47 protein-coding genes, 1 rRNA gene and 1 pseudogene (1 of these 49 cut by a window edge) are annotated in these 55,692 nt (G+C 50.7%); 20 read left to right on the forward strand and 29 right to left on the reverse strand.

The features are described 5' to 3' along the window. The 5 genes from rplA to rpoC form a co-directional block, all read left to right on the forward strand. On the forward strand, nucleotides 1–643 hold the 3' portion of the coding sequence (gene rplA, locus BZG77_RS08470) for a 50S ribosomal protein L1 (protein ID WP_025744446.1). It extends 62 nt beyond the left edge of the window; only the last 643 of its 705 coding nucleotides appear in the window; its start codon lies off the left edge, out of view; it ends in the stop codon at nucleotides 641–643. 228 nt (nucleotides 644–871) lie between these two features. Then, nucleotides 872–1,360 (forward strand): 50S ribosomal protein L10, encoded by a 489-nt coding sequence (rplJ, locus tag BZG77_RS08475; protein ID WP_077456042.1) that lies wholly within the window; start codon nucleotides 872–874, stop codon nucleotides 1,358–1,360. Nucleotides 1,361–1,417: 57 nt separating this feature from the next. Next, nucleotides 1,418–1,786 carry a 50S ribosomal protein L7/L12 gene (rplL, locus tag BZG77_RS08480; protein ID WP_069586999.1) on the forward strand — a complete coding sequence of 123 codons (369 nt, stop codon included), beginning with the start codon at nucleotides 1,418–1,420 and terminating at the stop codon, nucleotides 1,784–1,786. 231 nt (nucleotides 1,787–2,017) lie between these two features. Beyond that, a complete protein-coding gene (rpoB, locus tag BZG77_RS08485; protein ID WP_077646920.1) occupies nucleotides 2,018–6,043 on the forward strand; it encodes a DNA-directed RNA polymerase subunit beta in 4,026 nt (1,341 codons plus the stop codon). Nucleotides 6,044–6,126: 83 nt separating this feature from the next. Beyond that, a complete protein-coding gene (gene rpoC / locus BZG77_RS08490) occupies nucleotides 6,127–10,341 on the forward strand; it encodes a DNA-directed RNA polymerase subunit beta' (RefSeq protein WP_077486505.1) in 4,215 nt (1,404 codons plus the stop codon). Between the two features lie 208 nt (nucleotides 10,342–10,549). Here rpoC and BZG77_RS08495 read toward each other — a convergent pair whose 3' ends face one another. After that, nucleotides 10,550–11,035, reverse strand: coding sequence for an Rsd/AlgQ family anti-sigma factor (locus BZG77_RS08495; protein ID WP_025744442.1), 486 nt, complete (start codon nucleotides 11,033–11,035; stop codon nucleotides 10,550–10,552). 144 nt (nucleotides 11,036–11,179) lie between these two features. Between BZG77_RS08495 and nudC the strand changes: the two genes are divergently transcribed. After that, entirely contained in the window at nucleotides 11,180–11,950 is a 771-nt protein-coding gene (gene nudC, locus BZG77_RS08500) for an NAD(+) diphosphatase (RefSeq protein WP_077646921.1), read from the forward strand. A gap of 235 nt (nucleotides 11,951–12,185) precedes the next feature. Further along, nucleotides 12,186–13,250: a uroporphyrinogen decarboxylase gene (gene hemE, locus BZG77_RS08505; RefSeq protein ID WP_077646922.1), complete on the forward strand. Its 1,065-nt coding sequence runs from the start codon at nucleotides 12,186–12,188 to the stop codon at nucleotides 13,248–13,250. Between the two features lie 31 nt (nucleotides 13,251–13,281). Here hemE and BZG77_RS08510 read toward each other — a convergent pair whose 3' ends face one another. Next, on the reverse strand, nucleotides 13,282–14,187 hold the full coding sequence (locus BZG77_RS08510) for a D-2-hydroxyacid dehydrogenase (protein WP_077646923.1): 906 nt from the start codon (nucleotides 14,185–14,187) through the stop codon (nucleotides 13,282–13,284). Between the two features lie 91 nt (nucleotides 14,188–14,278). Here BZG77_RS08510 and BZG77_RS08515 point away from each other — a divergent pair, with 91 nt between their 5' ends. Beyond that, nucleotides 14,279–14,869: a YjaG family protein gene (locus BZG77_RS08515; protein WP_077461884.1), complete on the forward strand. Its 591-nt coding sequence runs from the start codon at nucleotides 14,279–14,281 to the stop codon at nucleotides 14,867–14,869. A gap of 58 nt (nucleotides 14,870–14,927) precedes the next feature. On the opposite strand, the gene BZG77_RS08520 is transcribed toward BZG77_RS08515, so the two are convergent. Next, on the reverse strand, nucleotides 14,928–16,016 hold the full coding sequence (locus BZG77_RS08520) for a CNNM domain-containing protein (protein ID WP_077646924.1): 1,089 nt from the start codon (nucleotides 16,014–16,016) through the stop codon (nucleotides 14,928–14,930). 223 nt (nucleotides 16,017–16,239) lie between these two features. On the opposite strand from BZG77_RS08520, the gene hupA reads away from it, so the two are divergent. Then, the gene (gene hupA, locus BZG77_RS08525) at nucleotides 16,240–16,512 is read left to right on the forward strand and encodes a nucleoid-associated protein HU-alpha (RefSeq protein WP_021024119.1); all 273 of its coding nucleotides are present in this window, start codon (nucleotides 16,240–16,242) and stop codon (nucleotides 16,510–16,512) included. A 60-nt stretch (nucleotides 16,513–16,572) separates the two neighbouring features. After that, nucleotides 16,573–17,247: a DUF1481 domain-containing protein gene (locus tag BZG77_RS08530; RefSeq protein ID WP_077646925.1), complete on the forward strand. Its 675-nt coding sequence runs from the start codon at nucleotides 16,573–16,575 to the stop codon at nucleotides 17,245–17,247. Nucleotides 17,248–17,394: 147 nt separating this feature from the next. On the opposite strand, the gene purD is transcribed toward BZG77_RS08530, so the two are convergent. Together purD and purH are read right to left on the reverse strand one after the other, a co-directional pair. Beyond that, entirely contained in the window at nucleotides 17,395–18,690 is a 1,296-nt protein-coding gene (purD, locus tag BZG77_RS08535; protein ID WP_077646926.1) for a phosphoribosylamine--glycine ligase, read from the reverse strand. Between the two features lie 21 nt (nucleotides 18,691–18,711). After that, on the reverse strand, nucleotides 18,712–20,301 hold the full coding sequence (gene purH, locus BZG77_RS08540) for a bifunctional phosphoribosylaminoimidazolecarboxamide formyltransferase/IMP cyclohydrolase (protein WP_077646927.1): 1,590 nt from the start codon (nucleotides 20,299–20,301) through the stop codon (nucleotides 18,712–18,714). A gap of 270 nt (nucleotides 20,302–20,571) precedes the next feature. On the opposite strand from purH, the gene zntR reads away from it, so the two are divergent. After that, nucleotides 20,572–20,997, forward strand: coding sequence for a Zn(2+)-responsive transcriptional regulator (gene zntR / locus BZG77_RS08545; protein WP_394329759.1), 426 nt, complete (start codon nucleotides 20,572–20,574; stop codon nucleotides 20,995–20,997). A gap of 89 nt (nucleotides 20,998–21,086) precedes the next feature. Here zntR and fis read toward each other — a convergent pair whose 3' ends face one another. From fis to BZG77_RS08590, 9 genes are all read right to left on the reverse strand, one after another. After that, nucleotides 21,087–21,383 carry a DNA-binding transcriptional regulator Fis gene (fis, locus tag BZG77_RS08550; RefSeq protein WP_021024113.1) on the reverse strand — a complete coding sequence of 99 codons (297 nt, stop codon included), beginning with the start codon at nucleotides 21,381–21,383 and terminating at the stop codon, nucleotides 21,087–21,089. A 22-nt stretch (nucleotides 21,384–21,405) separates the two neighbouring features. Beyond that, entirely contained in the window at nucleotides 21,406–22,371 is a 966-nt protein-coding gene (gene dusB / locus BZG77_RS08555; RefSeq protein ID WP_021024112.1) for a tRNA dihydrouridine synthase DusB, read from the reverse strand. A 229-nt stretch (nucleotides 22,372–22,600) separates the two neighbouring features. Next, on the reverse strand, nucleotides 22,601–23,488 hold the full coding sequence (prmA, locus tag BZG77_RS08560; protein WP_077646928.1) for a 50S ribosomal protein L11 methyltransferase: 888 nt from the start codon (nucleotides 23,486–23,488) through the stop codon (nucleotides 22,601–22,603). 127 nt (nucleotides 23,489–23,615) lie between these two features. Next, nucleotides 23,616–24,959 (reverse strand): acetyl-CoA carboxylase biotin carboxylase subunit, encoded by a 1,344-nt coding sequence (gene accC / locus BZG77_RS08565; RefSeq protein ID WP_021024109.1) that lies wholly within the window; start codon nucleotides 24,957–24,959, stop codon nucleotides 23,616–23,618. Nucleotides 24,960–24,969: 10 nt separating this feature from the next. Continuing rightward, nucleotides 24,970–25,437: an acetyl-CoA carboxylase biotin carboxyl carrier protein gene (gene accB, locus BZG77_RS08570; RefSeq protein WP_077646929.1), complete on the reverse strand. Its 468-nt coding sequence runs from the start codon at nucleotides 25,435–25,437 to the stop codon at nucleotides 24,970–24,972. A gap of 25 nt (nucleotides 25,438–25,462) precedes the next feature. After that, nucleotides 25,463–25,918 carry a type II 3-dehydroquinate dehydratase gene (aroQ, locus tag BZG77_RS08575; protein WP_077646930.1) on the reverse strand — a complete coding sequence of 152 codons (456 nt, stop codon included), beginning with the start codon at nucleotides 25,916–25,918 and terminating at the stop codon, nucleotides 25,463–25,465. A gap of 271 nt (nucleotides 25,919–26,189) precedes the next feature. Beyond that, a complete protein-coding gene (acs, locus tag BZG77_RS08580; protein ID WP_077646931.1) occupies nucleotides 26,190–28,139 on the reverse strand; it encodes an acetate--CoA ligase in 1,950 nt (649 codons plus the stop codon). Nucleotides 28,140–28,368: 229 nt separating this feature from the next. Beyond that, on the reverse strand, nucleotides 28,369–28,992 hold the full coding sequence (locus tag BZG77_RS08585) for a 3'-5' exonuclease (RefSeq protein ID WP_077646932.1): 624 nt from the start codon (nucleotides 28,990–28,992) through the stop codon (nucleotides 28,369–28,371). Between the two features lies 1 nt (nucleotide 28,993). After that, nucleotides 28,994–30,790, reverse strand: a complete 1,797-nt coding sequence (locus tag BZG77_RS08590) for a DUF294 nucleotidyltransferase-like domain-containing protein (RefSeq protein WP_077646933.1) — start codon at nucleotides 30,788–30,790, stop codon at nucleotides 28,994–28,996. 197 nt (nucleotides 30,791–30,987) lie between these two features. On the opposite strand from BZG77_RS08590, the gene BZG77_RS08595 reads away from it, so the two are divergent. The 3 genes from BZG77_RS08595 to BZG77_RS08605 all read left to right on the forward strand — a co-directional run bounded on the left by BZG77_RS08595 (nucleotide 30,988) and on the right by BZG77_RS08605 (nucleotide 35,967). Further along, nucleotides 30,988–32,163, forward strand: a complete 1,176-nt coding sequence (locus BZG77_RS08595) for a 3-phenylpropionate MFS transporter (protein ID WP_077646934.1) — start codon at nucleotides 30,988–30,990, stop codon at nucleotides 32,161–32,163. A gap of 130 nt (nucleotides 32,164–32,293) precedes the next feature. After that, a complete protein-coding gene (locus tag BZG77_RS08600; RefSeq protein WP_077646935.1) occupies nucleotides 32,294–35,743 on the forward strand; it encodes a PAS domain-containing hybrid sensor histidine kinase/response regulator in 3,450 nt (1,149 codons plus the stop codon). Continuing rightward, entirely contained in the window at nucleotides 35,743–35,967 is a 225-nt protein-coding gene (locus BZG77_RS08605) for a hypothetical protein (RefSeq protein ID WP_077646936.1), read from the forward strand. Before BZG77_RS08600 ends, BZG77_RS08605 begins: the two co-directional genes overlap by 1 nt. A 58-nt stretch (nucleotides 35,968–36,025) precedes the next feature. On the opposite strand, the gene BZG77_RS08610 is transcribed toward BZG77_RS08605, so the two are convergent. The 8 genes and pseudogenes from BZG77_RS08610 to BZG77_RS08645 form a co-directional block, all read right to left on the reverse strand. Next, nucleotides 36,026–36,538 (reverse strand): hypothetical protein, encoded by a 513-nt coding sequence (locus BZG77_RS08610; protein ID WP_241844135.1) that lies wholly within the window; start codon nucleotides 36,536–36,538, stop codon nucleotides 36,026–36,028. Between the two features lie 70 nt (nucleotides 36,539–36,608). After that, the gene (locus BZG77_RS08615) at nucleotides 36,609–38,336 is read right to left on the reverse strand and encodes a sodium:solute symporter family protein (protein WP_077646938.1); all 1,728 of its coding nucleotides are present in this window, start codon (nucleotides 38,334–38,336) and stop codon (nucleotides 36,609–36,611) included. A 12-nt stretch (nucleotides 38,337–38,348) separates the two neighbouring features. Continuing rightward, nucleotides 38,349–38,615: a DUF4212 domain-containing protein gene (locus BZG77_RS08620; RefSeq protein WP_021024098.1), complete on the reverse strand. Its 267-nt coding sequence runs from the start codon at nucleotides 38,613–38,615 to the stop codon at nucleotides 38,349–38,351. Between the two features lie 180 nt (nucleotides 38,616–38,795). Then, a pseudogene (locus tag BZG77_RS08625) lies at nucleotides 38,796–39,065 on the reverse strand (MarC family protein); the annotation flags it as partial. An 81-nt stretch (nucleotides 39,066–39,146) separates the two neighbouring features. Continuing rightward, complete coding sequence (locus tag BZG77_RS08630; RefSeq protein ID WP_077646939.1) at nucleotides 39,147–39,779, reverse strand: response regulator; 633 nt, start codon at nucleotides 39,777–39,779, stop codon at nucleotides 39,147–39,149. 88 nt (nucleotides 39,780–39,867) lie between these two features. Then, nucleotides 39,868–40,383: a thioredoxin fold domain-containing protein gene (locus tag BZG77_RS08635; protein WP_077646940.1), complete on the reverse strand. Its 516-nt coding sequence runs from the start codon at nucleotides 40,381–40,383 to the stop codon at nucleotides 39,868–39,870. 133 nt (nucleotides 40,384–40,516) lie between these two features. Beyond that, nucleotides 40,517–40,660 (reverse strand): type B 50S ribosomal protein L36, encoded by a 144-nt coding sequence (gene ykgO, locus BZG77_RS08640; RefSeq protein ID WP_021024094.1) that lies wholly within the window; start codon nucleotides 40,658–40,660, stop codon nucleotides 40,517–40,519. Then, nucleotides 40,657–40,926 (reverse strand): type B 50S ribosomal protein L31, encoded by a 270-nt coding sequence (locus BZG77_RS08645; protein ID WP_077646941.1) that lies wholly within the window; start codon nucleotides 40,924–40,926, stop codon nucleotides 40,657–40,659. The genes ykgO and BZG77_RS08645 overlap by 4 nt, the downstream gene beginning before the upstream one ends. Before the next feature lie 254 nt (nucleotides 40,927–41,180). Here BZG77_RS08645 and BZG77_RS08650 point away from each other — a divergent pair, with 254 nt between their 5' ends. Continuing rightward, on the forward strand, nucleotides 41,181–42,491 hold the full coding sequence (locus tag BZG77_RS08650) for an anaerobic C4-dicarboxylate transporter family protein (protein ID WP_077646942.1): 1,311 nt from the start codon (nucleotides 41,181–41,183) through the stop codon (nucleotides 42,489–42,491). Nucleotides 42,492–42,566: 75 nt separating this feature from the next. Here BZG77_RS08650 and aspA read toward each other — a convergent pair whose 3' ends face one another. Beyond that, nucleotides 42,567–44,018, reverse strand: a complete 1,452-nt coding sequence (gene aspA / locus BZG77_RS08655) for an aspartate ammonia-lyase (RefSeq protein ID WP_394329758.1) — start codon at nucleotides 44,016–44,018, stop codon at nucleotides 42,567–42,569. A 306-nt stretch (nucleotides 44,019–44,324) separates the two neighbouring features. Here aspA and BZG77_RS08660 point away from each other — a divergent pair, with 306 nt between their 5' ends. Beyond that, nucleotides 44,325–44,846: an FxsA family protein gene (locus BZG77_RS08660; RefSeq protein WP_077646943.1), complete on the forward strand. Its 522-nt coding sequence runs from the start codon at nucleotides 44,325–44,327 to the stop codon at nucleotides 44,844–44,846. 113 nt (nucleotides 44,847–44,959) lie between these two features. Here BZG77_RS08660 and BZG77_RS08665 read toward each other — a convergent pair whose 3' ends face one another. Genes BZG77_RS08665 through BZG77_RS08680 form a run of 4 tightly spaced genes read right to left on the reverse strand, consistent with a single transcriptional unit; the run spans nucleotide 44,960 to nucleotide 49,749 of the window. Continuing rightward, nucleotides 44,960–46,918, reverse strand: coding sequence for an acetoacetate--CoA ligase (locus BZG77_RS08665; RefSeq protein ID WP_077646944.1), 1,959 nt, complete (start codon nucleotides 46,916–46,918; stop codon nucleotides 44,960–44,962). 9 nt (nucleotides 46,919–46,927) lie between these two features. Next, on the reverse strand, nucleotides 46,928–47,548 hold the full coding sequence (gene maiA / locus BZG77_RS08670) for a maleylacetoacetate isomerase (RefSeq protein WP_077646945.1): 621 nt from the start codon (nucleotides 47,546–47,548) through the stop codon (nucleotides 46,928–46,930). A gap of 60 nt (nucleotides 47,549–47,608) precedes the next feature. Then, nucleotides 47,609–48,595: a fumarylacetoacetate hydrolase family protein gene (locus BZG77_RS08675; RefSeq protein ID WP_077646946.1), complete on the reverse strand. Its 987-nt coding sequence runs from the start codon at nucleotides 48,593–48,595 to the stop codon at nucleotides 47,609–47,611. A gap of 14 nt (nucleotides 48,596–48,609) precedes the next feature. Continuing rightward, nucleotides 48,610–49,749 (reverse strand): homogentisate 1,2-dioxygenase, encoded by a 1,140-nt coding sequence (locus BZG77_RS08680; RefSeq protein ID WP_074214047.1) that lies wholly within the window; start codon nucleotides 49,747–49,749, stop codon nucleotides 48,610–48,612. Nucleotides 49,750–49,996: 247 nt separating this feature from the next. Here BZG77_RS08680 and BZG77_RS08685 point away from each other — a divergent pair, with 247 nt between their 5' ends. Then, entirely contained in the window at nucleotides 49,997–50,470 is a 474-nt protein-coding gene (locus tag BZG77_RS08685) for a MarR family winged helix-turn-helix transcriptional regulator (RefSeq protein WP_077646947.1), read from the forward strand. Here BZG77_RS08685 and BZG77_RS08690 read toward each other — a convergent pair. Continuing rightward, nucleotides 50,440–51,789 (reverse strand): MATE family efflux transporter, encoded by a 1,350-nt coding sequence (locus BZG77_RS08690; RefSeq protein WP_077646948.1) that lies wholly within the window; start codon nucleotides 51,787–51,789, stop codon nucleotides 50,440–50,442. The two genes, BZG77_RS08685 and BZG77_RS08690, sit on opposite strands and share 31 nt — an antisense overlap. A gap of 219 nt (nucleotides 51,790–52,008) precedes the next feature. Between BZG77_RS08690 and BZG77_RS08695 the strand changes: the two genes are divergently transcribed. Both BZG77_RS08695 and groL read left to right on the forward strand, forming a co-directional pair. After that, nucleotides 52,009–52,299: a co-chaperone GroES gene (locus tag BZG77_RS08695; RefSeq protein WP_021024083.1), complete on the forward strand. Its 291-nt coding sequence runs from the start codon at nucleotides 52,009–52,011 to the stop codon at nucleotides 52,297–52,299. A gap of 43 nt (nucleotides 52,300–52,342) precedes the next feature. Further along, nucleotides 52,343–53,989 carry a chaperonin GroEL gene (groL, locus tag BZG77_RS08700; protein ID WP_077646949.1) on the forward strand — a complete coding sequence of 549 codons (1,647 nt, stop codon included), beginning with the start codon at nucleotides 52,343–52,345 and terminating at the stop codon, nucleotides 53,987–53,989. Between the two features lie 77 nt (nucleotides 53,990–54,066). Here groL and BZG77_RS08705 read toward each other — a convergent pair whose 3' ends face one another. Then, nucleotides 54,067–54,399: an SMR family transporter gene (locus tag BZG77_RS08705; protein ID WP_077646950.1), complete on the reverse strand. Its 333-nt coding sequence runs from the start codon at nucleotides 54,397–54,399 to the stop codon at nucleotides 54,067–54,069. A gap of 896 nt (nucleotides 54,400–55,295) precedes the next feature. On the opposite strand from BZG77_RS08705, the gene BZG77_RS08710 reads away from it, so the two are divergent. Continuing rightward, a 16S ribosomal RNA gene (locus BZG77_RS08710) occupies nucleotides 55,296–55,692 on the forward strand; the annotation flags it as partial.

Consider the following 55,692-nt stretch of genomic DNA (forward strand, 5'->3'; position numbering starts at 1 on the left):
CGACATCAACGAAGCCGTTGCTCTACTTAAGGAACTGGCGACTGCAAAATTTGTTGAAAGTGTTGATGTTTCTGTCAACCTTGGCATCGATGCACGTAAATCAGACCAAAACGTTCGTGGTGCAACTGTACTGCCGAACGGTACTGGCCGTGATATCCGTGTTGCAGTATTCACCCAAGGTGCGAATGCAGACGCTGCGAAAGAAGCGGGTGCGGATATCGTGGGTATGGAAGATCTTGCTGAGCAAGTGAAGAAAGGCGAAATGAACTTTGACGTTGTCGTCGCTTCACCAGACGCAATGCGCGTTGTTGGCCAGCTAGGTACTATCCTAGGTCCACGCGGCCTGATGCCAAACCCGAAAGTAGGTACTGTAACGCCTAACGTTGCTGAAGCGGTTAAGAACGCGAAAGCAGGTCAGGTTCGTTATCGTAACGATAAGAACGGTATCGTTCATACTACTATCGGTAAAGTAGACTTTGACGCTGACAGCCTAAAAGAGAACCTTGAAGCGCTGTTGGTTGCACTGAAGAAGGCGAAGCCAACTTCAGCAAAAGGTACTTTCATTAAGAAAGTTAGCCTGTCGACCACTATGGGTGCTGGTGTTTCATTAGACCAGAACTCTTTGGACGCAAGCGTTAACTAATTGCGACAAGCGAGTGAGTAGTTTATACTCTCTCGCTTCACAATTTTATGGCTGAGTCTGTTTAACAGACTTCGTCCAAGACCGTAGGCGTTCATTACGAACTTAATATTTCCTACGTAGACGGTGCCAGAACATGATAGATTTCTCGTCTTTCTTGGATCTGCACCGTACAAGCTCTCTCTGCAAAGCTGTAGAGAGTGGTGTTAAACAATCCAGGAGCAAATCCAAATGGCTTTAAACCTTCAAGACAAAAAAGCAATTGTTGCTGAAGTCAACGAAGCTGCCAGTGGTGCCCTGTCTGCAGTAGTTGCTGATTCTCGCGGTGTAACCGTGGATGCGATGACTTCTCTACGTAAACAAGCGCGTGAAGCGGGCGTTTTCATGAAAGTTGTTCGTAATACACTGGCTCGCCGTGCAGTTGAAGGCACTGACTACGAGTGTCTAAAAGACACTTTCGTTGGTCCAACTCTGATTGCGTTTTCTAACGAGCACCCTGGTGCCGCTGCGCGTCTTTTTAAAGACTTCGCAAAAGATAACAAAGAGTTTGAGATCAAGTCTGCTGCATTCGAAGGTGCGATCACTGACCCAGAGGTATTGGCAACACTGCCAACGTACGACGAAGCAATTGCACGCCTGATGATGGGTCTGAAAGAAGCATCTGCAGGCAAGCTGGTTCGTACTATTGCCGCTGTTCGCGACCAAAAAGAAGCGGCGTAATTGCCCTTTTACATTGGTTGCTTAATCTAATTATTGTTGACTTTAAAGAGAATTGTTATGTCTATCACTAACGAGCAAATCCTAGACGCAATTGCAGACATGTCTGTAATGCAAGTTGTTGAGCTAATCGAAGCAATGGAAGAAAAATTCGGCGTATCAGCTGCAGCAGCAGTTGTTGCTGGTGGTGCTGCTGAAGGCGGTGCTGCTGAAGAGCAAACCGAATTTGACGTAATCCTGAAAGAAGCTGGTGCTAACAAAGTAGCAGTTATCAAAGCGGTTCGTGGCGCAACTGGTCTAGGCCTGAAAGAAGCGAAAGCGCTGGTTGACGGCGCTCCTGCACCTCTGAAAGAAGGTGTTGAGAAAGAAGAAGCTGAAGCGCTTAAAGCTCAGCTAGAAGAAGCTGGTGCTTCTGTTGAAGTTAAGTAATTTATACTTAATTTCCTAGCCTGAAAGGGCATTGGCTGGTGGCTAGAAAGCCACCGGCCTTTTTGCGCTGTAGGGCAGTAGTGAAATTTCCACCCCGTTTTATCACTGCTGACCATGCAAAAAAGATCAAAGCACGCGCTTTGATTTTCCTACACTAAACGGTGGTTGTTTAGTCACTGTCCTTGTTTTATCGGACAGTTTGGGTCACTTATCAGCGAGCTGAGGAACCCTATGGTTTACTCTTATACCGAGAAAAAGCGTATCCGTAAGGATTTTGGTAAGCGTCCTCAAGTTCTGGACGTGCCATACTTGCTGTCGATCCAGCTTGAATCTTTTAAGAACTTTATCGAGCAGGATCCAGAAGGGCAATACGGTCTTGAAGCTGCCTTTCGCTCTGTTTTTCCAATTCAGAGCTACAACGGCAATTCCGAGCTGCAATACGTTAGCTATCGTCTCGGTGAGCCAGTTTTCGATGTCAAAGAATGCCAAATTCGTGGCGTAACCTATTCGGCCCCACTGCGCGTGAAACTGCGCTTGGTGATGTTTGATAAGGAAGCCCCGGCTGGTACCGTAAAAGACATCAAAGAACAAGAAGTCTATATGGGCGAAATTCCGCTCATGACTGAAAATGGTACCTTTGTCATCAATGGTACTGAGAGGGTTATCGTATCCCAGCTGCACCGTAGTCCGGGCGTCTTTTTCGACAGCGATAAGGGTAAAACCCACTCCTCAGGAAAAGTGCTATATAACGCACGCGTGATCCCATACCGTGGTTCATGGTTGGATTTCGAATTTGATCCTAAGGATATCGTATACGTTCGTATCGATCGTCGTCGTAAGCTGCCGGCTTCTATTATTCTGCGTGCGCTGGAATACACAACTGAAGAGATCTTGGATCTATTCTTCGAAAAAGTCGTTTTCGAAGTGAAGGGCAAATCTCTGGTGATGGAGTTGGTGCCTGATCGTCTACGTGGCGAAACGGCAAATTTCGACATTGAAGCCGACGGTAAAGTTTACGTTGAGCAAGGCCGTCGAATTACCGCGCGTCATATCCGTCAGTTGACGAAAGATAACGTTGATCACATCGAAGTGCCGGTGGAGTATATTGCGGGCAAGATTTCTGCACGTGAATATATCAACCAGGAAACTGGCGAAGTGATTGTCTCGGCTAACCAAGAGTTAAGTCTGGAGACACTGGCGCAGTTGTCGCAAGCAGGTCACAAACGTATCGAAACCCTGTTCACTAATGACCTGGATCACGGCCCGTACATGTCAGATACCCTGCGTATCGACAATACAACGGATCGCTTGACGGCGTTAGTTGAAATTTACCGCATGATGCGTCCTGGTGAGCCACCAACGCGTGAAGCGGCAGAGCAACTGTTCGAAAGTCTGTTCTTCTCAGACGATCGCTACGACCTATCATCTGTGGGTCGTATGAAGTTTAACAGCTCTCTGGGTCGTGATGATCTGACTGGCCCAGGCGTTCTGAGCAAAGAAGACATTATCGAGGTGATGCGTAAACTCATCCATATCCGAAATGGTATTGGTGAAGTGGATGACATTGATCACCTGGGTAACCGCCGTATTCGCTCTGTGGGCGAAATGGCAGAAAACCAGTTCCGTGTAGGTCTAGTACGTGTAGAGCGTGCAGTAAAAGAGCGTTTGAGCTTGGGCGATCTCGACAGTGTGATGCCACAAGACTTAATTAACGCTAAGCCTATCTCTGCGGCAGTTAAAGAGTTCTTTGGCTCTTCACAGCTGTCACAGTTTATGGATCAAAATAACCCGTTGTCAGAAGTGACGCACAAACGTCGTATTTCTGCATTGGGTCCAGGCGGTCTGACGCGTGAGCGTGCAGGTTTCGAAGTGCGTGACGTTCATGCTACCCACTACGGTCGTCTGTGTCCGATTGAAACACCGGAAGGACCGAACATCGGTCTGATTAACTCACTGTCTGCCTTTGCACGTTGTAATGGCTACGGCTTCCTAGAAACACCTTACCGTAAAGTTGTTGACGGTAAAGTGACCGATCAAATTGATTATTTGTCAGCGATCGAAGAAGGTCACTACGTGATTGCGCAGGCGAACGCTGCGTTGAACGAAGATGGCTCCTTCACTGATGAACTGATCACCGCGCGTGAAACCGGTGAGTCAGGCTTGCACCCACGTGATCATGTCCAGTACATGGACGTTGCGACCAACCAGGTCGTATCGGTGGCAGCCTCACTGATCCCGTTCCTTGAGCATGATGATGCTAACCGTGCCTTGATGGGCGCGAACATGCAACGTCAGGCGGTGCCGACACTGCGCGCGCAAAAGCCGCTCGTGGGAACAGGTATCGAGCGTAATGTGGCGGTTGACTCGGGTGTAACAGCGGTAGCGAAACGCGGTGGTACCATTCAGTCGGTCGACGCATCACGTATCGTGGTGAAAGTGAATGAAGATGAGTTGGTATCAGGCGAAGCGGGTATCGACATCTACAGCTTGGTGAAATACACACGTTCAAACCAGAACACCTGTATTAACCAGCGTCCAACTGTGATGCCAGGCCATGAAGTCGCCAAAGGTGACGTCTTGGCTGACGGACCATCAACCGATTTGGGTGAGCTGGCACTTGGCCAGAACATGCGTATCGCGTTTATGCCGTGGAACGGTTATAACTTTGAGGATTCCATCCTTATTTCTGAGCGTGTGGCTCAGGAAGATCGTTTAACCACTATTCACATTCAAGAGCTTTCTTGTGTGGCGCGTGACACCAAGCTGGGCAGTGAAGAAATTACCGCGGATATTCCAAACGTGGGTGAAGCGGCACTGTCTAAGCTGGATGAATCTGGGGTTGTGTATATCGGAGCCGAAGTCAAAGGCGGCGATATCATGGTCGGTAAAGTGACGCCAAAAGGCGAAACACAACTGACGCCAGAGGAGAAGCTACTACGAGCAATCTTTGGCGAAAAAGCCTCTGACGTAAAAGATTCATCATTGCGTGTTCCTAATGGTGTATCTGGTACGGTTATCGATGTGCAAGTCTTTACTCGCGATGGCGTTGAAAAAGACAAACGTGCACTCGAAATCGAAGAAATGCAGCTGAAAGAAGCCAAAAAAGACCTAACCGAGGAGTTCTCTATCCTTGAAGGTGGTCTGATGGCACGTGTTCGCACACTGCTTTCTCAAGCCGGTTACACTGATAGTCAATTAGCCAGCATGGATCGTCAGACCATGTTGACGCAGACACTAGACGACGAAGCCCAGCAAACGCAGCTAGAGCAGCTTGCCGAGCAGTACGACGAAATCAAAGCTGACTTTGACAAGAAATTTGACACCAAACGTCGCAAGATCACCCAAGGTGATGACCTTGCGCCAGGCGTGTTGAAGATCGTTAAAGTGTACCTTGCGGTTAAACGTCGCATCCAGCCAGGTGATAAAATGGCTGGTCGTCACGGTAACAAAGGTGTTATCTCGAAGATCAACCCGATCGAAGATATGCCTTACGACGAATCTGGTGAACCCGTCGACTTAGTGCTGAACCCGTTGGGTGTACCTTCGCGTATGAACATCGGTCAGATCCTAGAAACACACTTGGGTCTGGCAGCGAAAGGGATTGGTGACAAGATCAACCGCATGCTCAAAGAGCAGCAAGAACTAGCGAAATTCCGTGAGTTCTTGCAGAAGGTTTACGATCTCGGTGATACCCGTCAGAAAGTGGACATTAGCCAACTGACTGACGAAGAAGTACGCACCTTAATCGGAAACCTGCGTGATGGTCTGCCGACAGCGTCTCCTGTCTTTGACGGTGCGCCTGAACCAATTATTAAAGAACTACTGAAATTGGGTGATCTGCCTGAGTCTGGTCAGCTTGACCTTTACGATGGCCGCACTGGTGAGAAGTTTGAGCGTCCGGTAACCGTGGGTTACATGTACATGCTGAAACTGAACCACTTGGTTGACGACAAGATGCACGCCCGTTCAACCGGTTCTTACAGCTTGGTGACGCAGCAACCGTTGGGTGGTAAGGCACAGTTCGGTGGTCAGCGCTTCGGTGAGATGGAAGTTTGGGCTCTGGAAGCATACGGTGCTGCCTATACCCTACAAGAAATGCTCACCGTGAAGTCGGATGACGTTAATGGCCGTACTAAGATGTATAAAAACATCGTAGATGGCGACCATCGTATGGAGCCGGGCATGCCGGAATCTTTCAACGTATTGCTGAAAGAAATCCGCTCGTTGGGTATCAACATCGAGCTGGAAGACGAGTAAGCCTCGAGCTACTCTCTCCGGTAAGAATATGAAGGCGCTGCCTGTCAGCGCCTTTATGGGTCAACTCCTCACAGGAGCCGATTGTGAAAGACTTACTTAAGTTTCTGAAAGCACAACATAAGACCGAAGAATTTGACTCGATCAAAATCGGTCTTGCCTCACCGGACATGATTCGTTCATGGTCGTTTGGTGAAGTGAAAAAGCCAGAAACCATCAACTACCGTACCTTTAAGCCTGAACGTGACGGTTTGTTCTGTGCACGTATCTTTGGCCCGGTCAAAGACTATGAGTGTCTTTGTGGTAAGTATAAGCGCCTCAAGCACCGCGGCGTCATTTGTGAAAAATGTGGCGTTGAAGTCACTCAGACCAAAGTGCGCCGTGAGCGCATGGGTCACATTGAGCTTGCTTCTCCTGTTGCCCACATTTGGTTCCTGAAGTCGCTGCCATCGCGCATCGGCTTGTTGATGGACATGCCACTGCGTGACATCGAACGTGTGCTTTATTTTGAGTCGTATATTGTTATTGAACCAGGCATGACCAGCCTAGAGCGCGGTCAGATGATGTCTGAAGAACAATATTTAGACGCACTCGAAGAGTGGGGCGACGAATTTGACGCGCGCATGGGCGCAGAAGCAGTCAAAGCACTGCTAGCGAACATGGATCTGTCGGTTGAGACAGAGCAAATGCGTGAACAGCTCGAAGAGACGAACTCTGAGACCAAGCGTAAGAAGATCACCAAGCGTTTGAAGCTGGTTGAGTCCTTCTTACAATCAGGTAACAACCCTGAGTGGATGATTTTGACCGTGCTGCCTGTGTTGCCGCCCGATCTGCGTCCATTGGTCCCGTTGGATGGTGGTCGTTTTGCGACCTCGGATCTCAACGATCTGTACCGCCGTGTGATTAACCGTAACAACCGCTTGAAGCGTCTACTTGATCTTGCTGCGCCAGATATTATCGTGCGTAACGAAAAGCGTATGCTGCAAGAGTCTGTCGATGCCATGCTGGATAACGGCCGTCGTGGTCGCGCCATTACCGGCTCGAACAAGCGTCCGCTGAAATCACTGGCTGACATGATCAAAGGTAAGCAGGGGCGTTTCCGTCAGAACCTGCTGGGTAAACGTGTTGATTACTCTGGCCGTTCGGTGATTACCGTGGGTCCATACTTGCGTCTGCATCAGTGTGGTCTGCCAAAGAAAATGGCACTAGAGCTGTTTAAACCGTTTATCTACGGCAAGCTTGAGACTCGTGGTCTAGCGACTACTATCAAAGCCGCTAAGAAGATGGTTGAGCGCGAAGAAGCGGTCGTATGGGATATCTTGGATGATGTCATCCGTGAACACCCAGTGATGCTTAACCGTGCACCAACACTTCACCGTTTGGGTATCCAAGCGTTTGAACCTGTGCTTATCGAAGGTAAAGCGATCCAACTGCACCCGTTGGTGTGTGCGGCGTATAACGCTGACTTCGATGGTGACCAAATGGCTGTTCACGTGCCGCTAACGCTGGAAGCTCAGCTCGAAGCGCGTGCGTTGATGATGTCAACCAACAACATTCTGTCGCCAGCGTCTGGTGACCCTATCATCGTTCCGTCGCAGGACGTGGTATTGGGTCTCTATTATATGACCCGTGAAAAGGTCAACGGCAAAGGCGAAGGCATGTACCTGGCGGGTCCAGGTGAAGCAGAAAAAGTATACCGTACCGGTCATGCTGAACTGCACAGCCGTGTAAAAGTACGTATCAAGCAAATCGACATCGATGAGATGGGTACACGCACGGAAAAAGTGTCCTTGGTGGATACCACTGTGGGCCGTGCCATGCTGTGGACCATTGTTCCTGACGGCTTGCCGTACGACTTGGTGAACCAGCCATTAGGTAAAAAGCAAATTTCTAACTTGCTAAACACCTGCTACCGCAAGCTGGGTCTGAAAGATACTGTTATCTTCGCTGACCAAATCATGTACACAGGTTTTGCGTATTCAGCGCTGTCGGGCACGTCTGTCGGTATCGACGACATGGTGATCCCACAAGCGAAGTACGACTTGATCGAAGCTGCTGAAGCTGAAGTCGCGGAAATTCAAGAGCAGTTCCAGTCAGGCCTAGTGACGGCCGGCGAGCGCTATAACAAAGTGATCGATATCTGGGCGGCCGCGAACGAACAAGTTGCCAAAGCGATGATGGATAACCTGTCTACCGAGACAGTGATTAACCGTGATGGCGAAGAAGAAACGCAAACATCGTTTAACAGCGTCTACATGATGGCTGACTCAGGTGCACGTGGTTCTGCCGCGCAGATCCGTCAGCTAGCGGGTATGCGTGGTCTGATGGCGAAGCCGGATGGCTCCATCATCGAAACGCCAATCACCGCGAACTTCCGTGAAGGTCTGAACGTACTTCAGTACTTTATTTCAACGCACGGTGCCCGTAAGGGTCTGGCGGATACGGCACTGAAGACCGCGAACTCAGGTTATCTGACGCGTCGTCTGGTCGATGTCGCGCAAGACGTGGTTGTGACCGAAACCGATTGTGGCACCCAAGGCGGAATCCACATGATGGCGGTTATCGAAGGTGGTGACGTTAAAGAGGCCCTGCGTGAGCGTGTTCTAGGCCGTGTTGTGGCAGAAGATGTGCTCAAGCCTGGCTCGGAAGAAGTCCTGGCACCACGCAACACGCTGTTGGACGAAAAATGGTGTGACATTCTTGAGCATCATTCCGTCGATAAAGTGAAAGTGCGTTCTGTTGTAACCTGTGAAACCGACTTTGGTTGTTGTGCCAACTGTTATGGTCGTGACCTGGCTCGTGGTCACCTGGTTAATCACGGTGAGTCTGTCGGTGTTATTGCAGCACAGTCTATCGGTGAGCCTGGTACACAGCTGACCATGCGTACGTTCCACATCGGTGGTGCCGCATCGCGTGCAGCGGCAGAAAACAACATCCAGGTGAAGAACAAAGGTTCTATGCACCTGCACAATGCTAAATCTGTTACCAACAGCGACGGTAAGCTCGTGATTACCTCGCGTGCGACAGAAATGACCATTGTTGATGAGTTTGGCCGTACCAAAGAAAGCTACAAAGTGCCTTATGGTGCAATCCTTGGCAAGCAAGACGGCGAAGCCGTGGCAGCCGGTGACGTAGTCGCTAACTGGGACCCACACACCATGCCAATCATCACTGAGGTAGAAGGTAGCCTTCGCTTCGTGGATATGATTGATGGCGCGACCATGCAACGTCAAACTGACGAGCTAACGGGTCTGTCTTCTATCGTGGTCATGGATGCCTCAGAGCGTCCAACATCCGGTAAAGACAAGCGTCCTGCGGTGAAGCTGGTGGATGCGCAAGGTAATGATGTGATGGTGCCGGGTACGGATATGCCGGTTCAATACTTCTTGCCAGGTAAAGCCATCGTGCAACTAGATGACGGTGCGAGTGTTGGCATTGGTGACACCCTAGCGCGTATCCCGCAAGAAAGCGGCGGTACCAAGGATATCACCGGTGGTCTGCCTCGCGTTGCTGACCTGTTTGAAGCGCGTAAGCCGAAAGAGCCAGCGATTCTGGCAGAGATCACCGGTACGGTGTCCTTTGGTAAAGAAACCAAAGGCAAGCGCCGTCTGGTTATCACACCAGAAGAAGGTAAAGCGTACGAAGAGATGATTCCAAAGTGGCGTCAGCTCAACGTCTTCGAAGGTGAAAAAGTCGAGAAAGGTGATGTGATCGCAGATGGTCCAGAATCACCACACGACATCCTACGTTTGCGTGGTATCCATGCGGTGGCGGAATACATCACCAACGAAGTACAAGACGTTTACCGTCTGCAAGGCGTTAAGATCAACGATAAGCACATTGAGACGATTGTTCGTCAGATGCTGCGTAAGGTGACGATTAAGTCTGCAGGTGATACTGAGTTCTTGGAAGGCGAGCAGGTTGAATACTCTCGTGTCATGATTGCTAACCGTGATCTTGAAATCGAAGGTAAGCAGCCGGCTACATTTGGCCGTGATCTCTTGGGTATTACCAAAGCATCGTTGGCGACTGAGTCCTTTATCTCAGCGGCTTCGTTCCAAGAAACCACGCGTGTGCTGACAGAAGCCGCGGTGGCAGGTAAGCGTGATGACTTGCGCGGTCTGAAAGAAAACGTGATCGTGGGTCGTCTGATCCCAGCCGGTACTGGCTTCGCGTATCACAAAGACCGTCAAGCTAAGCGTGCAGAGCCAGAACAGCCAGTCGCTCCCCAGGTAGATGCAGAGCAAGCATCACAAGACCTAGCGGCGTTGCTTAATGCGGGCTTGAACGACGATAGCTAAGCGAGTGAGATAATTAGCGCGATAAGCTAAGTCGAATAAAAAGGCATCTCTTCGGAGATGCCTTTTGTTTTTGTGTTCATTCAGCGCACACAGCCGTGCATGCTCAGTTCGCGCATGCTTAGTCCGTGAATGTTTAGCGATAACAAGGCCAATAAAAAAACGCCGCATCTCAAGAGGCGGCGTTTCTATTGATATTAGGTGATGCGTTTTAGGCGCCCGGCGGGTGAGCCAGACTGTCAGCAATCAATCGAATTAAAGTATCTTCCAACTCAAAACGTTGCTCAAGCCACTCACCAATCGCAGACATATCTTGGTCAAAATCGGTGGCGTCATAATCTTCGTCGTCCAAGTCTACCGCACTGAATTTATCATTAAAGTCTAACAGAGGGTCTGTCGTATCAACGATGCGATAATAAAGGTTATCGGTCTCTTTCGTCGCCGCGAACCCTGTTGACTGCCAACGCTCCATGACCATGTTGTAGATCTTGAAGTGGCCGGTCGAGATATAGTCGACAAGATGATCACAAAAATTATCGAGTTCTGCTTTTGTTGGCAGCGATTGTTTTTTTTTGGCGGCCACGCCAGCCACATTGTAATACTCCACCAATAATTGGCGGCGTAACTCAAGCCAATAATCAATAACCTCGTCGTAACCGCTCCATTGGGCTTTGGTACGTTCAAGTTTTCTCAGCATGATCGGTGTCCTCGTGATCGATCAGCGAATGAATGGCACTATATAAGGCCGGCTGAAAATTAACGGGCTGCTCAATCCTTTGCATCACGTTATGAAACTAGATTGCCAGTATTCAAGTGTAGCTGCAAGGCTAAGGAAGTGACCATGTCTCAGAATCAAAAAGCCGTCTATGTATGTGTAGTTAGCAAGAGCAAACTTTGGCTGCCAGGTGGTCAATTGCCATGTATGCCCTTGTCGCGGCTGCCGTTTGCTGATGGTGATACAGTGACTGTCGGTGACTATCAGCAGACACCGGTGGTGGGGATATTTAATTGTAACGTCATGCTTCCCGATGACGAGATGGCAGGCTTTCGGGACTTACTCCCCTATCTGTCAGCGGACTTATTTGCGTTAGTCGGGCGGGTCATCCAGCTCGATCATATGCGCCATCAGCAAGCATTTTGTGGTTGCTGTGGTCAGCGTACGGAATTTAACGCGCAGGCGATAGCGATGTGGTGCTCAACCTGCCAGCGTCATGATTATCCACGCGTATCGCCGTGTGTGATTGTTGCCGTGCGCGATGGTAAACGTTTGTTGCTTGCTCAGCACCCTCGTCATAAAACGGGCATGTATACCGTGATTGCGGGGTTTGTTGAGCCTGGCGAAACGCTCGAGCAATGTGTGGCGCGTGAGGTGAAAGAAGAAACGGGCCTATCGATAACCAATATTCGTTACATGGAAAGCCAGCCCTGGGCGTTTCCTTCTAATGTGATGATGGGGTTTCTCGCCGATTATGCCGGAGGGGATCTAAACCCCGACTATGAGGAGCTCACCGATGCACAATGGTTTGATATGGACCAGTTACCGTTAGTCGCACCAACAGGAACGATTGCTCGACGCTTGATTGAGGCCAGCTGCACCTTGACGCAGGCATAAAAAAACCCGGCCGTAGGGGAGCCGGGGTAAGATGCGAACATGTTGTCTTTTGTAGACCTATGTCTTTTGTCTATCTATTGTCGTTATAGGATGGTTTTACCATGCGGTTAAATCACCAGCAATCATTCGTGGTCCTTGGGTGGCCGTTTTATGATCCTGTTAACAAAGCTTCGCTTTTGTTGCCATTTTACAGTGATACAATGGCGGCCACTTTTCGCACACAGGTTTAAACACAATGACCGAATTGAAAAACGATCGTTATTTACGCGCCCTTTATAAGCAACCGGTAGATTGCACGCCCGTGTGGATGATGCGCCAAGCGGGTCGCTACCTTCCTGAATATCGAGAATTACGTGCGCAGGCGGGTGACTTTTTGTCGTTGTGTAAAAATGCGGAATTGGCCTGTGAAGTGACCATGCAGCCGTTGCGTCGCTTTGATTTGGATGCCGCTATCTTATTTTCAGATATTCTCACTATTCCTGATGCAATGGGATTAGGGTTGTACTTTGAAACGGGGGAAGGTCCCAAGTTTTCTCGTCCCATCACCTGTAAAGCGGATGTCGATAAAATCGGTATGCCAGACCCTGAGGGGGAATTGCAATACGTGATGAATGCGGTGCGTACTATCCGCAAAGAATTGGCGGGTGAAGTTCCCTTGATTGGCTTCTCTGGCAGTCCATGGACACTGGCAACTTACATGGTAGAAGGTGGCACCTCGAAAGCCTTTACCAAGATCAAAAAGATGATGTATGCCGAGCCGCAGACGTTACACGCCTTACTCGACAAGCTCGCCGACAGTGTGATTAGTTATCTAAACGCGCAGATTAAGGCGGGTGCGCAGTCTGTCATGGTCTTTGATACCTGGGGTGGCGTGCTCACGCCGCGCGATTACAATGACTTCTCTTTGCAGTATATGCAGAAAATTGTCGACGGTCTGATCCGAGAGCATGACGGGCGCCGCGTGCCAGTGACCTTGTTTACTAAAAATGCGGGTATGTGGTTGGAACGCATTGCCGCGACCGGGTGTGATGGTGTTGGGCTTGATTGGACCATTAACATGGCTGATGCCAAAGCACGGATTGGCGACAACGTTACTCTACAAGGTAATATGGATCCGTCGATGTTATATGCCAGCCCTGAGCGCATTCGCCAAGAAGTCTCGACGATTTTGGAAGGTTTCGGTGAAGGGACTGGCCATGTGTTTAACCTCGGCCATGGCATTCACTTGGATGTCCCACCTGAGAATGCAGGCGTCTTTATTGATGCGGTACATGAATTATCTAAGCCTTATCACCGCTAACGGTCACGCTCGCCAATCGGCGAGCGTTTGTTTAATAGCCTTTGTTAAAATCGACCTGATGAGCCAGCGGCTTACCGGCATGCCAACGGCGATAATTGTCTGCAAAAAGGTCAAAAACTTGTTCGGGAAAACTAACGGCAGCAATATGTGGGGTAATGTGAACACGAGGATGCACCCAAAAAGGATGCGCTTGAGGTAACGGCTCTTGTTGCATCACGTCCAATACGGCCAAGCGCAGTTTTTTCTCGTCCAGGGCCTTAATGAGCGCAGATTCATCGACCGTTGCGCCGCGACCGACATTAATAAACAAGAGGTCTTGTGCGTATTGCCAAAAATCAGCATTCACGCATTGGGCCGTTTCCGCTGTTGCGGGCAGTGTACTGACTAACACATCGACCTCGCCTAGCTGCTGACGCAGCGCAGTCAGCGTCATGGTGTGCTCAAACCCCTCGACAGCACGCCCATCTTGGTTGGTGCCCAGCACGTGCATCCCAAACACATGAGCCACGGTGGCAATATGCTGACCAATGGCGCCCGTCCCCAGAATAGCCAGTGTTTTTCCACGTAACGACGTGTAGTCGTGAGGTTGCCAAAGACGTTGCGCTTGCTGGTCTGTATATTGAGTAATATGTCGTGTTTCGTTGAGCAAATAGCCGAAGACGTATTCGGCCATTAAGTCACCAAAAATGCCTCTCACATTGGTTAATTGATAGTGTCGATAAGGTGCGTTGATCAGGGCGTCGATACCGGCGAATGTTGACTGTAACCAGCGGAGCTGATCGCTATAGCATAATTGAGGCGCCGCCAGTGGCGGATCGGCGAGCCAGATAGTGGCTTGATCGGGGCGATCCACGACGGTAAATTCAGGTAGTGTGGCGTTATGCAGTAACCGATGATAGGTCTCGGCATGCTCGCTGATAACGTAAACTTTATCCACAAAGGCTCCTTTTTATGCTGGGGGGAATCGAGTACACTGCCCTCATTGACCGAGGACGTTTGTCCTTCCCGCTATTAAAGATCAATTAGCTATGTTACGAAACCCTTTACAACTGCGTTTGGAAAAATGTGAGAATTGGCAACATATTAGTTTTATGGCTGCGCTGGTGGAGCGTATGGTGCCAAACTACGCGCTTTTCTGTGCGCAAACAGAATTTGCCGACCCGCAAGCGTTTCGCAATATTCTCGATGCGGTTTGGGAATCGCAAACGGTCAAAACGGCTAAAATTGACTTTGAGCGCCAATTAGAAAAGCTCGAGCCATTGATCCCTGTGGCTGATGACGATGCCATCTATCTGACGTATCCGGCGATTGATGCCTGTATTGCCTTGTCTCAGCTTCTTCACGCTTTGTTAGATCGTGATGAAATCTTGCCCATTACATTAAAAGTTTCTCAGCAGTCGGTCCTCAGTGTTGCCCAGCTTGAAGAAGCACAAACCGGTGAAACGGTAACCGATGACAATCAAAAGGCGTTTGAGGCGGTTTGTGAGGAATGGGATGCCCAGTGGGCAATCTTCCGTGTGCTGAAAAGTGCCGAAAGTCGTGATGTGGAGATGCTCAAAGGCATCCGGCAAGAGCTCCGAGAAGCTGGCGTGAGTAATCTAGGGTTGCGTGCTGAGTAAGCATGAGTTGTCAAAACGTTAGTAAGAACAGAAAGGCGGCCTAGGCCGCCTTTTCGAGTTATGACTCATCGGTATGTCGTTGTACCGGTGGCTCGTCATCGTCTTGGCTTTCAATCATATTATGCTGCTTCTTCCAGGCGTCCCAGCGCTGATAAGCCAGTTGCTGCATGTCCGTCACGGTGTCCGCCTCATCAATGATTTCTCTTCCGGTGAGATACTCAAAAATGTCCTCGAGCGTGATAATCCCTTGTACCGTGCCGTATTCGTCGACAATCATCGCCAATTGAGCGCGGCGAATCATTAAAATATCAAATGCTTGTAAGACCGTATTACCGGGTAAGATCACCGCGAGTGGACGCATCAAGTTGCCTAACTGTGTTTGTCCTGCCCCTTCGGTTTTGACTTCATAGATATTGGATTTGTGGACAAACCCCAAAATATCGTCACGCTGCTCACCGTAGACAAGAGGACGTGAGAAGGGGCAATCGCCATGTTCCTTGAGAAAGGTGTTAACATCCATATCGGCGGGAACACGAAATAATACGGGACGTGGCGTCATAAGTTGAGTGGCAGGAAGATCGCGTAATTTAAGCATGTTATTGAGCATTTGCGTTTCATCTTCGCCCATTTCGCCACTTTCAGATGCCAGCATTGCCATCGCTGAAATTTCGTCACGCAGTTTGACATGCGTGGTATCTGCGCTCAGCCGCTTGGTGATTTGTTCGGACAGCCAAACAAACGGCGTTAATGCCCAGACCATCCACTTTAGAATGACGGCGGCACTGGGTGCCAGTTGAGGCCAGAAATTGGCGCCAATGGTTTTAGGAATGATTTCTGATAAAAGAAGAATCGCCAGTGTAAGAACGGCGGAGAATACCCCGACCCAAGCATCACCAAACACATGGGCAGCTTGCGCGCCTGCACCGGCGGCTCCAACTGTATGCGCAATGGTATTCAGTGTCAGAATGGATGCGAGTGGCCGATCAATATCTTTTTTAAGCGCGTTGAGCCGCTCTGCGGCTGGGTGACCTTGGTTTCTTAGATTGGCAATATAGCTCGGTGTGATGCTCAGCAAAATAGCTTCCAGTACTGAGCATATGAAAGACACACCAATTGAAAGCGAGATAAAAAGGATCAGAATGAGCATAAATTTCCGAAGTTAAAAGTCAGTCAACACTCTAAAGATCAGGCCATTGGCGGGCGTTTACAACCTTTCAACTGAGAAAAAACGCAACAAATTGTGAGTTCGCGCTCAGTTTGTGGTTAAAGAGCCTCCATACAGCCACACAGAGCACCACAAACCTTTGCCAGCCGGGCTTCTTTTGAATTAGAGTGACTTCGTCTCTAAAAAACCTAGAAGGGAAGACATAATGAACAAGACCCAACTGATCGACCTGATCGCAGAAAAAGCAGAACTTTCAAAAGCACAAGCGAAAACCGCTTTGGAAGCGACTTTAGGCGGTATTGAAGGCGCTTTGAAAGAAGGCGAGCAGGTACAACTGATTGGCTTCGGTACGTTTAAATTGAACCACCGTGCAGCACGCACTGGTCGCAACCCACAAACGGGTCAAGAAATTCAAATTGCGGCAGCAAATGTACCTGCGTTTGTTGCGGGTAAAGCGTTAAAAGACGCGGTTAAGTAAGCGTTACCGCTCATGTCGCCATAGCCTTCTCGCTATGGCGTTTTTGAATGTGGACTCGTGATGCGTTCTAAATTTTGGATAGTCGCGTTGATGGCCACCCTGGTTGGGTGCTCAAGTGGGCAGCCTTCCAAGCCGGTCACACATATGACCGCCGCTTCCGCCGGCGATTATCGCGCTGTTTACTGGTTGGATAGTCAGCAAGGGCAGGTGATTGGTTTAGCCGAGCAAGTGTGGCAGGGCGATTATGGTCGTTATCGTAGCGAGTATGTCTGGCGAGACGGCAGCTTGCGTGCAATCAAACGAGAGGGCACACAGCTGGCGGGCGCCGCATTAGCTCCCTTCTCTATCTATGTTCGATTTGATGCCAGTGGTGAGCCTGTCTTTCAGCGCTATCAGCAAGATGAAACCTTACTCCCCTTGAGTAGCGCGACACTGACCCGCCTTTATCAAGAAGCCAATCAAGTACAGCAGCAAGCAAAAACGCAGTTGTCACGTGATGTATCAGTGTGGCAAGCGCAGCGTCAGGGCGACCGTTGGGTCGATTGTCGTGGCGATACCCAGCGTTGGACATTTTCTGACACGATTGATCCCAGCGTGGTTTCGCAGATAAGTCAGCCCGGCACCTTTGTGGTTGCAGGTGGCGATTCAGGTATCCTACGCGATAACATCGACTTTCTTGTGTATGTCGATAATAACAAAGCCTGTTTGCAGCGCCCTCGCTTACTTGACGAATAAAAGCTCGATGAATAGACGCTCGATGAACAAAACCCTATCGAAGCAAAAAAGCTCGTCGACACGTAAAAACCGCGGATATAAAAAATGCGCCTTGGTGGCGCATTTATCGGGTCTGGCTTGCTGGATGCGGCATGCCGCGATGTAACATTAAGTCGATAAATCAGCTTTTTCGCGAGATACCGCGCGGTGGGCGATGTCACTGCGATAAAAGCAGCCTGGCCAGTAAATCATAGCGGCAAGCGCGTCAGCGCCTTGTTTGGCGGCTGTTACCGTCTCTCCCAGTGCCGTTGCACAGAGTACACGCCCGCCAGATGTGACAATGTCGCCGTTGTTGAGCGCAGTACCGGCATGAAATACTTTGGCGGTATCGCTATCGGTAGGCAGCCCAGTAATACGATCGCCCTTACGATAGTCTCCTGGATAGCCACCTGCGGCTAAAACCACGCCGACGGCTGCACGTGGATCCCACTGAGAATCGACTTTATTGAGGCGTCCTTGCGTGCCTGCCAGGCAAAGCTCCACCAAGTCAGATTGTAAACGCATCATAATCGGTTGAGTTTCCGGATCGCCAAAGCGACAGTTAAACTCAATCACTTTTGGCGTCCCATCGGCGGCGATCATCAATCCTGCGTATAAAAAGCCGGTATAGGGCGCACCATCCGCATACATCCCTTTGACGGTGGGCATAATCACCTCGTCCATCACGCGTTGGTGAATGACGTCGGTGACCACAGGGGCGGGCGAGTATGCACCCATACCGCCGGTGTTGAGGCCGGTATCGCCTTCTCCGACCCGTTTGTGGTCTTGGCTGGTGGCCATTGGCAGCACATGCTCACCATCCACCATGACGATAAAGCTTGCTTCTTCACCTTGCAGAAATTCCTCGATGACCACGCGGTGGCCCGCTTCACCAAACGCATTGCCCGAGAGCATATCGCGTACGGCCTCAGTCGCTTCTTGCTCGGTCATCGCCACAATGACCCCTTTGCCAGCGGCAAGGCCGTCGGCTTTGACCACAATGGGCGCGCCTTTTTCCGCGATGTAGGCCAGTGCAGGCTCCACCTTGGCAAAGGTTTGGTAGTCAGCGGTGGGAATGCCATGGCGCGCTAAAAAGTCTTTACTGAAGGCTTTAGACCCCTCAAGTTGCGCCGCTGCTTGGGTAGGACCAAAGATGGGCAAGCCGTGCTCACGGAAGGCATCGACCACGCCCAACACCAAGGGCGCTTCAGGGCCGACGATGGTTAAATCAATCTGTTGCTCACGAGCAAAGGCCAGCAACCCTTCAACGTCATCAGCTGCGATCGCAATGTTACTCAACTTGTTTTCATGCGCGGTGCCGGCGTTTCCCGGCGCGCAATATACGATCTCAACGTTGGATGATTGCGCGGCTTTCCACGCTAGCGCATGCTCGCGGCCACCGCCACCAATTACTAATACCTTCATGTGTTCTCCTTCATCGCCCACTTAGTGGCGGAAATGGCGCATACCGGTAAAGACCATCGCCATGCCATGCTCATTGGCGGCGGCAATCACTTCTTCATCACGCATTGAGCCACCCGGCTGGATCACGCAGGTGATCCCAGCTTTTGCCGCAGCATCAATGCCGTCACGGAAAGGGAAGAAGGCATCAGAGGCCATTACACTACCGGCCACTTCGAGCTGCTCATCGGCCGCTTTGATGCCGGCTATTTTCGCCGAGTAGACGCGGCTCATTTGGCCGGCGCCGACGCCGATGGTCATGCTGTCTTTGGCATACACAATCGCGTTCGATTTTACGTATTTTGCCACTTTCCAGCAAAATAGCGCATCGCTTAGCTCTTTGTCTGTGGGCTGACGCTCAGTGACAATCCGCAAATCGTCTAAACCGACCATGCCTTGGTCGCGTGCTTGGACTAACAAGCCGCCATTGACGCGCTTGCTATCCCAACCTGTGGTGCGCGCTTGCCATTGGCCACACTCGAGAAGGCGGACGTTTTTCTTTGCCGCAACCACCGCTTTGGCGGCGTCACTGACGCGCGGCGCGATGATCACTTCGACAAATTGACGCTCAACAATGGCGTGTGCCGTGTCGCCGTCCAGCTCACGGTTAAAGGCAATAATGCCACCAAATGCTGAGGTCGGATCGGTTTGATAAGCGCGCTGATAGGCACTGAGTAAGTCTTCACCGATAGCAACGCCACAGGGATTGGCGTGTTTTACAATCACGCAGGCAGGCTGTTCAAACTCTTTCACGCACTCTAATGCCGCATCGGTGTCAGCGATATTGTTATAAGACAGCGCCTTGCCCTGCAGTTGGGTAGCCGTGGCCACCGAGGCTTCTTGCGGGTGGGCTTCAGTATAAAAGGCGCCCGCCTGATGGCTGTTCTCGCCATAGCGCATGTCTTGCTTTTTAACCCAATGTTGGGTCAGGGTGCGTGGGAATGGCGAGCCTTGGCTGTCTTCTGCGTGATGATAGGCAGGGACTTGGGTGCCAAAGTAATTCGCAATCATGGCATCGTAGGTCGCGGTGTGCTCAAACGCGGCAATCGCTAAATCAAAGCGCGTGGCATGTGTCAAAGACTGCTGGCGCTGATCCATCTCGGTGAGCACGCGATCATAGTCTTGGCTATTCACCACAATGGTGACATCAGTATGGTTTTTCGCCGCTGAGCGCACCATGGTTGGGCCGCCGATATCGATATTCTCAATGGCTTGCTCACGTGTGCAATCTGGGTTGGCAACGGTTTGTGCGAACGGGTAGAGGTTCACTACTACCATATCAATCGGTGCTATCTGATGCTGTTCCATCACCGCATCATCTTGACCGCGCCGGCCCAGAATACCACCGTGAATTTTCGGGTGGAGGGTTTTCACGCGGCCATCCATCATTTCTGGGAAGCCGGTATGCTCGGAGACTTCGGTGACCGCAAGGCCGTTTTCTGCGAGTAAACGGGCCGTGCCGCCGGTCGATAGCAGTTCGACACCGCGTTGGGCGAGTGCTTGGGCAAACTCGACCACACCGGTTTTATCAGACACGCTCAGTAACGCGCGACGAATAGGACGCAGATTTTCCATGGCTTAGTTCTCTTCACTGACAGATTGAATGCTTATCAAAGCCCACCATGGCTAACCACATAGGTAAACTTTATTAAACTGCCAATTGTCAAAGCGGCGCTATTCTATCTGATTTTGTTTGCGCAATCGATTGCTATTTGCTGATGGCGACATTTTTATTGTTTTTGTCCAGCTGTCGTTGCTTGCCTTGATGCAACGCTGGTCATAAGGGCCCGCCTTTGCTACAAAAAGAAAGTTCATCCAACATGAAAAGGAGCGGTGATGACCAAGTTGCTGCAAATAGGTGAGCTAGCCAAGCACTGTGGTGTTTCCACCGATACGCTGCGTTTTTATGAAAAGTCTGGCTTGTTGGCGCCGAGTGCGCGTACAGAGGGGGGATACCGGCTTTATGCCGATGATGCCATTAGCCAAGTCATGTTCATTTTGCGCGGCAAAGAAATGGGATTATCGCTTGATGAAATTCACGAGCTGTCTGACATTCGCGAAGAAGCGACCTTACACACCTGTGCAGAAGTAAAAGGGATCACCCAGCGGCGCCTGAATGAGGTCTCAGAGAAGATAGCCGCGCTTGAGCGGGTCAAGCATGCCCTTACACGTTTAAATGCCGCCTGCTGCGGTATGGACGACGATGACGCGACCCATTGCTCTATATTGGAAACCCTGGCGGACAGTGAAGATTCCAACTCATGCTGTTAAGGAAAGGTGCGTTGCACCATCAGAGAAAACAAAAACGGGCTAACCGATTGACGGTTAGCCCGTTTTATCACAGCTAAACTAATGATTGATTAGTTCATGCCATACTTTTTCAGTTTCTTACGCAATGTACCGCGGTTGATGCCCATCATGGTGGCTGCGCGGGTTTGGTTACCGCGGGTGTATTGCATGATGGTATCCAGCAGTGGCTGCTCAACTTCTGCGAGGACAAGCTCATACAGATCGTTGACTTCCTGGCCATTCAATTGCGCGAGGTAGTTCTTCAAGGACGCTTTTACAGAGTCACGAAGTGGCTTTTGCGTAATTTGATCTTGTGAAGTTACAGTTGTTACTGTCAATGTTTCGGAAGTCAGGTTTTGTTCGAACATATTCTGTCAGCTCTTCTCGTATTTATGCAACGTTGTCGAAGTAGCCTTGCAGCGCATCGATCTGCTGTTGTGCATCTTCGATTGCGTTGAAGGTGCGGCGAAAGTCGCCAATTTGATCATGCTCTTTGAGGTACCAGCCCACGTGCTTTCGGGCAATACGTAATCCTTTGAGCTCCCCATAAAATTGATGAAGCTCTTGAACATGACCCAACAAAATCGTCCTAACCTCTTCTAATGAAGGGGCAGGCAAGTGCTCACCTGTGGTGAGATAGTGGTGGATTTCGCGAAAAATCCACGGGCGTCCCTGAGCAGGGCGACCAATCATTACGGCATCTGCCCCTGTATAGTCGAGAACATACTGGGCCTTTTCTGGTGAATCAATGTCGCCATTGGCTATCACCGGAATCGATACCGCTGCTTTCGCAGCTTTAATGCTGTCGTACTCTGCCTCACCTTTGTACATGCAAGCACGCGTGCGGCCATGCAGTGCAAGGGCTTGGATACCACAATCTTCCGCCATCCGGGCGATCGTTACACAGTTCTTATTGTCCGGATCCCAGCCTGTACGCGTTTTAAGCGTCACGGGAACATCCACCGCGTTTACCGTGGCTGTTAGGATTTGCTCAATCAGATCGGGTCGAGTTAGCAATGCAGAGCCTGCTAGCTTTTTATTGACCTTTTTCATTGGGCAACCCATGTTGATGTCAATCACTTGCGCCCCGTTCTCGACACAAAATCGCGCCGCCTCAGCCATAAGCTCGGGTTCAGCCCCCGCGATTTGCACTGAGCGTAGACCGGATTCGTCAATATGAACCATGCGCTTTTGCGATTTGTTCGTCCGCCACAAAGCTGGATTGGATGACATCATTTCACTGATAGCCATACCGGCACCATGCGCAAGGCATAGCTCACGAAATGGTCGGTCCGTCACGCCGGCCATTGGGGCGACGATCAAAGGGACATCCAGGGTGTAAGGTCCGATACGCAAAAGCTCTAAATCCTCTTCAGCCGCTCTGAGTCAGCAAGGGCGCGCATTTTACGCATTTTTGCTGCGTCTGAAAAGGACAATATTTGAGCATTGATGGCTTGATTTTTCTCGCACTTTTTGTATCAGCCGCGTTTCGCTGATTAATCAAGCATTTCAAGTAGCACGTCAACCATGGCTTACCAACAAAAGTTACTTGTGCGGCAAGCTCATAGCGCGACGATCTGACCGATTAAGTGAGCAACTGGCCGCTTATCCGGCACCACTCTTCACGTTCGACGATCGGGTTAATATCGAGACGATCGCGATAGTGATTAGCAACGTCTTCGGCTTGAGAATCGAGAACGCCAGACATCGCTAGTTGACCATTTGGTTTGATCAGCCCTTTGATCACGCTAGAAAGCTCACGGAGTGGGCCAGCGAGAATATTGGCCACGACCACATCTGCTTTCAGATCGGCCGGTTGGTCTTTCGGGAGATACAGGTGCAGTTGATCGGCAACACCATTACGCTCAGCGTTGTCCTTGGAGGCGAGCAGGGCTTGGGGATCGATATCAATGCCAATGACCCGCTCAGCGCCCAGCTTGATAGCCGCAATGGCTAGAATGCCTGAGCCACAGCCAAAATCAATCACGGTTTTTCCGTTTAGATCCAAGCTATCAAGCCACTCTAAACAAAGAGCCGTGGTTGGGTGAGAGCCGGTGCCAAAGGCGAGTCCAGGATCCAGCATCACGTTGACTGCCGTGTCATCGGGGACCTCACACCAGGTCGGACAGATCCACAGACGCTCGCCAAATTGAATCGGCTTAAAGTTATCCATCCATGCCCGTTCCCAGTCTTTGTCTTCGAGCTGCTCGATCTTGTGGGCAAAGTTGTCAGCCAGCAATGGGCTCGCGTTTAGTACCGCTAATACGGTATCCATATCGGCTTGTGCATCATACAACGCCATGATGTCAGTTTCGCCCCACAAGCGGGTTTCGCCGGGTAAAGGCTCAAAAACCGGGGTGTCTTTGGCATCAAGGAAGGTCACAGACAACGCGCCGGCTTCTTCCATCAGTAGATCGCCAAGTGCTTCAGCATTGTCGGCATTGGCGTTCAGTTTTAATTGGATCCAAGGCATGGTGAGTCTCGTGTCAGGATAAGGAATACTGAAGATTTTATCAGATCAACACTGTGCATGCTGCAAACAAAAAGCGGCCTACTAATATGCAGGCCGCTTTGCGTCTATTTATCGTTCTACGCTCTGGTCATGACAAGCCGAGCTTCTTCTCGAGGTAATGAATGTTGGCACCACCGCGTTGGAAGTGCTCGTCATTCATAATGTCGATCTGGAGTGGGATATTGGTTTTTATGCCGTCGATCACCGTCTCAGCGAGCGCATTTCTCATGCGAGCAATCGCAACGTCGCGGTTTTCCCCATAACAAATAAGCTTGCCGACCATGGAGTCGTAATGGGGAGGCACGTGATAGCCCGTATAGACATGGGACTCCCAGCGTACACCCATGCCACCTGGCGAATGAAAGCGTTGGATTTGTCCTGGACTGGGGATAAAGCGCTCTGGATCTTCGGCGTTTATCCGGCACTCGACCGCATGACCACGAATCTGAATATCGTCTTGCGTAAACGACAGCGGCTGACCGGCAGCGATACGCAGTTGCTCTTTAACCAAATCGATACCCGTGACCATTTCTGTCACAGGGTGCTCAACTTGAATACGTGTATTCATCTCGATAAAGAAGAACTCGCCGTTTTCATACAAGAATTCAAAGGTACCGGCGCCGCGATAGCCAATTTCAACACACGCGCGGCAGCAACGTTCACCAATAAACTTACGCATTTCTGCAGTGATCCCTGGTGCAGGGGCTTCTTCGACCACTTTTTGATGGCGGCGTTGCATTGAGCAATCGCGTTCACCGAGATGAATGGCACCACCTTGACCGTCTGCGAGTACCTGCACTTCAACATGACGTGGGTTTTCAAGGAATTTTTCCATGTAAACCATGTCGTTGCTGAACGCGGATTTTGCTTCAGAACGCGTCATGGCAATGGCGTCAATCAGTTCCGATTCGGCACGAACCACACGCATACCACGGCCACCGCCGCCGCCAGACGCTTTGATAATGACGGGATACCCGATACGCTTGGCGATCGCTTTGTTTTTCTCTTGATCGCTACCCAGAGGGCCATCTGAACCTGGCACACAGGGCACGCCCGCTTTTTTCATCGATTCGATCGCGGAGACCTTGTCCCCCATCAGACGAATGGTTTCTGCTCTTGGGCCAACAAACACAAACCCTGAGCGTTCGACTTGCTCGGCGAAATCGGCATTTTCTGATAAGAAGCCGTAGCCAGGATGAATGGCAACGGCACCGGTGATTTCAGCGGCACTGATAATGCGAGGAATGTTCAAGTAGCTTTGATTGCTTGGCGCGGGGCCAATACAGACGGTTTCGTCGGCTAACAAGACATGCTTAAGATCGCGATCTGCGGTGGAATGCACCGCCACGGTTTTAATGCCGAGCTCTTTACAAGCACGCAAAATCCGCAGTGCAATTTCACCACGGTTAGCAATTACAATTTTATCTAACATGCGCCCTCGCTTATTCGATGATCACGAGTGGTTCGTCGAATTCAATGGGCTGGCCGTCTTCACACAGAATCGCTTTCACCACCCCGCTCTTATCGGCTTGGATTTGGTTCATCATTTTCATGGCTTCAACGATACACAAGGCGTCGCCTTCTTTCACTTGGCTGCCGACTTCGACAAATGCTGCCGACTCTGGGCTCGGTGCACGGTAGAAGGTACCAACCATGGGTGACAGAACCTGATGGCCAGTCGGTTTAGGTGCGCTTGCTGGCTCTGCGGCAGAAACCTCGGGGGCAGGCGCGGGTGCTGGCGCAGCCGGTGCTGCGTATTGTGGTGCGTACTGTGGCGCAGCCATTTGGGCTGGCGCTGCAGGTGCTGAGCGACTGATTCGTACTGACTCTTCACCTTCGGCAATCTCGAGTTCGGAGATGCCCGACTCTTCGACAAGTTCGATCAGTTTTTTAATCTTGCGGATATCCATGATACGTCTCTTCTTATGTTTTGTTTTACTGGGCCGCAAACGCGAGGTGGCGTGCGGCAGCTGTTAAGGCGAATTCGTAACCATCAGCCCCTAGGCCACTGATCACGCCGACCGCTTTATCCGACAAATAGGAATGATGTCGGAAGGGTTCGCGGGCGTGAACATTAGATAAATGCACTTCAATAAAGGGAATGTTGACCCCGAGCAGTGCATCGCGCAATGCAACCGAGGTGTGCGTCAAAGCGGCTGGGTTAATAATAATAAAATCCACGCTTTCCATCGCTTGGTGGATTTTATCAATGAGGCTAGCTTCACTGTTGGATTGAAAGTGCTCAAGAGTCAATGCCAACTCTGTGGCTTGGGCCTCTAATGCGGCCATGATTTGCGCGAGGGTCTGAGAGCCATAGTGTTCAGGCTCACGGCGTCCGAGCAAGTTAAGGTTCGGACCGTTTAAGACTAAAATGTGGTTTCTTGTCGGCATCTTGAGGCTTACTTCTCCTATTCGCTAACATCGTGTCAGCTTAGTGTGAATTCCTGCTGGTACGCATGCTGTGATGGTACGCTACATGCGATTTTATCCTTTGTGATAGCAATTATAGAGAATTCACCGCAAATCGCAGCAAAATACTGGTCTAATCAGCACACTTCGTCCTGTTGGTGTTGAAAAAATGCGCGCTAAAGCAGGTTTAGCGCGCAAGAATAAAAAAGCCGCCCGTGGGCGGCAAAGGTTGCTAAGCAATCTCTCGTGAGGGTTACACCACACTCTCTTTTTCTGCAATAAGCTTATCCACCACACTCGGGTCGGCAAGGGTAGACGTATCTCCCAAGCTTCCGGTTTCGCCTGTGGCAATTTTACGCAGAATTCGGCGCATGATTTTACCGGAACGTGTTTTAGGGAGCGCATCGGTCCAATGAATGAAATCTGGCGTGGCGATCGGTCCGATTTCTTTTCGCACCCATTCTTTTACTTCTTTATGCAACTCGGCGCTCGGCACTTCACCGGCGTTGAGGGTGATATAGGCATAAATGGCTTGGCCTTTGACATCATGAGGTACCCCAACAATTGCTGCTTCAGCAATCTTATTAAATGCCACCAAAGCGGATTCGACTTCGGCGGTGCCCATTCGGTGCCCCGAGATATTGAGGACATCATCGACGCGCCCGGTGATCCAGTAATAACCGTCCTGATCGCGGCGCGCCCCGTCACCGGTAAAGTACATGCCTTTAAAGGTGGAGAAGTAAGTTTGCTCGAAGCGGTCGTGATCGCCAAAGACGGTCCGCATCTGTCCTGGCCACGAGTCGAGCATGACGAGGTTACCCTCTGTCGCGCCATCAAGAAGGTTGCCCATGTTGTCGACCAGCGCTGGCTGAACACCAAAGAAAGGACGCGTTGCTGAGCCCGGTTTAAGTGGCGTGGCGCCAGGGAGGGGCGTAATCAAAATCCCGCCCGTCTCTGTTTGCCACCAAGTATCGACAATTGGGCAGGCTTGATTACCGATGGTGCTGTGATACCACTCCCAGGCCTCCGGGTTAATGGGCTCGCCGACCGATCCCATGATCCGTAGCGAATTACGTTGGGTGCCGGCAACGGCTTCATTGCCTTTGGCCATCAGTGCGCGAATCGCGGTGGGGGCGGTGTAGAGGATATTGACCTGGTGCTTATCGACCACTTCACTCATTCGCGCCGTGGTCGGGTAGGTGGGGACACCTTCGAATAAAAGGGTTTTTGCCCCGTTCGCGAGCGGGCCATACACCAGATAGCTGTGACCGGTAATCCAGCCGACATCGGCCGTACACCAGAACACCTCGCCGTCTTGATAATCGAAAACATATTTAAAGGTCATTGCGGCGTAAACTAAGTATCCGCCTGTGGTGTGGAGAACGCCTTTGGGGGTGCCGGTGGAGCCGGAGGTGTAGAGAATGAAAAGGGGATCTTCAGCCTGCATTTCTTCTGCGGGGCAATCCACCGATGCGTTTTCCGTGACCTCATGCCACCAGACATCGCGGTGATGATGCCAATCAATGTCGCCACCGGTGCGCTGGTAGACCACCACTTTTTCGATTGACTTCACGTTGGGGTGGGTTAGCGCTTCATCGACATTTTGCTTTAATGGGACGGCACGGCCACCGCGTACCCCTTCATCCGCAGTTATCACCACTTTCGCGTTCGAGTCAATGATGCGGCCAGCAAGCGCTTCAGGGGAGAAGCCACCGAATACGACGGTATGCACCGCCCCAATGCGCGCACAAGCGAGCATCGCGATGGCCGCTTCCATGACCATCGGCATATACAAGCAAACCACATCGCCTTTTTTAACCCCTTGCGCTTTTAGGGCGTTAGCAAAGCGACCCACGTGCTCGTAAAGGGCTTGGTAAGTCAGGGTCGCATCGTCGTTGGGATCATCGCCTTCCCAAATCAACGCGATTTGATCGCCTTTGTCTTTTAGGTGGCGATCAATACAGTTAGCCGCCACGTTGAGTGTGCCATCTTCAAACCAGCGAATATCGACATGCCCCGTATCAAAGGACGTGTGCTTGACGTTGCTGTAAGGTTTTATCCAATCAATTATCTGGCCTTGTTCTCGCCAAAAACCCTCAGGGTCGGTAATTGACTGCTGATAGAGAGCTTGATATTTGGCCTCATCAGCGTGTGCCTTTTGTGCAATTGAAGGCATGACGGGATATACGTGACTATCGCTCATCCTGTTTCTCCTCGTGTCCGCGATGCTCCGCGCGGCGCTTCCATGTCGTGAGATGTCAGGCGTTACCGCGGCCTGGCAAACGTAAACCATGCAGTAAAGGTGTGACAGATAAGGCTATTCGGCAATTAGACTTTAGGATGAGCCCCTTGATTTTTAAGTGGATTGTGGTGTTGGTAGACCAGTAACTGGGCGCTGGATCGCACTTTTATTGCGATTCAAGGGCGCTGGATTACCGAGATTGAGGGATTGGCATCTCGCCTTGCGTCAGACGAACATAAATCAGGGCCGCTGCTAAGGCATCGTCTAAAGCATCATGGCGAGCAGGAAGGGGAATCTCTAGATGGCGACTGATCGCTTCCATGCTGATGTCATGATAAGCATTAGGGAGTAGGCGCTCTAATTTGCGTTGATAAATGTCGCTGACTTCAATCAGTGGGTTGGGCAGCGGGAAACCAAGATATTGACGGGCATAGCGATCCAAAATGCTTTTGTCGTAGCGGATATGGTAGCCAACCAAAGGATGATTACCGATGAAGTGGATCAGTGAGGTCATGGCCTGCTTGGCACTGACACCATGGACAAGATCTTGATGACGCAATTGATGAATGCGCACGGAGCCGGCGCTTAAACTTTCGGGCGCGTCAAGAGTGAGTGTTAGCGATTGACTGGTCAGAATACGGTTGCCTTTGATTGGTGTCGCCGCAATCGTGACTAACTCGGCATGAGCTGGGTCAAGGCTGGTGGTTTCACAATCCAGTGATATCAGGGTACGTTTATCTGGCGGTAAAAAGAGCGCGCGATAAGGAGAGTGGCGCAACCGATAGCGATACCAATAGCGAGCTAGCTCGTTCACGTTAATCCCTCACATGATAGTGGAATGCGAGGGATTGTTTAAACTTTTTCACCACGTGCAACCCGTGGCGCAACAGATCGCGTTCACTCGACGGTAAGTCGGCCACATCCAGACGGTTACTTTGCTGCTCACCACGAAGTTGTTGGCGTAGACGAAGACGAATAAACAGTTTTAGCGCCTCTGACAGGTTTTCTGCCGTCTCGTCGGCAAGTGTGCCTAACTGGGCCAGTTGCGCGAGCCTCTCAAAGGTATTGGCCTCGGTGATCCCTTTTTCTAAGCTCATGGTGCGAACACCGTGGACGATCGGGAAAATGCCGCCTTTTTTAATATCTAGCCCTTCTTTACTGCTTTTAAGCGAACCAAACACGGTCAAAGGAACCCGGAAGGCCAGCGCGGGACGCACAAAGGTATTAAGCGCCAACATATTGTCACTTAACGCCTCGTGAAGTGGTGTTTGGATCGCATTAATCAAGCTGAGATCCCCTGCAATTGCCTGGCTATCGGCTAAGATGGCCAGATCCATCACGCTTTGATGGTTGGCACTTTGGACGAGGTTGCGCACGGTTTGTTGCCATTGCGAGGCGGTTTTTACCCATTTGGGGTTGCTGACCATCACATTGCCGGGACAGGGCGGGTAGCCCAGTTGATAAAGCGTGTGTGAAAAGGTCGCCATGACTTGCTGACAATCCGGCCAGTCTAGATTGTCGGCCAGGATTAATGCGTTGTCTTGGTCGGTTTTAAGCACTTGCTCACCGCGCCCTTCAGAGCCCATCACCACCATGCAGCACTGGTTTTGATAGGTCTCGGGCACCAACAAGCGAAAGGCTTTTTCCATGATTTGTTCATTCACGGTGGCGATGAGTTGCATTACAAAGCGGGTATGGATGCCGTTGTTAAATAGGGTATGCACCAGTTTGCTCTGGCTATTGGCGGCGATAACTAACTCATCAATGGTTTGGGCGCGTGCAATTTGCAAGTTGAGCACGTGTGAGTGGGTTGAAAATAGGCTTAGCACTTGCGGCAGGTCAAGCATCCCGGCGGTTTGCTCTTGCTGGTCGATCACGCGCACACGCTTCACGCGCTGGCGTGTCATACTGATCATGGCGTGAAAAAGAAAGTCACCGCGCTCAACACTGACCACAGGGCGCGTGGCCACCTCGCCAACGGGGGCGGATTGATCATAGCCATCGAGCACCAAAGCGTGTAATAAGTTCGTCCGGGTAATGATCCCGCAGTCTCCATCATCAAACGTCACCAATGCACAGTCACAGCGTTCGGCTTTCATTTGCGCGGTCGCGGCTTTTATCGTCAGCGTTGGGGAAATACATAACGCAGGTTGAATATTACTATCATCAATCCTGGTGAGCATAAATTCGGCGAGGTTTTGTTGCTGACGTGCCTGGACCATTAACGCTTGTCGGCGTTGTAAGTTGGTCTCAAAGTAATCGCGGAAGTCTTGATTACTATGGTAGATCGCAAGAAATACCTCGGCCGGTAATAGGTGACAAAGCGTATCTTCTAAGGCGCGGTATTGATGTTTGGCGGTGCCGTGCACGAGCGCGGGGACGTCAAATAAATCCTCAGACGTATAGTGAGAAAACACTTCTTGGCCGTCTTCTGAGACTTCTTCGACACTGCCTTTAATAATAATAAACAGCTGCTCACCCGTATCGCCTGCATGGATCAGGCTGTCACCACGCCGAAAATAGCCAACATCCAGCGCTTGTCGACATTGTTTGGCTTGTGCGGGCGTTAGGCAATCAAACGGTGGCTGCGAGGTGTCAAAAGGTTCAGGCATAATCGCACTCCTCACTATGATAACCTCAGTGTGTCTTAGCCCTCGCGATCCTGCTAGCCGACTTTAGTCTAGCCAGTTACGACGGCTTCACCGACGAGATCAATGTTTTGCCATCAATAAGCGCAGCTTGTGTCTTTTTTTCCCGTCCTATTACTGCGACACTTAGCGCCGTATGTCTCTTAATATGAAGTAATGATATGGCATTAACCCAGTGTTCCCCCTTTCGTTGGTTGTCAGAATATTTTGGCGGCTTCTTCTTTTCGTATGGCGTGTATTTGCCATTTTGGGCGATATGGTTTGAGTCTCTAGGCCTTAATTCGGGCGTGATCGGGACCTTGATTGGGCTTGGTTTTGCTACCCGATGTGTCGCCAACTTAGTATTTACTCCGCGTGTGCAACAGGTTGAAGCTTTGTTGCCGGCTCTGCGTGTGTTGACCTTGATGGCGTTGGTGACCTGTGCCTTGCATCCCATGATGGGGGCTAATGTGTGGTGGTTAGCTTTCGTCACTGTGTTGTTTAATTTAGCCATTGGTCCAGCGGTGCCCTTGTCTGATGCTCTGGCGAACTATTACGCGCGTCATCGGTATATCGACTATGGTCGTACGCGTCTTTGGGGATCGATTGCTTTTATTGTCGGTTCGAGCGTAACGGGCTGGTTGGTGACCGAGCAATCGGCGGCGATTATTCCTTGGGTGGCAATCGGTGGCTTATCGGCATGTTTACTGCTGACCTTGCGTCGTCCGACCATCATGCCGCAAAGCGAGCATGATATGACAGGCAGTAAAGTGTCAATGCGTCAGCTATTCCGTGATCGTCAGGTCATTGTATTTTTGCTGATCGCCTCTTTGTTGCAGGGCAGTCATGCCGCCTATTACAGCTTTAGTGCGATTTATTGGAAGCAGGCCGGTTACAGCGAGAGTATCGTCGGTTATTTATGGAGCTTGGGCGTCGTATCAGAAGTGGCCGTATTTGCTCTCGGCGCCCGGCTTTTTAGCGGTTGGTCGTCTAAGTCGTTATTCCAATTGGCTGCGTTAGGCGTATTGATCCGTTGGGGGGTAACAGGCACCACCACCGCAGCCATTCCCGTTGTGTTGGTTCAGTTACTTCATGGTGTCACCTTTGCCGGTGCGCACTTAGGTGCCATGCAGTATATTCAGCGTGAATGCGGAACGCGGTTGGTCGCTGCACAAGCTGCTTATAACGCGTTGCCGATGGGTGCGGTGGTCGCGGCTCTTACTACGACAAGTGGGTGGATTTATGCGGTTTCGCCATCGGGAACCTTTTACGCAATGGCGCTGCTTGCGTTGCCTGTTTTTGTGCTCCCCTTGCGTGAGCCCGAATTTCGACGCGCCAAGCATGCCAGTGTGCAATAAACGGCTTACCGGCTTGCAATAAAGTTAGCTAGAGCGCCCACAAAGCCAGCATTGCATGATTGAGTGGGCACCGTTGCCGTGGTACACCCAGCCAAAGGATTTGGCACATTATGGCGTCAGGAAGGGAGTCATGACACAAGGCTGGGTAATTGTCTCTGTTTCACTGCTCTACATGGGGGCATTATTTGCCATTGCCTGGTATGGCGATCGCCAGCCACGCTGGCTTCACAAATGGCGGCCTTGGATTTATAGCCTTTCCATTGCCGTTTATTGCACCTCTTGGACCTTTTTTGGCACCGTCGGCCAAGCGTCTAGTTCTCCATGGTCCTTTTTGCCGATTTACCTGGCGCCGATGTTGGTGTTTACCCTCGGATGGCGCTTTCTCGCTCGTCTCATTCTGATTGCCAAACGCGAGCATATCACGTCGATCGCTGACTTTATTGCGGCGCGATATGGCAAGTCTCAGGGACTGGCTGTGATGGTGACGCTGATCGCTGTGGTGGGGGTGCTCCCTTATATTGCGTTGCAACTACGCGGCATTGCCATGGGCCTTGACGTGCTCTCGCCGGAAATGGGGCGGAGTGTTGGCTTAGAACAAACGCAAATTGCGTGGTTGGTGTGTGTCGTTCTCGCCGTTTTTACGGTGTTATTTGGCACTCGACACATTGATAGCACCGAACATCATCGCGGTATGATGATGGCGGTGGCGTTTGAATCTGTCATTAAGCTGGTGGCTTTTCTCGGGGTTGGCGTGTTTGTTGTTGCGCTGTTATTCCAAGCACCGACGTTGCCAATAACGCTTGAAGCATCAGGCGTTATCGGTGAGCCCGATGTCGGTAGTTTAATCATTCACACCTTTTTAACGGGCGCCGCGATTATTTGTCTGCCGCGCCAGTTTCATACCATGGTGGTGGAAAACACGCGTGCAAGCGATTTGAACATGGCACGTAAAGTTTTCCCAATCTATCTACTCCTGATGCTAATTTTTGTCCTTCCCATGGCTTATGCCGGGCAAGCGTTATTGCCTGGTACACCGGCGGATGCCTATGTGATCCGCTTGCCCTTATCCGTGGGCGCGGAAGGCATGGCATTACTGGCGTTTATGGGCGGTGCCTCGGCAGCCAGTGGCATGGTGATTGTTTCTACTATTGCGCTGGCCATTATGGTCTCCAATGATCTTGTTATGCCGCTGCTGTTACGGCGTATGAAAATGGCCTCTCGCAATTTCGCGCAATTTTCTGGTTTATTACTCAACGTCCGTCGCGCGCTGATTTTCTTGATTTTGATTGCCGCCTGGGGTTTCTATCATTTGATAGAAACCGTCCCAACCTTGTCAGAAATTGGCTTTCTGTCTTTTGCTGCCATCGCGCAATTTGCACCTGCCATGGTTGGCGCCTTGTATTGGCGGCAAGGAAATAAAAAAGGGGTGTACGCTGGGCTGACAGTCGGATTTTCGCTTTGGTTGGTGACCATGATGGTCCAAACCGGGATGCTGGCAGGGGATGGGCAATCCAATATGCTTATCTGGCTGATTACGCCACCATCATTACCTCCACTCGCCGAGCTTAATATCATTGATTGGGGGTTGGCCTTTAGCGTATTGATGAATGCCGTCAGCTTTATCCTTGTGTCTTTATTAACACGACCGTCACTGAGTGAGCGCTTGCAAGCCGCCGCATTTGTCGGCATGCCATTACCCGAAAACGATGGTGCGCGCTTGTATCAAAGCCGAGTCACGGTCGCAGAGCTTGAGATGCTGGCGTCACGCTTCGTGGGGCGTCGACGCATGCGCCAGGCTTTTAGCCAATTTGCTGAGCAGCGCGGTGAGGAGTTAATGCCACAGCAACAGGCCAGCGCCCCTTTAATTCGTCATACCGAGCGGGTGCTGGCGGGCGTGTTTGGATCGTCATCCGCTCGGCTGGTGCTGTCTTCTGCACTACAAGGCCGAAATATGCAGCTGGAGGAAATTGCCACCATCGTGGATGAAGCCTCTGAGTTGTTTGATTTTTCTCGCGGTCTTTTGCAAGGCGCCATTGAGCATATCAATCAAGGGATATCGGTGGTGGATAAACAATTACGGCTAGTGGCGTGGAATCAGCGTTATATCGATATGTTCCAATTCCCACCTGGGCTTATTCAAGTCGGACGACCGGTCGCAGACTTAATCCGGTTCAATGCTCAGCGGGGATTGTGTGGGCCGGGCGATCCGGAGGATCATGTGAGCAAACGGGTGATGCACTTAACGCGGCGAAAGCCGCATACGTCCTCGCGTGTTCATCCCGACGGGCGCGTGATTGAATTGCAAGGTAACCCGATGCCGGGCGGGGGCTTTGTCATGACCTTTACCGATATCACCGCGTTCCGCGATGCCGAAGCCGCGCTCAAACAGTCAAACGAAACCTTGGAAGCGCGTGTGACTGAGCGAACCCAGGAATTGGAGCGCTTGAATAGCCGTTTAATCGACGCCACCCGTAAAGCGGAATCTGCCTCGCAGTCAAAAAGCCGTTTTTTAGCCGCAGTGAGTCACGACTTAATGCAACCGCTCAATGCGGCGCGCTTGTTTGCCTCATCACTGAGTGAAATGGCGGTCAACCGTGAAACAGAAACCGCCGCGCAGCATATCGAAAGTGCGCTCGAAAGTGCTGAGGTATTGATTGGAGACTTATTGGATATTTCTCGTCTTGAATCGGGCAAGATGAAAGCCCGGATTGAGTCCTTTCCATTGAGTGAAGTCTTTGATGCGCTTGAAGCGGAATTTGGAGTGTTAGCACATCGACAAGGCCTCCATTTTCATGTCTGCCGCAGCCGGGCCATTGTCCGCTCTGATAAAACCCTCCTTAGGCGAGTATTGCAAAACTTCTTAACCAATGCCTTTCGCTACAACCCGGACGGACGGGTGTTATTGGGCGTGCGCCGTACCGGCCATGATTATCGAATCGAGGTTTGGGATGATGGGGATGGGATCCCGTTGGCTCGCCAGCAAGATATTTTTCAAGAGTTTACTCGGATTGAGCGCCAAGGTGCAGAGCAAGGGCTGGGATTGGGGCTGGCTATCGCGAAAGGCATTAGCCAAATCTTGTCTCAACCGTTGGGACTGCAGTCATGGCCAGGCAAGGGGACTGTTTTTTCCATCACCGTTGATGGCAGTGATACCCGCGAAGTGAATGCTATTCCGAAAGGCGCCACACCAACGCTGCACAGCGCCCAGGCGTTGCAAGGATGCCGAGTATTATGTGTTGATAATGAACAAGATATTTTGACCGGAATGACCCAGCTTTTATCACGTTGGGGCTGTGATGTGCGGTGCGCGCGAGATGTTGGCGAGGCCATGCAGCAAATCAGTGAACAATGGCAACCTGAATTTGTGCTGAGTGACTATCATTTAGCCAACCAACAAACGGGCCTACAAGTATTACAGCAATGCCAACTCAAGTTGGGCGCTTGTTTTCATGGCGTAATGATCAGCGCTGACCGCAGTGCTGAAACACAACAGGCGGTAACAGGACTAGGCTTTACGTATCTGTCTAAGCCCGTGAAGCCGCTGAAGCTACGGACCCTATTACAACAGCGAGGAAAATAATGACGCCATTTGCATTCGCGCGCCTTGAAACCGATATCGGTACCGTCAAGGTCGAAGGACGATTTGATCCTATTGATGGTCATATTGAAGTCGATGAACTTGCTCACTTGGATGGCGACGGGTGGGCCGATGTGAACTATTGGCTTGCCGAACAAGCTTATGAACACAACATCGCTGTGATTATTGCCGCGATTCGACCTGCCGTGATGTCGCTGAATAGCTAGTGGCTCCCTTCGCTGGGGCTATCATCGTATCATCAATTATGACGCATTTTGTCGTCGGCTATGATGCGTCTTGGGCTTGCTGGTGTTCGGTATAAAAGGTCTTGTGCTCGATAAACGTAGCAGGTATTTGCGCAAAATAATGGCTACCCGCCATGCTCACCGCGACGCGGATTTGTGCATCATTACTCTTTGGTGCCGGCAGTGATACGAGCCAGTGGGTACCTTTATCACCGGTGGCTTGCATCGCTTGGGGCGAGGTCTGTGCCAGGCCAATACGAACACCTTCTAAAGGCAACTCACTGACTAGCTGCAACGTCAGCTGATTATCCTCGATCCCTTGTGGCTCCAGTTTGAGTTTCATATCACCATTTTCGAGCTGACAAAATCCGCTGGTATAGCGACAGTTGGAACGGACAGCAAGCGGGTAGCTTTTCCCCGGTTGGGCCGCCTTGGGCGCTTCAGACACACTGGCATCGACCGCAAAATAGGCTATCACTGCGAGCACTGGCGCGACTAGCATCGCGATAACTACATGCTTGTTGGTTAATAAACGCGTTATCGTTGACATCATGCCTCTCCTTGGCTGGACATAATTTGTCGTTTAAAAGCCCCCGAAGGGGCTTGCATAATTTAACACTGTATCAGTGTGATTGCGCATCACCCGCACCCGATGGCATGCGAACGTGTTCGACTAAGTCTTGCACCTCTTGCGGTGTTTCCTTCGTCATGCGTGACACAATGATAGCGACGACAAAGTTGCAGACTGCCCCGACTGCACCAAAGGCATTGGGTTCAATCCCTAAGATCCAGTTGCTGCCTAAGCCTTCTAAGTAGGTCCAATCAGCGACAAACAGAATCCCTTTATGTTGGAAGACATAGAACAGGGTGACACTGATCCCCGCTACCATACCCGCAATTGCGCCCTCTTTATTGATGGTTTTGGTGAAGATCCCCATCATCAGTATCGGGAATATCGATGACGCGGCCAAACCAAAGGCAAGTGCCACTGTCCCGGCCGCAAAGCCTGGTGGATTGAGCCCCAAGTATCCAGCGCCGGCAATCGCTAATGCCATGGATATCCGGCTCGCCATCAGCTCGCCTTTTTCACTGATATTCGGATTGACGACCCCCTTAATCAGGTCATGAGATATCGCGGACGATATAGCCAATAATAACCCGGCTGCGGTCGATAAAGCGGCCGCCAGGCCACCGGCGGCAATCAAGGCGATCACCCAGTTAGGCAGTTTGGCGATTTCGGGATTGGCCAGGACAATAATATCGCGGTCAACGCGTAATTCGTTGGTTGCCGAATCCGACGTGTACTGAATTTTTTGATCGCCGTTTTTATCATCAAAACCAAGTAGCCCGGTTTTTTCCCAGTTTTTGAACCAGTCTGGACGTTCGTCATAGACAAGATTGTCGCCATTAGGCAGATTCACAGTGTCCATTAAGTTCAAGCGCGCCATTGCCGCGACCGCAGGTGCTGAGGTGTACAAAATGGCGATAAAGAATAGCGCCCAACCCGCAGAAGCCCGAGCATCGCGTACCTTAGGCACGGTAAAGAAGCGGATAATGACGTGGGGTAAGCCAGCAGTACCAATCATCAGTGACATGGTGTAGGCAAACATATTGAGCGTACTGCCACGCACTGCGGTGGTGTATTCCACAAAGCCAAGTTCGGTGACTACCTGATCCAGTCGATCGAGCAGATACTGATCGGTGCCCGCCATGGTGCTACCGAGACCTAGTTGTGGGAACGGATTACCAGTCAAGTTAAGGGAAATAAAGATTGCGGGAATGGTGTAAGCTAAAATGAGTACGCAATATTGAGCAATTTGGGTGTAAGTAATGCCTTTCATCCCGCCCATCACGGAATACATAAAGACGATCACCATACCGATTAATAGCCCGGTGGAGTAATCCACTTCTAAAAAGCGACCAAATGCGACCCCAACCCCTTTCATTTGACCGATAACATACGTCACCGAGGCGATGATTAAGCAGATGACAGCGACGATACGTGCGGTTTTTGAATAAAAGCGCTCACCGACAAACTCTGGCACGGTAAACTTGCCAAACTTACGCAGGTAAGGCGCCAGCAGCAATGCAAGAAGCACGAAGCCGCCAGTCCAACCCATTAAAAACACCGAGCCGCCATAACCCATAAAGGCAATTAAGCCGGCCATTGAAATAAAGGAAGCGGCTGACATCCAGTCTGCAGCGGTGGCCATCCCGTTTGCGATGGGGTTGACCCCGCCGCCCGCGACGTAAAACTCCTTAGTGGAGCCTGCGCGTGCCCAAATTGCAATCCCGATGTAGAGTGCGAATGTGAACCCGACAACAATATAAGTAATGGTTCTTAAATCCATGTGTTTATCCTCTTACTCGTCGTCAACACCGAACTCGCGATCGAGTTTGCGCATTTGTTTGGTATACACAAAAATGATGCCGAGGAAGGTATAAATCGATCCCTGCTGAGCAAACCAGAATCCTAATTTGTAGCCGCCAATTTGAATGGTATTGAGAGCATCAACGAATAAGATCCCGCAGCCAAATGAGACCACAAACCAGACAATCAATAAGCTGATCATCAGTTTTACGTTTCTGTCCCAGTAGGCTTTTGCGTGTTCCTTGCTTTGAAACGCCATCGCCTTCTCCTTGTTTATCACGTTAATGGAATGTTACGTAATGACGATAGCAGTGGATAGGCAAAGCGACATTGCAACTTTAGTCGAGCTTGGTTGTAGGCAATCGCAGGAAAAATCAGGTGTTTTGTGAGGTAGGTTGGGCTGGCTCCGTGTGAGCCAGCCAAGGCTTTCGCCAAAGGTCTAACTTAAGTGGTAAAACTTTTGGACCCCTTCGAGTAAATTAGCCACTGCCACCGAGGCGAGAATCAGCCCCATTACGCGACTGATAATAGAAGCGCCCACATTACCAATCACTTTGTGAATCACATTAGCCCCGAGGAGTAAAGCCAAGGTCGCGAGCAGAACTAAAAACATCACTCCCGCTGTGATCGCTTGTTCAGCAATGGCATAGCGGTTGTTATCGGTGAGCATCTTGCGAGAGATAAATGGGCACGCTACCGACAGGATCGATCACGGCCCATAAGATCACGAATTGTGTAGCCAGAATACTTAGCATGGGCGCTCCATAATAGGGTCGAGGGCGCTAGCGTATCAAAGTTCTATATTGGATTGCTGCAATAAAATCACTGCTTGCGTACGATTTTTGACCCCGAGCTTACGGAAAATAGCCGTCATATGCGCTTTGATGGTGGCTTCGGAAACGGCGAGATCGTAAGCGATTTGTTTATTAAGCAGACCGTCACAGAGCATCCGCAACACCTTATACTGCTGCGGTGTCAGCGCAGCGAGTTTGCTAGATAGGCACTCGCTGTCATCCTCCTCGCCGAGATCATCAGGAAAACAAGGCGTTCCCTCGAGTACCTGGGTTAATGATTGCACCAAGGCGCGCATATCGCTGGACTTAGGGATAAAGCCAAACGCACCATGTGAATGCACTTGACGGATCACATTGCGTTCTTCGCTGGCAGAGACGACGACAATGGGCAGGTTAGGATATTGGTTGCGCAGCTCAATCAGACCGGACATGCCGTTAGCGCCGGGCATTTTGAGGTCGAGTAGGACTAAATCGACGTCAGCATCTCGTGCGAGTATTTTATGCAAGCTATCTAAGCTATCTGCTTCCAACAGGTTGGCACCGCTTATCGCCATATGCACAGATTGAAATAAGGCATTTCGAAATAGTGGATGATCATCAGCAATAACGATGGTGTGTTGCGCTTCCATAATGCGGCTATCTTTCCCTTCAGTTTCTTTCAACCTATCACCCGATGCAGGGCTTATCAATTTTGTAACAAGAGAACTAAGAGATTGATCATTCCTTGCTTTTTACTGACGGCATCAGTGCATGTTCATTGAGGTGAGCGAGAAATGCCTCAGGAGGTAAAAAGCCGGTTATACGCGCCGCTTGATCACGTTCACCCGTGGGAAGCCAAAAGTCGAGAGTCGGTAAGCCTGCCACCGCTTGGCTACGCATCAAGGCAAAATCTTCCGGACGGTTTTCACTCAGGTTCACTTTAATTCGGTGCATAGTACTAAGTGGCTTAGACACTGCCGGATCGGTAAATGTTTTTTGCGCAAACTGTTTGCATGGAATGCACCAGTCGGCGTAATAGTCGACAAAGGCGACTTGTTGATTGGTAGCGGCTTTGGCAAGTTCAGCCTCAAGTGCGGCTTGGCTATTAACGGTCACAAAGGTTGGCGCCGTGACGGTATGCGATGTTGTCGCAGGGACGGTAGCTTGTTGCGAGCGAACAATATAAAGCGCACTGGCGCCTAATGCGGCAACCAACAATCCAGCAGTCAATGCGACACGGCGACCCTGTCTCATATGTTTTCCTTTTCATGTTAATAGGATGAGTATACACACATACCATGACTTGCTTAGGAAAAGGAAATGACGACATCAAGATGTTTGCCCGCAGAGACGCACTGCCCCATCAGTGGCAGTGCGTCGCCGACGCTTAGGCGCGTTTTTTCGCGCGCCCTTGTACGGCTTTAAAACGCGGATTCGTTTTGCAAATGACAAACATGCGTCCGCGACGACGGACAACCTGGCAATCAGGGTGACGCTGGCGGGCGCTTTTCAGTGAGTTCAATACCTTCATGACGACGCCTTTTGACTGCGACCAATTTGGCCAAACTTGCGCGCAAAGTTGGCGGCGCGCCCCTCTTTATTGGCAGCGCGTTGTTTACCTGTGTACACCGGATGTGAAGCGCTCGAGATATCCAACGGGTAGTAAGGATAGGTTTTGCCATCTTGCCACTCAATGGTGCGTGATGTTTGCAAGGTTGATCCGATAATAAAATAGGCGTCAACGCTGGTGTCATGAAAAACGACAGGGCGATACTCGAGATGGATATTGGCTTGCATAATGACGCCTTATTAAAGGTTATGATATAACATAACAACTGAAAGTAGAAAAGAAAAGCCTGCCTAGTGTCTAGGTTAAAGATCTCAATTTCCGAACTTTTTGTTGTCAGTTCGCGAAAAGTGTTACTTTTTCTTACTTGAATCAACATACGCGTTACGGGGCCTGGTTAGACTTTGGCCATGGTGCTGGGCGCGTTTGCTCTCGTGTGTGAACGCGACGTAGTGGGAAAGTCTATCCAAAGTAGGAGAAAATTATGTTTTTGGTTGAGTTATTAGTGGTACTCAGCTGCATCTTAGTGGGTGCCCGTATCGGCGGCATCGGTTTAGGTGTGATGGGCGGGCTTGGACTTTTAGTGTTGAGCTTTGTGTTCGGGTTGCAACCGACGCATCCTCCGATTGATGTGTTATTAATGATCATGGCGGTAGTTGCCGCCGCCGCGACCATGCAAGCGGCAGGGGGCCTCGATTTTTTAATTAAAATTGCCAGTGGCATTCTGCGCAAAAATCCACGTCATATTACTTTTGTTGCGCCTTTAGTGACGTATGTCTTTACCATGATGGCAGGAACGGGACACGTGGCGTACTCGGTGTTGCCAGTTATTGCCGAAGTGAGCCGCAAAAGCGGGATTCGTCCTGCCCGCCCTCTCGGTATGGCGGTGATTGCCTCACAGTTTGCGATTGTGGCCAGCCCGATTGCCGCTGCTGTGGTTGCATGTGTCGCCTTTTTAGAGCCTCAAGGCATCACACTGACAGATGTTCTATCAGTGACCATTCCTAGCACCTTTATCGGTTTGGCGCTGGCGTGTGTGATCGTGAATAAACTGGGCAAAGAGCTTAAAGACGATCCTGAATATCAACGTCGTCTGCAAGATCCCGCGTTTCGTCAGGAAATGGAAGCTGACCTCGCGGTCGAAGATATCGAAGTCACCCCTGAGGCGAAAAAATCGGTCGCATTGTTCTTATTCGGTGCGTTAGCCGTGGTCATTATGGGGGCTTTCCCTGCTTTGCGTCCGGCATTTGATGGTGAGCCAATGGGCATGGCCCACACCATTGAAATCGTTATGTTGTCGGTTGCTGCGTTAATTATTCTGACTTGTAAACCAGACGGTAATGCGATTAGCCAAGGCTCAGTATTCCATGCTGGGATGCGTGCCATCGTTGCTATCTTTGGTATTGCTTGGTTAGGGGATACCTTGGTTGCTGGCCATCTAGATATGGTCAAAGACGCGGTATCTGGCTTGGTTGAAGTGGCGCCCTGGACATTTGCTTTTGCCTTATTTGCCCTATCAGTGATGGTGAATAGTCAAGGTGCAACGACGGCGGTGCTTGTTCCAGTAGCGATTTCGCTTGGCTTACCCCCTTCGATGATCATTGCCACCTTTGTTGCGGTAAATGGTTATTTCTTCGTCCCGAATTATGGTCCGATTATCGCTTCAATTGATTTTGACCGCACCGGTACTACGCGGATTGGTAAGTATGTGTTCAACCATAGCTTTATGTTGCCAGGCTTGCTGAGCATGGTCTTTAGTATTGCATGTGGTTTGTTGATTACCCAGGTGTTGTAGCGGCTGTTTCACCGGCATGAAAAAGGGCGCTATAAGCGCCCTTTGTTGTTTTATGGTTGTTGTGATTTTGACCGGCTAAGCGTTAAAGCGTTTACCGCGGTATTTGGGGTGCATGAGGTTCTCAACGGAGAAAATCTCATCAAGCTCAGACTCTGTCATCAAACCACGCTCGAGTATCACCTCTTTAACACTTTTACCGGTTTCAGCACAAATCTTGCCGACAATATCGCCTTCGTGATGACCGATAAAGGGGTTGAGATAGGTGATAATCCCAATCGAGTTATGCACGTAGTGCTCGCACACTTCTTGGTTGACGGTAATGCCGCTGACGCATTTTTCGCCGAGGTTACGGCAGCCGTTTGCTAATATCGAGATCGATTCAAACAGCGCTTGACCAATCACCGGCTCCATGACGTTGAGTTGCAATTGGCCGGCTTCGGCAGCAAAGGTGATGGTAGTGTCGTTCCCCATGACTCGATAACAAACCTGATTGACTACTTCAGGGATCACCGGGTTGACCTTGGCAGGCATGATGGATGAACCGGCTTGCATTTCAGGCAAGTTAATTTCATTCAGTCCTGCACGAGGGCCAGAAGAAAGTAGGCGTAAATCATTACAGATCTTCGATAGTTTCACCGCCAGGCGTTTTAGCGCGCCATGCACCATGACATAGGACCCACAGTCTGAGGTGGCTTCAATCAAATCTTCTGCCGGGATACAAGGTAAACCAGTAATCTCTGCAAGGCGTTTCACCGCCAGTTGCTGGTAACCTTCTGCAGCATTCAACTTCGTCCCGATCGCGGTAGCGCCTAAGTTCACTTCTAAAAGTAGGGCCGCCGTATATTTGATGTTTTTAATCTCTTCACGCAGCAGTACAGAGAAGGCTTTGAACTCTTGCCCCACTGTCATTGGCACCGCATCTTGCAGCTGGGTACGGCCCATTTTTATGACATGAGCGTACGTGTCTGCTTTGACATCGAATTCTTTTTGTAAGTAATCAATCGCATCCATCAGTTTGAGAATGCTGTTATATACCGCAATTCGAAATCCGGTTGGATACGCACAGTTAGTGGATTGGCTCTTGTTGACGTGATCGTTAGGGTTAATCACATCATAATCGCCTTTCTCGTGCCCCATCAGTTCAAGCGCAAGATTGGCAATTACCTCGTTGGCGTTCATGTTCACCGAGGTGCCCGCGCCGCCTTGAAAGACATCCGAGGGGAACTGATCCATGCATTTGCCGGTTTCCAACATCTGGTCACAGGCTTTGATGATGTAATCACCGACGTCAGCAGGGATCACGCCAAGTTCTTGGTTGGCCATTGCGGCGGCCTTTTTGGTATAAACCATGCCGCGTACGAAATCTGGGATATCAGAAATACGGGTGCTTGAAATAGTGAAGTTCTCAATCGCGCGCAAGGTATGAATGCCATAATACGCATCTGCAGGCACCGCTCGTTGGCCGAGTAAGTCCTCTTCCAAGCGGGTGGCAGTGGTTTGCGTAGGGGTATCATTGGGGGTAATAATCGTCTGAGACATGCGTTGGCCTTAACATCAAGTTATTATAATGATTAAAACGTCGCCACAAATATTGCTGTAGAATCCATTCCTCAGAGATTTTGGCTGGATGTATCGTCTATTACATCGTTTCAACCCATATTACAGCACATGATGCGGTTGAAATGGCTGACTTCCGTCACAGCTGTAACATGATGACTAAACAAAATGCGCTTTCTTGCGCTGGGATTCAAGCAGTAAATACAGGATCCCGGTTCGGCTTTTGCCTTATTTTGATGTTAGGATGAAACGTCAATTTTTAGCGCGAGGTGAACCGTGTTTCCAGTCTTACTACTGCTATTTATTCTGGTCCCAGTGATCGAAATTGGCCTATTTATTCAGGTCGGCGGCTGGCTGGGCTTGTGGCCGACCTTGGCGTTGGWTCTGATCACGGCATTTGTCGGTGCGTCTTTGGTCCGTAATCAGGGGTTGATGACGCTGGCCTCGGTGCAGGACAGACTCAATCGCGGTGAGTTACCGGCGCAGCAAATCCTTGAAGGCGTGATGCTTGCGGTAGCAGGTGTCTTGCTGTTGACGCCAGGCTTTATGACCGATGCGATGGGGATGTTGGTGCTGCTACCAGCACCGCGTGCGGCGCTCGCCAAACAAGTGATGAAACGGGTCACTGTGTCTCAAGCGGGCTTTGGCCAAGGCGGCTTCCACCAAGGAGGTAATACGCAAGGCCCCTTTGGTGACGATCCTTTTCGTCGTGGCGGGCGCGATGACGATGGCAACACCTTTGAAGGTGAGTACGAGCGTAAAGACGATGACGACGATGACAATCATCGCCTAAGATAACGTTTACGTTGTAAAAAACATCGACAAAAATGGCCGCACACTGCGGCCATTTTTAGTTTTTTGCGGACCTTATGGGCCTATTGCACTATTGTCGTTTATTCAGCGAGTGTCGTTTATTCAGCAAGCTCAGGGCGTTGGCGATATTGGTCGAGTGATGCTGGGTTATCCAGTGCGCTTAACTGTGCCACGTCTTGGCCATGGACCACATCGCGCACCGCCAGCTCGGCCAGTTTCCCTGACTTGGTGCGCGGAATATCGCTCACCTCGGCAATCACGGCGGGAACATGACGTGGTGTGCACTGGGTGCGGATGGTTTTTTTGATGGCTTGCTTGAGTGGCTCATCCAGTGTCACGTCGGCGGCGAGTTTGACGAACAGCACCACGCGGACATCATTTTGCCATTGCTGGCCGATGACTACTGAATCGATGATCTCGCTAAGCTGGTTAACATGGCGATAGATTTCCGCCGTACCAATTCGCACCCCGCCTGGGTTTAATACCGCGTCAGACCGACCATAAAACACCATGCCACCTTGTGCGGTCAGGCGCACATAGTCACCATGGAACCAGATGTCATCAATCTTGCTCCAGTAGGCATTGTGATAGCGACTGCCATCGGTATCGTGCCAAAAGCCAACCGGCTGGTTGGGGAAGCTATTACAACACACCAGTTCCCCTTTCTGCTCTTCAACCGCTTGGCCTTGGGCGTTAAACACTTGTACATCGAGCGCCAAGCCGCGCTTTTGGCTTTCACCGCGATAAACCGGTGATAGTGGGCTGCCAAGAACAAAACAGCCACAAATGTCGGTGCCACCCGCAATCGAGCTTAATTGCAGATCAGGCTTTATTTTTTGATAGACATAATCAAACTGTTCGGGCGCAAGTACCGAGCCGGTCGAACATAGGACGCGTAGTGACGTCAGCGAGTAATCATCTTTCGGCGCCACACCTTGTTTTTTCAATGCCTCTAAGTATTTGGCTGCGGTGCCAAAAAGGGTGAGCCGGTGCCGCTCGGCCAGTCGCCAAAGTACCCCCGCATCGGGATAAAACGGCGAGCCATCATAGAGCACCAAGGTCGCGCCGCTTGCTAAAGCGCTGACTTGCCAATTCCACATCATCCRGCCGCAGGTGGTGAAATAGAAAAAGCGATCGCCGGGGCGCACATCCGAATGGAGCTGATGCTCTTTCAAATGATTGAGCAATATCCCCCCTACAGAATGAATAATGCACTTGGGCTTACCCGTGGTGCCGGAAGAGTAAAGCACAAAGAGTGGGGCATTGAACGCCACGCGGGTAAAGCGAAGCGGCGGCACGTCCTTGACTAATAAGTCCTGCCAGTTATCCACGCCAGCAGGTAAAGAAGGTCGAACGCCATCAAAAGGGATCACCACTAGGCGTTCAATGGCCGGTACGTTACCCACCACCTGCTGTGCTTTATTCAGGCAGTCATAGGTTTTGCCGTTATAGTGGTAATGATCGGTGGTAAACAGCACTTTGGGCTCGGTTTGGCCAAAACGGTCTAACACACTGTCGACGCCAAAGTCCGGTGAGGTTGAGGTCCAAATCGCGCCCAGAGCCGCGGTGGCAAGCATTGCAATCACGGTTTCAGGCAGATTAGGTAAATAGCCAGCAACCACATCGCCCGGCTGAACGCCTTGCATATCTAGGTAGTGACGGATGGCCGCGACCTGATCGACGAGCTCACGCCAAGTGAGGGTTCGTGCTACCTCATGCTCACCGCTAAAAATCATCGCCGGTTGGTCGGCATATTGCTCTGCGTGCTTGAGCAGGTTTTCGGCATAGTTCAGACGTGCGGTGGGAAACCAGTGGCTATCTCGATTGGGGTGCTCGGGATCGATATCGCACACTCTCTCGCCCGGATCGCCGATCACGCCGGCAAATTGCCATAACTGTTGCCAAAAATCGCCGCTTTGACGTACTGACCATGCGTAAAGATCGTCATAACCGCTTAGCTGGGTGTCGTGAGTCTGATTCACGGCACGGATAAACGCAGCGAGTAACGTGTGGGTTTGACGTTCCTTATCCGGCGCCCACAACAATCCGTCTTTCATGTCCTCTCCTTAGCCCTTATCAGGGTGTGCCTGTATAAATGCATCCAACGTTTGGCATTGTGATTCAATGCGTGTCAGGGTTGGGTATGCCGTTAAATCAAACGCAAATCGGCGTGCATTAAACAGCTGCGCGACCAAACAAATATCGGCCAAATTGGGCGCTTCTCCGCCGATAAAGGAGCTGTCTAATCCTTGTAGTTTGGCTTCCAAGCCATCGAACCCTTGTTTTAGCCAATGGTGATACCAAGTGATTTTGTCATCATCACTGTGGCCAAAGGGGCCGGTTAAGTATTGCAGAACTCGCAAGTTATTGAGTGGATGCACATCACAGGCAATATCGAGTGCCAGAGAGCGGCACTGGGCTTTTTGCACTGGATCACCGGGGAGCAGTTTGACCTGTGGATAGCGCTCATCGAGGTATTCGATAATGGCGAGCGATTGGCTCAAGGTGACATCGCTATCGACCAAGGTAGGCACTAAACCGGCGGGGTTGAGCGAACGATAGGCGTCACTGTGCTGATGTTTATCCAGAAGGGACACGGTTTCTCGTTGGTAGCTGAGGCCTTTAAGGCCAAGGGCGATGCGGACGCGGTAGGCCGCGGTCGACTTACTGTAATCATAAAGCAGCATACAAGCTCCTAGACGGCGTCAACGTCAAGCGCGCCCAGAGGCACCGGGCGCGCATCAAGGTTACTCTGCGATGTAACGGGTCACAGTTTGCTCAATGGCGCCGAAAATAGACGCATCTTGGCTGTCGCGCATATCGATAGTGACGCTATCGCCAAAGGTCATAAACGGGGTTTTTGCCTCGCCTTGGTCGATAATTTCCAGCATGCGCTTTTCGGCTAAGCAGCAAGAGCCTTTACTGCGATCGGTATTGGACACCGTGCCGGAGCCAATAATGGTCCCGGCACTGACATGACGGCTTTTCGCTACATGGGCGACCAGTTCGGCAAAATCAAAGGTCATATCGACACCGGCTTCGGGCGAGCCAAACCAGTCGCCGTTCAGAGTGACATGCATCGGCAAGTGGACTTTATGGTCGCGCCAGTGATCGCCAAGCTCATCGGGGGTAACCGCCACCGGCGAAAAAGCAGAGGCGGGCTTGGATTGGAAAAAACCGAACCCTTTGGCAAGCTCGCCGGGGATCAGGTTGCGCAGAGAAACATCGTTGACCAGCATCAGTAATTTAATGTGTTGGCCGGCTTTCTCAGCGCTTAGGTGCATGGGCACATCATCGGTGACGACGGCTAGCTCGGCTTCAAAATCACAGCCCCATGCATCATCCACTAATTCAATCTCATCACGCGGACCAAGAAAGCCATCAGACATGCCTTGATACATCAAAGGATCGGTCCAAAAACTCTCAGGCATTTTTGCACCGCGTGCTTTGCGCACCAGTTCAACGTGGTTAACGTAGGCGCTACCATCCGCCCACTGAAAGGCGCGGGGCAGCGGTGAATCGCAGACACTTGGGTCAAAGGCAAAAGACTCACTGACTTGGTTGTCGTTAAGCGCGTCATAGCGCTGAGTCAGTTTGGGCGCAAGGGTCGTCCAATTATCGAGTGCCGCTTGTAGTGTGGGCGCAATATCGTCGGCGTGGACGGCGCGAGTAAGGTCGCGAGAGACCAAAATCAATTTGCCATCACGTCCGTGTTTGAGTGAAGCCAGTTTCATTGCTTTCTCCTTCGCTATTCTGCGTCACTTGGCGTGCGCCAAGAGTAGACATAATCGGTCAGTTCGGTGGCTTTCGCCGCGTCGCCCATATCAAGTGGCATGCGGGTATCGATCATCACCGCCACTTCATCGGTCTCTTTTTTCTGATGCTTTTTGCCCGCGGCAAAGGCTTTTGGGTGAGGTCCATGTGGGAAGCCACAAGGGTGTAAGGTCACCATACCGGCATCAATGTTATCGCGGCTGAAAAAGTCACCTTGGTGATAGAAAAGCACTTCATCATAGTCATCGTTATTGTGGTAAAAAGGCACCTTCAGTGCGCCAGGATCCGACTCGATCGGGCGGGGGACAAAGGTACAAATCACAAAACCTTGCGCGACAAAGGTGGTGTGCGCGGATGGCGGCAAGTGATAACGATGGCTCATTAGTGGGCGGATATCTCGCCAGTTAAGCCGGAATACGGTGAGGTTGCCCTTCCAGCCTACGGCATCGAGTGGGTTATAAGGATAAGTGACACGGTTGAGCTGTTGGCGCGATTTGATCATCACCTGCCAGCTTTCGCTATCGGATTGCTGGGCTTTAAAGCTATCGTCAATACGTGCATGTTCTAGCACCGCGGGGTCAAACACCGCATGCTCGCCGACAATGCCTCGTTCGGCGCTCATGTAGGAGCCATGTGTCGCTTCAATCATCAGCAAAGTAGTGGCCTCATCCGGCACCAGTCGCCAGCTGGTGGCACGAGGAATAATCAAGTAATCGCCTTTGCTGTAGCGCAAGTGGCCGTAATCGCAATACAGCGAGCCTTCGCCCTGATGGACGAATAAGCAATCGTCGCCATCGCTGTTGCGCACCAGATAAGACATGGCGGTATCGGTGCGCCATAAGCGAACCTGAACATTGGCATTGGATAACAGCACAGGGGCATCCATTGGCGACGTGCCTTGCGTTTCAACTCGGTTGGTGTCAAAAGCATGCGGTCGCAATGGGCCTTCCCACTCACTCCAGCCCGTCGGGGGATGGCGGTGATACATATGGCTGGCCGGGCCAAAAAAGCCTTCCTTGCCACATTCGCGCTCGTAGGTTCCTTCGGGAAAGTCGCAGTGGGCTTGACGTGAGGCGTCCCCTTCACGAATGGGGAATGAAAACCACTTTCGCATATCTCGCTCCTTGTGCTGGGCGGCCGTGGTCACCGGTACGGCCAAATAGTTTCAAAAGAAACAATCTATCCGTTTATACTAGCGAGCAGACAAGATAAAAAGCAACGTGCTGTTAACAAATATTTTACCTTGTCTGTTCAGTATTTTTGCCGCCTAAAAACCGTAAGTGTAAACAAAGCACTACCTTTGCATCTTATCGACGCCTCTCGTAAAGTAAGGTATATGATTTCAATTGAAACTAACTGATATGACCGTTCCGCACCTAGCCCTTGACAGTTTTTTGCCCTACAAATTAGTTCACACCGCAGAGCTGGTTGCCGATAGTCTTGCGGCACGTTATGAAGCAGAGTTTGGATTGTCGCGTCCAGAATGGCGCGTGCTGGCCTCTTTGGGCGCACGGGATGGCGTGATGGCGAAAGATTTAGCCGCAGAAACGCGGTTGGATAAAGTGAGAGTGTCGCGCTTGCTTACCCGTTTAGAGCAGCATCAGTTGGTAGAGCGACGCGCGTGTCAAGGTGATCAGCGCGCCGCGTTAGTCCATTTGACCGACAAAGGCCGCACCCATTATCAGACTATTGTCCCCAAGGTGTTGGAGTGGGAAAAAGCCATGCTCGAGGGACTCAGTGCGGCGCAGTATCAAGCGCTTTATCAGGCGTTAGATGCGTTGCAGCACCGCGTTCATGAGCTGGATCAAGCTGGTAGTGAAGACGCGAGCGTCTGACGGCGCAGCACCACGGCATACAGGTACGCCATAATACCGGCGAGTAGATTGGCAACAGCGATTCCCGCAAACAGGCCATGGGTGCCGTTGACCATGCCGCCCAGCCATGCACAAGGCACCAAGAAGACAAACAAACGCACTAGGTTGCAGGCGAACGAATGCAGCGAACGCTTCATGGCATTCAGACCGCCGACCAATAACATCAAGGTGCCTTGTAAGCCGTAACTGGCCGGGACCACCATCAAATAGTGGGCAATTTCTTGTTGAACCCGCACATCGTCACTGAACACATCCGCAATCAGATCGATAAAAGGCCACAGCGATAAGTACAAGGCAAATTGGAACAAGATGGCAAAGCGCATCGCACTGAACAGCGCCTGAAAGGCCCGCTGATGGTATTGCGCGCCAAAGTTTTGCGACATTAAGGGCGTAAGCGAAGACGTCATTGCCATCATCACTATCAATAAAATCGCTTCAATCCGTTGCGCAGCGCCATAGGCGGCAACGCTTTCTGTGCCTTGTGAGGCGAGCATCATCATTAATATGGCAGCTGCTGCAGGGTTGAGCGCATTGGTCATTCCAGCAGGCATGCCAATTTTAAGAATTTGACTCACATCGGTGCCGATCTGTTGCCATTGCGGCGCAATCAGTAGCTGCTCTCGTCGAGTGAGTACGATAAGTGCAGCGAGCATGGCACCGGCCCAGCTCAAGGCACTGGCGATAGCGGCACCTTGCACGCCTAGTTCAGGGAAAGGGCCTAAACCAAAAATTAGCAAGGGGTCGAGAACGCCATTAATCAGCCCAGAGACCATCATGATTTTGGCTGGGGTTTTGGTATCACCTGTGGCACGAATGGCGGCATTACCTGCCATCGGTACCACCAATAAAGGAATCGTGAGGTACCATATCTGCATATATTCATGGATCAGTGGAAGTAAATCTTTACTGGCGCCTAATGCAGAAAAAACGGGAACAATGGTGGCAGCACCCAACCAGCCAACTAACATCACGAGCAACAAGGCCAATAATAATCCATGGGTTGATACACGCGCCGCATCTTGGTGATCCCCTTGGCCGAGTAAACGTCCGACAAGTGCTGCAATACCGACTCCTAACCCGAGAGTGACGGAGTTCACCGCAAAGGTGATAGGAAAGGTAAAACTCACCGCTGCCAACGCCTCTGTCCCTAGTTGCGAGATAAAAAAGGTATCGACCACGTTGAACATGATGATCGCAAACAGGCCGAACACCATCGGAATCGTCATTTTGCGCAAGGTTTGATTAATTGGAGCAGAAAGCAACCCGTGTTTATCGTTCATAGTCTCTGATCGCTGAGTTGGGACGGCTTACCCTAGCGGATCCGCATAAGGTGAGAAAGTTACGTGTCTAAAAAAAACAAAAAAATTGCTGTAAAGCCCTTGGGAAAGAAAAAGTCCGTCCCCACATAGAAAGAGACATCAGGTACCGGACGCATGTACGGCCTGTGTGCATACTTACTTCATCAAACGGAACATCATTACTAATTCAGGAGACGACCGATGAACATTCGTCCACTACATGATCGCGTTATCGTTGAGCGCCAAGAAGCTGAGTCTAAATCAGCGGGCGGCATCGTGTTAACTGGTTCTGCTGCAGAAAAATCTACCCGCGGTAAAGTACTGGCGGTAGGTAAAGGCCGTATTCTTGAAAACGGCAGTGTGCAGCCGTTGGACGTTCAAGTAGGTGACACTGTTATCTTCTCTGAAGGCTTTGGTACCAAAACCGAAAAGATCGAGGGTCAAGAGGTTTTGATCTTGTCTGAAAGCGACATTATGGCAATCGTTGAGTAATTCATTTCACCTCCAATCAATAACGTAAGAAAGGAATAAAAACATGGCTGCTAAAGACGTTAAATTTAGTGACGACGCACGTGCGAAAATGCTCGAAGGTGTGAATGTTCTGGCGGATGCCGTTCGCGTCACCCTGGGCCCTAAAGGCCGTAACGTAGTGCTCGACAAATCATTCGGTGCACCAACCATCACTAAAGATGGTGTTTCTGTTGCGCGTGAAATTGAGCTGGAAGACAAATTCCAGAACATGGGCGCGCAAATGGTGAAAGAAGTCGCTTCACAAGCCAATGATGCGGCGGGTGACGGCACGACCACAGCGACCGTATTGGCGCAGTCTATTATTAGCGAAGGCCTAAAAGCAGTTGCTGCGGGCATGAACCCAATGGATCTAAAACGTGGTATCGACAAAGCTGTCGTTGCCGCGGTCGAAGAGCTGAAAAATCTGTCTGCACCTTGCAGTAGCAACAATGCCATTGAGCAAGTGGGGACTATCTCGGCAAACTCTGACCACACTGTTGGTAAGCTTATCGCACAAGCAATGGACAAAGTGGGTCTTGACGGCGTGATCACTGTTGAAGAAGGGCAGTCACTGCAAGACGAACTGAGCGTTGTCGAAGGCATGCAGTTCGATCGTGGTTACTTGTCTCCGTACTTCATCAACAACCAAGAAGCCGGTAATGTTGAACTGGATAACCCATTTATCCTACTGATCGACAAAAAAGTCTCTAACATTCGCGAACTACTGCCAACCCTTGAAGCGGTTTCAAAAGCGTCTCGTCCGCTGCTGATCATTGCAGAAGATCTTGAAGGTGAAGCGCTGGCCACCTTGGTGGTAAACAATATGCGCGGCATTGTCAAAGTGGCAGCAGTGAAAGCACCTGGTTTCGGTGATCGTCGTAAGGCGATGCTACAAGACATCGCGACCCTGACTGCAGGTACTGTCGTGTCTGAAGAGATCGGTATGGATCTTGAGAAAGTGACACTAGAAGACCTTGGCCAAGCCAAGCGTGTCACCATTACTAAAGACAACACCACAATTGTTGATGGTATTGGTGAAGAAGCGGCGATCGAAGGTCGTGTTGCTCAAATTCGTCAACAAATCGAAGACGCGACGTCTGACTACGACAAAGAAAAACTGCAAGAGCGCGTTGCCAAACTGGCTGGCGGTGTTGCGGTAATCAAAGTCGGTGCGGCGACTGAAGTTGAGATGAAAGAGAAGAAAGACCGCGTTGAAGATGCTCTGCACGCGACTCGTGCGGCAGTGGAAGAAGGCGTGGTTGCCGGTGGTGGCGTTGCGCTTATCCGTGCCGCAAGCAAAGTTGGCGAGCTGAAAGGCGATAACGAAGAGCAAAACGTCGGTATCCGTGTGGCACTGCGCGCCATGGAAGCGCCTATTCGTCAAATCGCGACTAACGCGGGTGACGAAGATTCAGTGGTTGCGAACAATGTGAAAGCAGGTGACGGTAACTATGGTTACAACGCCGCAACCGGTGAATACGGTGACATGATTGAAATGGGTATCCTGGATCCAACCAAAGTGACGCGTAGTGCGCTTCAGTTTGCGGCATCCGTGGCTGGCCTGATGATCACCACCGAAGCCATGATTACTGATCTGCCACAAAAAGATGGCGGCGCTGATATGGGTGCTGCTGGAATGGGCGGTATGGGAGGAATGGGCGGCATGATGTAATCTGCCTTTCCTCCTTAAAGAAAAAACCCAGCTTCGGCTGGGTTTTTTCGTTCTCGGGCTGACGCCAATAACGCGACTCAGTGCGAAGACGCAGATGAAAAAATATTCATCACTGCTACACCCGAGACAATTAGTACCATGCCGATAATCGCCGCTGTATCGAGTTTTTGGTCAAAGACAAGCCAGCCAATTAAAGCAATCAATGTTACGCCCGCGCCGGCCCATATCGCATAGGCGATGCCTACAGGAATTGCGCGCAAAGTGAGGGCGAGTAGATAGAAAGAGAAACTGTATCCCACCACGACTAACACCGAAGGGACGAGCTTTGAAAAGCCGTCGCTGTTTTTGAGTGACGCCGTTGCAATCACTTCTGCCACAATCGCAAACCCCAGAAAAAGCCAGTGCTTCATATCGATGACTCCCAAGTGAGAAACAGGCCGACTACGCTACCAGCCCCTTTTCATGATGTATGCCTCATTTTTTCTAGAGAAAGGTGAAAATTTCGACTATGTTAATAAATCCAAACAAAAGCAAGCCTTGCCTGAACGTTAAAATAGACAAAAAAAGCTACCTAGTATGTTTTTTGTGCGGGTGAGTTTTTTTTTGCAAAAAGGGGTTGCGGTAAAAACTGAGATCTCTATACTGCGCTTCCTGTCGACGGGGCAACGAGACGCAAGTCACGAAATGCCAACCACGAATCGACACGCTCTTTAACAATTTGACCTATGCAATCTGTGTGGGCACTCGTTGAGAATAGACAAAAAGATTTATTCGATGAACTGAGTGACCAATACGAAACAACGTTTACGNAGGGGTTGCGGTAAAAACTGAGATCTCTATACTGCGCTTCCTGTCGACGGGGCAACGAGACGCAAGTCACGAAATGCCAACCACGAATCGACACGCTCTTTAACAATTTGACCTATGCAATCTGTGTGGGCACTCGTTGAGAATAGACAAAAAGATTTATTCGATGAACTGAGTGACCAATACGAAACAACGTTTACGTTGTTCGGCACAGTCAATTCGTTTGTCTCGCAAGAGAYGAACAAAACAGTATTTATCGAGCCGTTTGTCTTTTCTTAGGAAAAGCAAACACCAAAACTTTAATTGAAGAGTTTGATCATGGCTCAGATTGAACGCTGGCGGCAGGCCTAACACATGCAAGTCGAGCGGAAACGGCAGTATTGAAGCTTCGGTGGATTTACTGGACGTCGAGCGGCGGACGGGTGAGTAACGGCTGGNGAACAAAACAGTATTTATCGAGCCGTTTGTCTTTTCTTWGGAAAAGCAAACACCAAAACTTTAATTGAAGAGTTTGATCATGGCTCAGATTGAACGCTGGCGGCAGGCCTAACACATGCAAGTCGAGCGGAAACGGCAGTATTGAAGCTTYGGTGGATTTACTGGACGTCGAGCGGCGGACGGGTGAGTAACGGCTGGGAACCTGCCCTGAYGAGGGGGATAACCGTTGGAAACGACGGCTAATACCGCATAATGTCTACGGACCAAAGGTGGCCTCTACATGTAAGCTATCGCGTTGGGATGGGCCCAGTTAGGATTAGCTAGTTGGTAAGGTAATGGCTTACCAAGGCRACGATCCTTAGCTGGTTTGAGAGGATGATCAGCCACACTGGGACTGAGACACGGCCCAGACTCCTACGGGAGGCAGCAGTGGGGAATATTGCACAATGGGGGAGACC

Origin of the sequence: Salinivibrio sp. IB643 (genome assembly GCF_001996105.1) — a bacterium.
Classification (GTDB): Bacteria; Pseudomonadota; Gammaproteobacteria; order Enterobacterales; family Vibrionaceae; genus Salinivibrio; species Salinivibrio costicola.

Coding starts and splice junctions, on each gene's coding strand:
- nudC (WP_077646921.1), top strand. CDS start 11,180: ATGTCTCAGAATCAAAAAGCCGTCTATGTATGTGTAGTTAGCAAGAGC.
- BZG77_RS08675 (WP_077646946.1), bottom strand. CDS start 48,595: ATGAAACTGGCTTCACTCAAACACGGACGTGATGGCAAATTGATTTTG.
- rplL (WP_069586999.1), top strand. CDS start 1,418: ATGTCTATCACTAACGAGCAAATCCTAGACGCAATTGCAGACATGTCT.
- BZG77_RS08645 (WP_077646941.1), bottom strand. CDS start 40,926: ATGCAAGCCAATATCCATCTCGAGTATCGCCCTGTCGTTTTTCATGAC.
- BZG77_RS08520 (WP_077646924.1), bottom strand. CDS start 16,016: ATGCTCATTCTGATCCTTTTTATCTCGCTTTCAATTGGTGTGTCTTTC.
- hupA (WP_021024119.1), top strand. CDS start 16,240: ATGAACAAGACCCAACTGATCGACCTGATCGCAGAAAAAGCAGAACTT.
- prmA (WP_077646928.1), bottom strand. CDS start 23,488: ATGCCTTGGATCCAATTAAAACTGAACGCCAATGCCGACAATGCTGAA.
- BZG77_RS08685 (WP_077646947.1), top strand. CDS start 49,997: ATGACCGTTCCGCACCTAGCCCTTGACAGTTTTTTGCCCTACAAATTA.
- BZG77_RS08530 (WP_077646925.1), top strand. CDS start 16,573: ATGCGTTCTAAATTTTGGATAGTCGCGTTGATGGCCACCCTGGTTGGG.
- BZG77_RS08650 (WP_077646942.1), top strand. CDS start 41,181: ATGTTTTTGGTTGAGTTATTAGTGGTACTCAGCTGCATCTTAGTGGGT.
- maiA (WP_077646945.1), bottom strand. CDS start 47,548: ATGCTGCTTTATGATTACAGTAAGTCGACCGCGGCCTACCGCGTCCGC.
- BZG77_RS08605 (WP_077646936.1), top strand. CDS start 35,743: ATGACGCCATTTGCATTCGCGCGCCTTGAAACCGATATCGGTACCGTC.
- purD (WP_077646926.1), bottom strand. CDS start 18,690: ATGAAGGTATTAGTAATTGGTGGCGGTGGCCGCGAGCATGCGCTAGCG.
- BZG77_RS08635 (WP_077646940.1), bottom strand. CDS start 40,383: ATGAGACAGGGTCGCCGTGTCGCATTGACTGCTGGATTGTTGGTTGCC.
- purH (WP_077646927.1), bottom strand. CDS start 20,301: ATGGAAAATCTGCGTCCTATTCGTCGCGCGTTACTGAGCGTGTCTGAT.
- BZG77_RS08620 (WP_021024098.1), bottom strand. CDS start 38,615: ATGGCGTTTCAAAGCAAGGAACACGCAAAAGCCTACTGGGACAGAAAC.
- BZG77_RS08615 (WP_077646938.1), bottom strand. CDS start 38,336: ATGGATTTAAGAACCATTACTTATATTGTTGTCGGGTTCACATTCGCA.
- accC (WP_021024109.1), bottom strand. CDS start 24,959: ATGTTAGATAAAATTGTAATTGCTAACCGTGGTGAAATTGCACTGCGG.
- BZG77_RS08495 (WP_025744442.1), bottom strand. CDS start 11,035: ATGCTGAGAAAACTTGAACGTACCAAAGCCCAATGGAGCGGTTACGAC.
- hemE (WP_077646922.1), top strand. CDS start 12,186: ATGACCGAATTGAAAAACGATCGTTATTTACGCGCCCTTTATAAGCAA.
- groL (WP_077646949.1), top strand. CDS start 52,343: ATGGCTGCTAAAGACGTTAAATTTAGTGACGACGCACGTGCGAAAATG.
- BZG77_RS08600 (WP_077646935.1), top strand. CDS start 32,294: ATGACACAAGGCTGGGTAATTGTCTCTGTTTCACTGCTCTACATGGGG.
- BZG77_RS08610 (WP_241844135.1), bottom strand. CDS start 36,538: ATGATGTCAACGATAACGCGTTTATTAACCAACAAGCATGTAGTTATC.
- aroQ (WP_077646930.1), bottom strand. CDS start 25,918: ATGCCGACAAGAAACCACATTTTAGTCTTAAACGGTCCGAACCTTAAC.
- rpoB (WP_077646920.1), top strand. CDS start 2,018: ATGGTTTACTCTTATACCGAGAAAAAGCGTATCCGTAAGGATTTTGGT.
- BZG77_RS08595 (WP_077646934.1), top strand. CDS start 30,988: ATGGCATTAACCCAGTGTTCCCCCTTTCGTTGGTTGTCAGAATATTTT.
- accB (WP_077646929.1), bottom strand. CDS start 25,437: ATGGATATCCGCAAGATTAAAAAACTGATCGAACTTGTCGAAGAGTCG.
- BZG77_RS08590 (WP_077646933.1), bottom strand. CDS start 30,790: ATGCCTGAACCTTTTGACACCTCGCAGCCACCGTTTGATTGCCTAACG.
- acs (WP_077646931.1), bottom strand. CDS start 28,139: ATGAGCGATAGTCACGTATATCCCGTCATGCCTTCAATTGCACAAAAG.
- BZG77_RS08515 (WP_077461884.1), top strand. CDS start 14,279: ATGTTACGAAACCCTTTACAACTGCGTTTGGAAAAATGTGAGAATTGG.
- BZG77_RS08690 (WP_077646948.1), bottom strand. CDS start 51,789: ATGAACGATAAACACGGGTTGCTTTCTGCTCCAATTAATCAAACCTTG.
- BZG77_RS08695 (WP_021024083.1), top strand. CDS start 52,009: ATGAACATTCGTCCACTACATGATCGCGTTATCGTTGAGCGCCAAGAA.
- BZG77_RS08680 (WP_074214047.1), bottom strand. CDS start 49,749: ATGCGAAAGTGGTTTTCATTCCCCATTCGTGAAGGGGACGCCTCACGT.
- ykgO (WP_021024094.1), bottom strand. CDS start 40,660: ATGAAGGTATTGAACTCACTGAAAAGCGCCCGCCAGCGTCACCCTGAT.
- BZG77_RS08705 (WP_077646950.1), bottom strand. CDS start 54,399: ATGAAGCACTGGCTTTTTCTGGGGTTTGCGATTGTGGCAGAAGTGATT.
- BZG77_RS08630 (WP_077646939.1), bottom strand. CDS start 39,779: ATGGAAGCGCAACACACCATCGTTATTGCTGATGATCATCCACTATTT.
- rplJ (WP_077456042.1), top strand. CDS start 872: ATGGCTTTAAACCTTCAAGACAAAAAAGCAATTGTTGCTGAAGTCAAC.
- fis (WP_021024113.1), bottom strand. CDS start 21,383: ATGTTCGAACAAAACCTGACTTCCGAAACATTGACAGTAACAACTGTA.